The organism is Neoroseomonas marina, from assembly GCF_012927745.1.
Classification (GTDB): Bacteria; Pseudomonadota; Alphaproteobacteria; order Acetobacterales; family Acetobacteraceae; genus Neoroseomonas; species Neoroseomonas marina.
Map to the genome: position 1 here is coordinate 109,006 of NZ_JABBKX010000007.1, position 55,381 is coordinate 164,386.

53 protein-coding genes (1 of these 53 cut by a window edge) are annotated in these 55,381 nt (G+C 71.9%); 24 read left to right on the plus strand and 29 right to left on the minus strand.

The window, feature by feature from the left end:
- Positions 1–22: 22 nt before the first annotated feature.
- The 4 genes from GWK16_RS18565 to GWK16_RS18580 form a co-directional block, all read right to left on the minus strand.
- Positions 23–229 carry a cold-shock protein gene (locus GWK16_RS18565; RefSeq protein WP_168043352.1) on the minus strand — a complete coding sequence of 69 codons (207 nt, stop codon included), beginning with the start codon at positions 227–229 and terminating at the stop codon, positions 23–25.
- Positions 230–451: 222 nt separating this feature from the next.
- Positions 452–1,420 (minus strand): Bug family tripartite tricarboxylate transporter substrate binding protein, encoded by a 969-nt coding sequence (locus GWK16_RS18570; RefSeq protein ID WP_170055468.1) that lies wholly within the window; start codon positions 1,418–1,420, stop codon positions 452–454.
- Positions 1,421–1,507: 87 nt separating this feature from the next.
- Positions 1,508–2,485 carry a Bug family tripartite tricarboxylate transporter substrate binding protein gene (locus tag GWK16_RS18575; protein ID WP_170055469.1) on the minus strand — a complete coding sequence of 326 codons (978 nt, stop codon included), beginning with the start codon at positions 2,483–2,485 and terminating at the stop codon, positions 1,508–1,510.
- A gap of 56 nt (positions 2,486–2,541) precedes the next feature.
- Positions 2,542–3,324: an enoyl-CoA hydratase/isomerase family protein gene (locus tag GWK16_RS18580; RefSeq protein WP_170055470.1), complete on the minus strand. Its 783-nt coding sequence runs from the start codon at positions 3,322–3,324 to the stop codon at positions 2,542–2,544.
- A 121-nt stretch (positions 3,325–3,445) separates the two neighbouring features.
- Here GWK16_RS18580 and GWK16_RS18585 point away from each other — a divergent pair, with 121 nt between their 5' ends.
- Positions 3,446–4,618, plus strand: a complete 1,173-nt coding sequence (locus tag GWK16_RS18585) for a CaiB/BaiF CoA transferase family protein (RefSeq protein ID WP_170055471.1) — start codon at positions 3,446–3,448, stop codon at positions 4,616–4,618.
- Positions 4,619–4,623: 5 nt separating this feature from the next.
- Here GWK16_RS18585 and GWK16_RS18590 read toward each other — a convergent pair whose 3' ends face one another.
- Positions 4,624–5,202, minus strand: coding sequence for a chlorite dismutase family protein (locus GWK16_RS18590; protein WP_248291477.1), 579 nt, complete (start codon positions 5,200–5,202; stop codon positions 4,624–4,626).
- Between the two features lie 85 nt (positions 5,203–5,287).
- Here GWK16_RS18590 and GWK16_RS18595 point away from each other — a divergent pair, with 85 nt between their 5' ends.
- The 3 genes from GWK16_RS18595 to GWK16_RS18605 are packed head-to-tail and all read left to right on the plus strand — an operon-like array spanning position 5,288 to position 7,968.
- Positions 5,288–6,466 carry an enolase C-terminal domain-like protein gene (locus GWK16_RS18595; RefSeq protein WP_170055472.1) on the plus strand — a complete coding sequence of 393 codons (1,179 nt, stop codon included), beginning with the start codon at positions 5,288–5,290 and terminating at the stop codon, positions 6,464–6,466.
- Positions 6,467–6,472: 6 nt separating this feature from the next.
- On the plus strand, positions 6,473–7,120 hold the full coding sequence (locus GWK16_RS18600; protein ID WP_170055473.1) for a methyltransferase domain-containing protein: 648 nt from the start codon (positions 6,473–6,475) through the stop codon (positions 7,118–7,120).
- Positions 7,117–7,968: a MipA/OmpV family protein gene (locus GWK16_RS18605; protein ID WP_170055474.1), complete on the plus strand. Its 852-nt coding sequence runs from the start codon at positions 7,117–7,119 to the stop codon at positions 7,966–7,968. Before GWK16_RS18600 ends, GWK16_RS18605 begins: the two co-directional genes overlap by 4 nt.
- Positions 7,969–7,983: 15 nt before the next feature.
- Here GWK16_RS18605 and GWK16_RS18610 read toward each other — a convergent pair whose 3' ends face one another.
- The 4 genes from GWK16_RS18610 to GWK16_RS18625 all read right to left on the minus strand — a co-directional run bounded on the left by GWK16_RS18610 (position 7,984) and on the right by GWK16_RS18625 (position 10,151).
- On the minus strand, positions 7,984–8,448 hold the full coding sequence (locus GWK16_RS18610; protein WP_211187538.1) for a copper chaperone PCu(A)C: 465 nt from the start codon (positions 8,446–8,448) through the stop codon (positions 7,984–7,986).
- Positions 8,449–8,503: 55 nt separating this feature from the next.
- The gene (locus tag GWK16_RS18615; protein ID WP_170055476.1) at positions 8,504–8,878 is read right to left on the minus strand and encodes a DUF2946 family protein; all 375 of its coding nucleotides are present in this window, start codon (positions 8,876–8,878) and stop codon (positions 8,504–8,506) included.
- A 74-nt stretch (positions 8,879–8,952) separates the two neighbouring features.
- The gene (thpR, locus tag GWK16_RS18620; RefSeq protein ID WP_211187540.1) at positions 8,953–9,504 is read right to left on the minus strand and encodes an RNA 2',3'-cyclic phosphodiesterase; all 552 of its coding nucleotides are present in this window, start codon (positions 9,502–9,504) and stop codon (positions 8,953–8,955) included.
- A 44-nt stretch (positions 9,505–9,548) separates the two neighbouring features.
- Positions 9,549–10,151, minus strand: a complete 603-nt coding sequence (locus tag GWK16_RS18625; RefSeq protein WP_408903925.1) for an arylesterase — start codon at positions 10,149–10,151, stop codon at positions 9,549–9,551.
- A gap of 76 nt (positions 10,152–10,227) precedes the next feature.
- Here GWK16_RS18625 and GWK16_RS18630 point away from each other — a divergent pair, with 76 nt between their 5' ends.
- The 4 genes from GWK16_RS18630 (at position 10,228) to GWK16_RS18645 (ending at position 15,093) form a co-directional block, all read left to right on the plus strand.
- Complete coding sequence (locus tag GWK16_RS18630) at positions 10,228–10,956, plus strand: ABC transporter ATP-binding protein (protein ID WP_170055478.1); 729 nt, start codon at positions 10,228–10,230, stop codon at positions 10,954–10,956.
- A 1-nt stretch (position 10,957) separates the two neighbouring features.
- Complete coding sequence (locus GWK16_RS18635) at positions 10,958–13,456, plus strand: ABC transporter permease (protein ID WP_170055479.1); 2,499 nt, start codon at positions 10,958–10,960, stop codon at positions 13,454–13,456.
- A 91-nt stretch (positions 13,457–13,547) separates the two neighbouring features.
- Positions 13,548–14,153: a hypothetical protein gene (locus tag GWK16_RS18640; RefSeq protein ID WP_170055480.1), complete on the plus strand. Its 606-nt coding sequence runs from the start codon at positions 13,548–13,550 to the stop codon at positions 14,151–14,153.
- Positions 14,154–14,301: 148 nt separating this feature from the next.
- Entirely contained in the window at positions 14,302–15,093 is a 792-nt protein-coding gene (locus GWK16_RS18645) for a Bax inhibitor-1/YccA family protein (RefSeq protein ID WP_170055481.1), read from the plus strand.
- Positions 15,094–15,236: 143 nt separating this feature from the next.
- Here GWK16_RS18645 and GWK16_RS18650 read toward each other — a convergent pair whose 3' ends face one another.
- Positions 15,237–16,397, minus strand: coding sequence for a CarD family transcriptional regulator (locus GWK16_RS18650; RefSeq protein ID WP_170055482.1), 1,161 nt, complete (start codon positions 16,395–16,397; stop codon positions 15,237–15,239).
- A 175-nt stretch (positions 16,398–16,572) separates the two neighbouring features.
- On the minus strand, positions 16,573–16,899 hold the full coding sequence (fdxA, locus tag GWK16_RS18655) for a ferredoxin FdxA (RefSeq protein ID WP_168043372.1): 327 nt from the start codon (positions 16,897–16,899) through the stop codon (positions 16,573–16,575).
- 177 nt (positions 16,900–17,076) lie between these two features.
- On the opposite strand from fdxA, the gene GWK16_RS18660 reads away from it, so the two are divergent.
- Positions 17,077–17,538, plus strand: coding sequence for a hypothetical protein (locus tag GWK16_RS18660; protein ID WP_170055483.1), 462 nt, complete (start codon positions 17,077–17,079; stop codon positions 17,536–17,538).
- A 4-nt stretch (positions 17,539–17,542) separates the two neighbouring features.
- On the opposite strand, the gene GWK16_RS18665 is transcribed toward GWK16_RS18660, so the two are convergent.
- Both GWK16_RS18665 and GWK16_RS18670 read right to left on the minus strand, forming a co-directional pair.
- The gene (locus tag GWK16_RS18665; RefSeq protein ID WP_170055484.1) at positions 17,543–17,836 is read right to left on the minus strand and encodes an RNA-binding S4 domain-containing protein; all 294 of its coding nucleotides are present in this window, start codon (positions 17,834–17,836) and stop codon (positions 17,543–17,545) included.
- Between the two features lie 184 nt (positions 17,837–18,020).
- Positions 18,021–20,831 (minus strand): helicase-related protein, encoded by a 2,811-nt coding sequence (locus tag GWK16_RS18670; protein ID WP_170055485.1) that lies wholly within the window; start codon positions 20,829–20,831, stop codon positions 18,021–18,023.
- Between the two features lie 99 nt (positions 20,832–20,930).
- Between GWK16_RS18670 and GWK16_RS18675 the strand changes: the two genes are divergently transcribed.
- The 3 genes from GWK16_RS18675 to rnk all read left to right on the plus strand — a co-directional run bounded on the left by GWK16_RS18675 (position 20,931) and on the right by rnk (position 24,170).
- Positions 20,931–22,055 carry an MFS transporter gene (locus GWK16_RS18675; RefSeq protein ID WP_211187542.1) on the plus strand — a complete coding sequence of 375 codons (1,125 nt, stop codon included), beginning with the start codon at positions 20,931–20,933 and terminating at the stop codon, positions 22,053–22,055.
- A 254-nt stretch (positions 22,056–22,309) separates the two neighbouring features.
- Positions 22,310–23,554, plus strand: coding sequence for an Ig-like domain-containing protein (locus tag GWK16_RS18680; RefSeq protein WP_248291490.1), 1,245 nt, complete (start codon positions 22,310–22,312; stop codon positions 23,552–23,554).
- 202 nt (positions 23,555–23,756) lie between these two features.
- A complete protein-coding gene (rnk, locus tag GWK16_RS18685; protein ID WP_248291478.1) occupies positions 23,757–24,170 on the plus strand; it encodes a nucleoside diphosphate kinase regulator in 414 nt (137 codons plus the stop codon).
- Positions 24,171–24,389: 219 nt separating this feature from the next.
- On the opposite strand, the gene acnA is transcribed toward rnk, so the two are convergent.
- On the minus strand, positions 24,390–27,086 hold the full coding sequence (acnA, locus tag GWK16_RS18690) for an aconitate hydratase AcnA (protein WP_170055488.1): 2,697 nt from the start codon (positions 27,084–27,086) through the stop codon (positions 24,390–24,392).
- Between the two features lie 82 nt (positions 27,087–27,168).
- On the opposite strand from acnA, the gene ccmA reads away from it, so the two are divergent.
- The 3 genes from ccmA to GWK16_RS18705 all read left to right on the plus strand — a co-directional run bounded on the left by ccmA (position 27,169) and on the right by GWK16_RS18705 (position 29,075).
- Complete coding sequence (gene ccmA, locus GWK16_RS18695; RefSeq protein ID WP_170055489.1) at positions 27,169–27,798, plus strand: heme ABC exporter ATP-binding protein CcmA; 630 nt, start codon at positions 27,169–27,171, stop codon at positions 27,796–27,798.
- Positions 27,795–28,454 carry a heme exporter protein CcmB gene (gene ccmB, locus GWK16_RS18700; RefSeq protein WP_170055490.1) on the plus strand — a complete coding sequence of 220 codons (660 nt, stop codon included), beginning with the start codon at positions 27,795–27,797 and terminating at the stop codon, positions 28,452–28,454. Before ccmA ends, ccmB begins: the two co-directional genes overlap by 4 nt.
- 348 nt (positions 28,455–28,802) lie before the next feature.
- Positions 28,803–29,075: a hypothetical protein gene (locus tag GWK16_RS18705; protein ID WP_170055491.1), complete on the plus strand. Its 273-nt coding sequence runs from the start codon at positions 28,803–28,805 to the stop codon at positions 29,073–29,075.
- Positions 29,076–29,082: 7 nt separating this feature from the next.
- On the opposite strand, the gene GWK16_RS18710 is transcribed toward GWK16_RS18705, so the two are convergent.
- Both GWK16_RS18710 and GWK16_RS18715 read right to left on the minus strand, forming a co-directional pair.
- Positions 29,083–30,060, minus strand: coding sequence for an NAD(P)H-dependent glycerol-3-phosphate dehydrogenase (locus tag GWK16_RS18710; RefSeq protein ID WP_170055492.1), 978 nt, complete (start codon positions 30,058–30,060; stop codon positions 29,083–29,085).
- Between the two features lie 83 nt (positions 30,061–30,143).
- On the minus strand, positions 30,144–30,968 hold the full coding sequence (locus GWK16_RS18715) for a 23S rRNA (adenine(2030)-N(6))-methyltransferase RlmJ (protein WP_170055493.1): 825 nt from the start codon (positions 30,966–30,968) through the stop codon (positions 30,144–30,146).
- An 82-nt stretch (positions 30,969–31,050) separates the two neighbouring features.
- Here GWK16_RS18715 and GWK16_RS18720 point away from each other — a divergent pair, with 82 nt between their 5' ends.
- From GWK16_RS18720 to GWK16_RS18730, 3 genes are all read left to right on the plus strand, one after another.
- Positions 31,051–32,166, plus strand: coding sequence for an alginate lyase family protein (locus tag GWK16_RS18720; protein WP_170055494.1), 1,116 nt, complete (start codon positions 31,051–31,053; stop codon positions 32,164–32,166).
- Positions 32,167–32,322: 156 nt separating this feature from the next.
- Positions 32,323–34,509, plus strand: a complete 2,187-nt coding sequence (gene uvrB / locus GWK16_RS18725; protein WP_170055495.1) for an excinuclease ABC subunit UvrB — start codon at positions 32,323–32,325, stop codon at positions 34,507–34,509.
- A gap of 104 nt (positions 34,510–34,613) precedes the next feature.
- Positions 34,614–34,853 carry a hypothetical protein gene (locus GWK16_RS18730; protein ID WP_168043387.1) on the plus strand — a complete coding sequence of 80 codons (240 nt, stop codon included), beginning with the start codon at positions 34,614–34,616 and terminating at the stop codon, positions 34,851–34,853.
- Between the two features lie 53 nt (positions 34,854–34,906).
- Here the strand turns inward: GWK16_RS18730 and GWK16_RS18735 are convergent, their stop codons facing one another.
- The 5 genes from GWK16_RS18735 to GWK16_RS18755 form a co-directional block, all read right to left on the minus strand.
- Positions 34,907–35,125: a DUF4170 domain-containing protein gene (locus tag GWK16_RS18735; protein ID WP_170055496.1), complete on the minus strand. Its 219-nt coding sequence runs from the start codon at positions 35,123–35,125 to the stop codon at positions 34,907–34,909.
- Between the two features lie 73 nt (positions 35,126–35,198).
- Positions 35,199–35,951 (minus strand): Hint domain-containing protein, encoded by a 753-nt coding sequence (locus GWK16_RS18740; RefSeq protein ID WP_170055497.1) that lies wholly within the window; start codon positions 35,949–35,951, stop codon positions 35,199–35,201.
- A gap of 247 nt (positions 35,952–36,198) precedes the next feature.
- Positions 36,199–37,998, minus strand: coding sequence for a Hint domain-containing protein (locus GWK16_RS18745; RefSeq protein WP_170055498.1), 1,800 nt, complete (start codon positions 37,996–37,998; stop codon positions 36,199–36,201).
- 592 nt (positions 37,999–38,590) lie between these two features.
- Positions 38,591–40,150 carry a murein biosynthesis integral membrane protein MurJ gene (murJ, locus tag GWK16_RS18750; RefSeq protein WP_338144511.1) on the minus strand — a complete coding sequence of 520 codons (1,560 nt, stop codon included), beginning with the start codon at positions 40,148–40,150 and terminating at the stop codon, positions 38,591–38,593.
- 313 nt (positions 40,151–40,463) lie between these two features.
- Positions 40,464–41,576 (minus strand): glycosyltransferase family 4 protein, encoded by a 1,113-nt coding sequence (locus tag GWK16_RS18755; RefSeq protein WP_170055606.1) that lies wholly within the window; start codon positions 41,574–41,576, stop codon positions 40,464–40,466.
- A gap of 118 nt (positions 41,577–41,694) precedes the next feature.
- Between GWK16_RS18755 and GWK16_RS18760 the strand changes: the two genes are divergently transcribed.
- Positions 41,695–42,291 carry a hypothetical protein gene (locus GWK16_RS18760; RefSeq protein WP_170055499.1) on the plus strand — a complete coding sequence of 199 codons (597 nt, stop codon included), beginning with the start codon at positions 41,695–41,697 and terminating at the stop codon, positions 42,289–42,291.
- Positions 42,292–42,348: 57 nt separating this feature from the next.
- Here GWK16_RS18760 and GWK16_RS18765 read toward each other — a convergent pair whose 3' ends face one another.
- Both GWK16_RS18765 and GWK16_RS18770 read right to left on the minus strand, forming a co-directional pair.
- Positions 42,349–42,846 carry a L,D-transpeptidase family protein gene (locus GWK16_RS18765; RefSeq protein ID WP_170055500.1) on the minus strand — a complete coding sequence of 166 codons (498 nt, stop codon included), beginning with the start codon at positions 42,844–42,846 and terminating at the stop codon, positions 42,349–42,351.
- Positions 42,843–44,015, minus strand: a complete 1,173-nt coding sequence (locus GWK16_RS18770; protein WP_170055501.1) for a GTP cyclohydrolase II — start codon at positions 44,013–44,015, stop codon at positions 42,843–42,845. The genes GWK16_RS18765 and GWK16_RS18770 overlap by 4 nt, the downstream gene beginning before the upstream one ends.
- A 289-nt stretch (positions 44,016–44,304) precedes the next feature.
- On the opposite strand from GWK16_RS18770, the gene GWK16_RS18775 reads away from it, so the two are divergent.
- Both GWK16_RS18775 and GWK16_RS18780 read left to right on the plus strand, forming a co-directional pair.
- The gene (locus GWK16_RS18775; RefSeq protein WP_170055502.1) at positions 44,305–45,021 is read left to right on the plus strand and encodes a response regulator transcription factor; all 717 of its coding nucleotides are present in this window, start codon (positions 44,305–44,307) and stop codon (positions 45,019–45,021) included.
- Positions 45,022–45,093: 72 nt separating this feature from the next.
- Positions 45,094–45,480: a carboxymuconolactone decarboxylase family protein gene (locus GWK16_RS18780; RefSeq protein ID WP_168043398.1), complete on the plus strand. Its 387-nt coding sequence runs from the start codon at positions 45,094–45,096 to the stop codon at positions 45,478–45,480.
- A gap of 5 nt (positions 45,481–45,485) precedes the next feature.
- On the opposite strand, the gene GWK16_RS18785 is transcribed toward GWK16_RS18780, so the two are convergent.
- From GWK16_RS18785 to GWK16_RS18795, 3 genes are all read right to left on the minus strand, one after another.
- Positions 45,486–46,643, minus strand: coding sequence for an MFS transporter (locus tag GWK16_RS18785; RefSeq protein ID WP_170055503.1), 1,158 nt, complete (start codon positions 46,641–46,643; stop codon positions 45,486–45,488).
- A 115-nt stretch (positions 46,644–46,758) separates the two neighbouring features.
- Positions 46,759–48,126, minus strand: a complete 1,368-nt coding sequence (locus tag GWK16_RS18790) for an ammonium transporter (protein WP_170055504.1) — start codon at positions 48,124–48,126, stop codon at positions 46,759–46,761.
- Between the two features lie 11 nt (positions 48,127–48,137).
- Positions 48,138–48,476 carry a P-II family nitrogen regulator gene (locus GWK16_RS18795; RefSeq protein ID WP_137125843.1) on the minus strand — a complete coding sequence of 113 codons (339 nt, stop codon included), beginning with the start codon at positions 48,474–48,476 and terminating at the stop codon, positions 48,138–48,140.
- A gap of 183 nt (positions 48,477–48,659) precedes the next feature.
- On the opposite strand from GWK16_RS18795, the gene GWK16_RS18800 reads away from it, so the two are divergent.
- Both GWK16_RS18800 and GWK16_RS18805 read left to right on the plus strand, forming a co-directional pair.
- Entirely contained in the window at positions 48,660–49,886 is a 1,227-nt protein-coding gene (locus GWK16_RS18800; protein WP_170055505.1) for a UbiH/UbiF/VisC/COQ6 family ubiquinone biosynthesis hydroxylase, read from the plus strand.
- 185 nt (positions 49,887–50,071) lie between these two features.
- Complete coding sequence (locus tag GWK16_RS18805) at positions 50,072–51,649, plus strand: glycosyltransferase family protein (protein ID WP_170055506.1); 1,578 nt, start codon at positions 50,072–50,074, stop codon at positions 51,647–51,649.
- Between the two features lie 14 nt (positions 51,650–51,663).
- On the opposite strand, the gene GWK16_RS18810 is transcribed toward GWK16_RS18805, so the two are convergent.
- From GWK16_RS18810 to GWK16_RS18820, 3 genes are all read right to left on the minus strand, one after another.
- On the minus strand, positions 51,664–52,635 hold the full coding sequence (locus GWK16_RS18810; protein ID WP_170055507.1) for a Bug family tripartite tricarboxylate transporter substrate binding protein: 972 nt from the start codon (positions 52,633–52,635) through the stop codon (positions 51,664–51,666).
- 101 nt (positions 52,636–52,736) lie between these two features.
- Positions 52,737–53,210, minus strand: coding sequence for a peptidase S1 (locus GWK16_RS18815; protein ID WP_170055508.1), 474 nt, complete (start codon positions 53,208–53,210; stop codon positions 52,737–52,739).
- An 88-nt stretch (positions 53,211–53,298) separates the two neighbouring features.
- A complete protein-coding gene (locus tag GWK16_RS18820; protein WP_170055509.1) occupies positions 53,299–54,834 on the minus strand; it encodes a class I adenylate-forming enzyme family protein in 1,536 nt (511 codons plus the stop codon).
- A gap of 102 nt (positions 54,835–54,936) precedes the next feature.
- Here GWK16_RS18820 and GWK16_RS18825 point away from each other — a divergent pair, with 102 nt between their 5' ends.
- Positions 54,937–55,381: the start of an alpha/beta fold hydrolase gene (locus GWK16_RS18825; protein WP_170055510.1), read on the plus strand. 665 nt of this gene lie beyond the right edge of the window; 445 of the gene's 1,110 nt are visible here — the first part of the coding sequence; the start codon lies at positions 54,937–54,939; its stop codon lies beyond the right edge, outside the window.

Sequence of the window (55,381 nt, forward strand, 5' to 3'; positions counted from 1 at the left end):
CGGAGGCCGCCCTCGCAGTGGCTCAGGCGAGGCGGAGGTTGCCCGCCGAGATCTTGCCCTGCTGGCCGCGCTGCAGCTCGAACTCGACCTTGTCGCCTTCGTTCAGGCCGTTGAGGCCCGAGCGCTGCACGTCGCTGATGTGGACGAACACGTCCTTGCTGCCGTCCTCAGGCTGGATGAAGCCATAGCCCTTGGTCGCGTTGAACCACTTCACGGTACCGATGCTCATGCCGATGTCTCCGGGTTGAGCGTTGCCGTCGCGCGACATGCGCGACTGCTGCCGACTGCACTGGCGCAGGGCGGCGTTGCCGCCGCGCCAAGCGCGACGGGCCAGCCATCGCTGAGGCTCAACCATAGGAAAGGCACGGAGAGCGGGTCCGCGGAACGGACCGGACGAGGTGACGCGGAAGGCTATGCGCCTTCCGGTACCCGAAAGCAAATCCAATTCGCGTCAGCCCGCCCGCGCACCGGTTGCGCGCAGGATCGGAAGCCAGCGCTGCATCTCCGCTTTCAGGAAGTTGCGCAGCGCCGCGGCGTCGCCCGCGCGCGGTTCCACGCCGCGATCCGCGTAACGTTGCTGGATGGCAGGATCGGCCAGCACCGCGAGCGTCGCTGCCGACACCTGCTGCAGGATGGCCGGCGGCGTGCCCATCGGCGCATAGATCGCCTGCCAGGACGATGCCTCGTAGCCCTCGACGCCCGCTTCCTGCAGCGTCGGCAGGTCGGGCAGCATCCGCGACCGGCGTGCCGTCGTCACCGCGAGGCCGCGCGCGCGACCGTCCTGCATCATCGGCGCGAGCAACGTCTGACTGTCGATCATGAAGTCGACACGCCCGGCGACGAAATCCGTCACCGCCGCGGGCGTGCCGCGATACTGCACGATGGTGAAATCGACGCCCGCGAGCTTCTTCAGCAATTCGCCCGCGAGATGCGACGCCGCGCCGATGCCGGTCGTCGCGAAATTCGCATCTCCGCGCTTCGATCGCAGCCAGGCCAGCAGCGAGGGCACGTCGTTCGCCGGCACCGCCGGGTGCACCGCGACGAGAAAGGGCTGCTCGCCCACCAGCGCGACCGGCGCGAAGTCAGTCACCGGATCGATCCCGGAATCCGCGAAAAGGGCGGGGATCACCGCGTGCGCCGCGCCGTTCAGAAGCAACGTGTGACCATCCGCGGGCGCCCGGGCCACGGCACGCGCGCCGATGGTGCTGCCGGCGCCGGGCGTGTTCTCGATGACGATGGGCTGGCCGAGGCGCTGCGACAGCGGCTCGGCCACGATCCGCGCCACCACGTCGATGATCCCGCCGGCGGCGAAGGGCACGACCATGCGGATCGGCCGGTTCGGATAGCCGCCCTGGGCGCGGGCGATGGCCGGTGCCGCCAGCAGCGCGGCGGCGGCAAGAAGGCTGCGACGATCGGCCATGGCTGCGGGCTCCCGGGATGCTCTCCCGATGCTAGGCGCCCCCCGCCACGCTGGACAGGCCCCGCGCGGGGCCCGTCCGACACGCGCTCAATCGAGTCGGATGTTCGCGTTGCGCACCAGCGCCGAGTAGCGTTCGGCATCGTTGCGGAGCATCGCCGCCGCCTGCTGCTGCGTGCCGCCGCCGACCAGGAAGCCGGCGTCGACGATGCGCCGGCGCAGTTCCTGGTTCCGGTAGGCCTTGTTCACCGCGGCCACCCAGCGGTCGGCGATCGGCTGCGGGATGCCGGGCGGGGCCATCATCATGTACCAGACCACGGCGTCGAAGCCGGGGAAGCCGAGTTCCGCGACGGTCGGCGTCTCCGGCAGCCATTCCACGCGCTCGGGCATCGTCACCGCCAGCGCGCGGACCGCGCCCGAGCGGATATGCGGCAGGTAGGTCGGGAAGGTGTCGATCGCGAGGTCGATGCGCCCGGCGAGGATCTCGTTCACCGCCTGGCCCGTGCCGCGGAAGGGCACATGCGTCATGCGCACGCCCGCCTGGGAGGCCAGCAGTTCCGCCGCCAGGTGCTGCTGCGTCGCGACGCCCGAGGAGGAGTAGTTCAGGTCCCCCGGCTTCTGCCGCGCGCGTTCCAGCAGGTCCGGCAGGGTGCGGGACGGCGAGTTCGCCGGCACGACGCAGACCAGCGGCACCGTCGCGGCATGGACCACGGCGGTCTGGTCGCGATGGATGTCGAAGGGCGGCGGCGACATCAGCGGCGGCACCACGGCCGAGGCGCTGATCGTCGTCATCAGCATGGTGTAGCCGTCCGGCCGCGCGCGGGACAGCGCCAGCACCGCGAGCGTGCCCGAGGCGCCGGGCCGGTTCTCCACCGCGATCGCCTGGCCGAACTCCTCCTGCAGCGCGGGGGCGAGGAAGCGGGCGATGATGTCCGTCCCCCCGCCGGGCGCGAAGCCGACCAGCAGGGTGATGGGGCGGCTCGGATAGGCCTGGGCGAGCGCCGGCGCGGGCAGCAGCGGCATGAGCGCGGCCGCGCCCAGCGCGCGACGGCCGATGGTCATGGTCATGGGGTTTCCTTCCTCGGCAGGTGCGGCGGCCCTCTGCGGGGCCGTCCGCCTCGGGCTCACTTGCCCTGGAACCTGGGTGCGCGCTTGTTGAGGAAGGCGTCGACACCTTCCTGGAAGTCGGCCGAGGTGAAGCACATGGTCACGAGGTCGTCGCCCTCGACGTCGCTGGTGGCCTTGCGCAGGCGGCGCAGGGCTTCCTTGGTCGCCTTCAGCGTCAGCGGCGCCAGGTCCTTCATGCTGGTGGCGAGTTCCATCGCCCGCGCGGCGACGGCGTCCGGCGTCTCCAGCACCTCGGACACCAGGCCGATATGCTTCGCCTCCGCCGCGCTGAACAGGCGCGAGGTCATGATCATCTCCGCGATCGCCGCCGGCCCGACCAGGGCGTAGAAGCGCGCGAAGTTGTGCATGTTGAGGATGTTGCCGAGCGTCTTCGCGATCGGCAGGCCGAAGCGCGCGGACTGGTCGCAGATGCGGATGTCGCAGCAGCCCGCGATGCCGAGCCCGCCGCCCGTGCAGGCGCCGGCGATGGCCGCGATGACCGGCTTGGTGCAGTTCTCGAGCGCGCCGAGCACCTTGTCGATCCGCGCCTCGTAGTTGAGCGCGTCCTCGGCGGTCTTGAACTCGCGGAACTGGCTGATGTCGGTGCCCGAGGCGAAGGCCTTGCCGCCGGCGCCGGTCAGCACCCAGACGCGGATCGACCGGTCGGCGCTGATCTCGCCGGCCAGGTTCTGCAGCCGCTCATACATGCCGAACAGCATGGCGTTGCGCGCCTGCGGGCGGTTGAAGGTGGTCCAGGCGATGCCGCCCTCGCGGACCTCGTGAAGGATCTCGTCGCTCATGGCGCTCCGTCCCGGTGTTGCGTGTCGCAAGGCGTAGCGGGATGGGGCGGGCCGTCAAGCCGGTGTCTTGCCCATCCCGCCGTGCGATGCGAACAAAAGCGCGACCGGAGGACCACCGACCATGATGCCCTTGTCCCGCTTCACCGTGCTCGACCTGACCCGCGTGCGGTCCGGCCCCACCTGCGTGCGCCAGCTCGCCGATTGGGGCGCCAACGTGATCAAGATCGAGGCGACGGACGAGGTCGACACCGGCAAGGGCCTGGGCGGCGAGCGCGACGGGCCGGACTTCCAGCACGTGCACCGCAACAAGCGCGGCATGACGCTGAACCTGAAGTCGCCCGAGGGCCTGGCGGCCTTCCGCCGCATGGTCGCCAAGGCCGACGTGGTGGTGGAGAACTACCGCCCCGACGTAAAGACCCGCCTGGGCGTCGACTACGACAGCCTCGCCGCGATCAATCCGCGCATCGTGCTCGGCTCGATCTCGGGCTTCGGGCAGGACGGCCCCTATGCCAAGCGGCCGGGCTTCGACCAGATCGCGCAGGGCATGGGCGGACTGATGTCGGTGACCGGCCTGCCGGGCCAGGGGCCGGTGCGCGCGGGCATCCCCGTCGCCGACCTGACGGCCGGCCTCTACTGCGCGCTCGGCATCATGGTCGCGCTGCTGGAACGCGAGGTCACCGGCAAGGGCCGCTGGGTGCATGTCTCCCTGCTCGAGGCCATGGTCGCGATGATGGACTTCCAGGCCACGCGCTGGACCATGAAGCACGAGGTGCCGAAGCAGGCCGGCAACGACCATCCGACCACCATCCCGACCGGGCTGTTCAGGACCTCGGACGGCGTGATGAACATCGCCGGCGGCGGCCAGGTGATGTGGGACCGCATCGTGAAGGTCCTCGGCATCCAGGAGGAGGCGAAGGACCCCGACATCGCCACCGACAAGCTGCGCAGCCAGAACCGCGTGAAGGTCAACGCGATCATCGAGCGCGTGACGCAGACCGATACCTCGGCGAACTGGGTCGCGAAGTTCAACAAGGAAGGCGTGCCCTGCGGCCCGGTCTATTCCATGGACCAGGTCTTCGCCGATGAGCAGGTGAAGCATCTCGGCCTCGAGATGACGGTGCAGCACCCGCGCCTCGGCGCGCTCAACGTGGTGCGCGCGCCGATGCAGATCGCCGGCGTGGACTGCGCGAAGAACCCGACGCCGGAACGCGGGCAGCACACCGAGGAAGTGCTGGCGGAATTCGGCTTCAGCGCGGAGGAGATCGCTGCGCTGAAAGCGGCCAAGGCCGTCTGAGCGCGTCAGTCGCGCGCGAGGCGGATCTCCACCTCGCGCTCGACGTAACGCCATTCCTCGGTCGCGCGCAGCCGGGCGAGCAGCGCATCGAATGCGCTGTTATGCTCGGGGGCGAATTCGAACCAGGTGAGGAAGTCGAAGGGCTCGCCAAGGTCGCGGCTGTGGATCAGCCGCCGCGCCACCGCCGGCAGGTAGTCGAGCCCGATCGCGATGTGGCGCGACTTCTCCTCGAGGATGGCGCGCCGCGCATCCTGCGCGAGCGCCCACCATGCCTCTGATTTGCGGATCGGGATCAGCGCCGCGCGGAGCGCCGCCGGGCGGCCGAGGCCTTCCTGCACGGAGGCGAGGCGATCCCGCTCCGCTTCGGCGGTGTAGCGGAGATGGCTCGTCACGCCGCGCAACCGCCAGGCGCCCGGCGGCGCGGCCGCCTGGCCTTCCTCGACGACGAGCCGCCGAGCCGGGGCGAGGCTCTCGCCGGCCACGGCGCGGATCGCCGTGATCTGCCAGGGGCCGGTCTCCCCGGCGGTCACGGCGATGGGCAACGGCGGCGGCATGACGGGACGGTAGATGCTGCGCCGCAGCAACCGCAAGCCTTTCCGCCGCTTGGGTTTGCGCCGATCCGCCCGCGCCTGTAGGAAGCCGCGCCGCCATCATCCGGGGAAGCCGCCCATGCGCATCGCCTCCATCCGCCAGGGCGTGGTGCCCATCAGCAGCGCCATCGCCAACGCCTATATCGATTTCTCGAAGATGACGGCCTCCGTCGTCGCCATCACGATCGAGGACGGCGCGGGCCGGAGTGCGACCGGCTACGGATTCAACTCGAACGGCCGCTACGCCCAGCCTGGCCTGCTCGCCGAACGCTTCGTCCCGCGCCTCGAGGCCTGCACCGAGGCCGAACTCACCGCCGCCGACGGCAGCCTCAACGTCGCCGGCGCCTGGGCCGCGATGATGAAGAACGAGAAGCCGGGCGGGCATGGCGACCGGTCGGTCGCGGTTGGCGTGCTCGATATGGCGCTGTGGGATGCCGCGGCGAAGATCGAGGGCAAGCCGCTGTGGCGCCTGCTGGCCGATCGCTTCCGCGGCGGCGAGGCCGATGACAGCGCCTGGGTCTACGCCGCCGGCGGCTACTACTACCCCGGCAAAGGCGTCGATGCGCTGGTCGAGGAGATGAAGCGCTATCTCGGCCTCGGCTACACCACGGTGAAGATGAAGATCGGCGGCGCGCCCGGCACGCCGATCAAGGACGCGCTGCGCGAGGACGTCGCGCGCATCGAGGCGGTGGTGAAGCTGCTCGGCGGCGACGGCTCGCGCCTGGCCGTCGACGTGAACGGGCGTTTCGGCCTGCACGCGGCGCTGGCCTACGGCGCAGCGCTCGAACCCTTCAAGCTGCGCTGGTACGAGGAACCGCTCGACCCGCTCGACTACGCGACGCATGCGACGCTCGCCGAGCACTACGGCCCGCCGCTCGCGACCGGCGAGAACCTGTTCTCCATGCTCGATGCGCGCAACCTGATCCGCCACGGCGGCCTGCGGCCGGACCGCGACATCCTGCAGTTCGACCCGGCGCTGTCCTACGGCCTGGTGGAATACCTCCGCACGCTCGAGATGCTGCAACTCCACGGCTGGTCGCCGCGCCGCTGCGTGCCGCATGGCGGGCACCAGTTCGCGCTGAACATCGCGGTGGGCCTCGGGCTCGGCGGCAACGAATCCTACCCCGAGGTCTTCGCCCCCTTCGGCGGCTTCGCGAGCGACACGCCGGTCGTCGACGGCCGCATCCGCATGCCGGACGCGCCTGGCATCGGCTTCGAGAAGAAGAACGACCTCTGGGCGGTGCTGAAGGATCTCTGAGGCGGGATGACGGACCTCGCGGCGGTCGTCGCCGACCGCTATCGCGACGCCTCGCGCACCGCGCGCGGCTTCATCCGTGGCAAGCTGCGCGGGGACCCTGTGGTGCCCGCGCTGCTCGCGCTGGGCGGGGCACATAGCCTCGGCCACGTCCTCGACCTCGGCTGCGGCCGCGGGCAGCTGGCGCTCGCGCTGCTGCTGTCAGGCAGGGCGGACCGCGTCACCGGCCTCGACCTCGACACCGGCAAGATCGCGGCCGCACAGGCCGCGGCCGGCGATCTGCCCGCGCGCTTCGACGTCGCCGACGTCGCCGCCGCGCCGATCGCGCCCTGCGACACGCTGATGCTGATCGACGTCCTGCTGCAACTAGCCCCGCCTTCGCAGGACGCGCTGCTCGCGCGCATCGCCGCCGCCGCCCCGGCCCGCATCCTGATCCGCGCCTTCGACCCGGAGCGGGGCTGGCGCAGCAGCCTCGGCTTCGCGATGGAACGCGCCCGCCGCGTCCTTGGCGGCGACCTCGGCCTCCGCGGCGCCGTCGCGCCTCGGCCTCTGCGGGAGATCGCCGCGCCGCTCGAAGCCGCGGGCTATGCGGTCGCTGTCACGCCCTGCTGGACTGGCACGCCCCTGCCGAATGTGCTTCTAGTTGCGCAACGATGATTCTCCGCCGCCTCCTTGCCGTCCTCGCGCCGCTCCTCGCCACCCTCCCCGCCACTGCGCAGCAATTGCCGGTCTTCGAGGTCGGCATCGCCGGCGGCGGCGGCTGGACGCCGGCCTATCCGGCCTCCAACCAGAACCACTGGCGCGGCCTCGCGATCCCCTACCTGATCTATCGCGGCGACCTGTTCCGCGCCGATGAGGGCGGGCTGCGCGCGCGCACCCGCCTCGCCGACGACATCGAGATCTCGGTCAGCGCCTCGGGCGGCTTCAATGCGAGCTCGAACGACATCACGGCGCGCCAGGGCATGCCCGACCTCGACTGGCTGGGGGAGATCGGGCCGAACCTGCGCTACACGCTGTGGCGCGGCGACGATCCCGCGGTGCCGCGGCGCATCCTGATCGACACGCCGGTCCGGGCGGTCTTCTCGACCGACTGGTCCTCTGTCTCCTTCCGCGGCTTCACCTTCGCGCCCGACATCGCCTACGAGCACGTCCACTTCCTCTCGCCCTTCGCGCGGCTGAGGCTCTCGGCCGGCGTGCTGTTCGGCACCGACCGCTACACCGAGTATTTCTACCAGGTGGACCCGCAATACGCGCAGCCCGGGCGCGAGGCCTACAATGCGCGGGCCGGCTATGTCGGGTCGCGCGTCTCGGTCTCCTATCGCCTGCCGCTCAGCGAACGTGTCTCCATCGTCGCCGGCGGGCGGATCGAGAACTTCTCCGGCGCGGCGAACGCCGACAGCCCGCTGTTCAAGAGCGAGTGGAACTTCTCCGTCGCCGCGGGTTTCGCGATCTCGCTCTGGCGATCCGAGGCGCGCGTGGACGTCTCCGCCCAGCCCTTCGACTGAGCGGAGACGCGCTGGTCAGTGATGCTGCGGGCCGTTGCCGCGGGCGCCCGCGGCCTCGACGGCGAGTTCCACCTGCACCTCGCCGGCACGCTCGAAGCGCAGCGTCAGCGGCACGCGCGTGCCCTGCACCAGCGGTTCCTTCAGGCCGATGAGCATGATGTGGAAGGCCCCGGGGCGCAGTTCGACCGTCTGGCCCGGCGCGATCGCGATGCCGTCGACCTGGCGCATGCGCATGACGTCGCCGTCGCGGATGTGCGTATGCAGTTCGACCGCGCGCGCGATGGACGCGGAGGCGGCGACGAGGCGATCCGGCTGGGCGCCGGTGTTGCGCAGGGTCAGGAAGCCGGCGCCGGTGGCATTGGCGCCCGCGGCGCGGGACCAGGGATGGCCGATGGCGATGTCGCCGGCGGTGTAGTCGTGGGCGGCGGCGGGCAGGGCAGCGAGGGCGGCCGCGGCCGCCAGCAGGGAACGACGAAGCATGGAATGCGTATCCTTCGGATTGACGTGCATGGGCGCGCCGTGCGGCGCGGGGGCGTCAACCGAAGGGGGGCGGTGCTCGTGGCGCGAAGGGCGGCGCGCGGGCGGCCGGCGGCAGGGCCTCGGCCGCCAGGGCGTGCCAGGCGACAGGCGCCGCGCCCCAGGCCGGCGTCGGCACGGCGGGCGGGACCAGGACCGCGGCCTGCGGCAGCGCCGGACAGGCGAGGCAGGCGCCGCTGCCGCTGTCGGGCGCCGGCATCTCCTGCCCGTCGGGGCCGACATGGACGGTCCGCGTGCCGTCGGCCGAGCAGATCACCGCCGCGAGGCCCGAGGGCGCCGCCGCCATCGCCAGGCAATGCGCCGGCGCCAGCACGGCCTGCACGAGCAGGGCCAGGGCCACCAGGCGCGACAGGAAGCGGGGCAGGCGGATCACCAGGGTCACCTATCCCCCGGCCGGGATGGTGGCAAGCACGCAGGCGTCACGATCGGGGGCCGCTGCCCCGGCGGTCAGGCCGCGGCCCGCGCCTGCAGGTCGTATTCGACCTCCGGCGTATAGACGGAGGCCTCCTTGCCCAGCCGCGAGGAGAACAGCGTGAAGCATTCCACCCGCACGGGCGCGACGCGGAACAGGTTGTGCGCCTGGACATAGGCGATCACCTTTTCCGGCGGCGCCCGGTCGGTGCGCGCGATGGTGACGTGCGGGGAAAAGCGCTTGCGCTCGGGTGGCAGGCCGACGCGCTGCAGCGCCGTCTCCACCTTGCCCTGCAGATGCGTCAGCGCGGGGCTGCGTTCCGCCCCCACCCAGAGCGAATGGATCCGCCCCGCCTTCTCGAATGTGCCGAGGCCGTGGAGCGACAGGTCGAAGGCGTTTCCCCGGATGCCGGCCAGCGCGTCGTCGACCTCCTGCGCGCGCCAGTTCTCGATCTCGCCGATGAAGCGCAGCGTGAGGTGGTAGTTCTCGGACGGGATCCATTTCGCGCCCGGGATGCCGCCGGCCAGTGTCGCCAGGCTGGAGCGGACCTCGTCGGGCAGGGCCAGGGCGACGAACAGGCGCAGCATGGGGGCCCCTTTCCGTGACACGGCGCGCGGGCGCGCCGGGCGCGTCACCCCGCCGGAATCCGGGCGAGGAGCGACTCGACCGCCGGCAGCATGCGACGGACGAGTTCCGCAACGCCAGCCTCATTCGGGTGAATCCTGTCAGGCTGGTTGAGCGTCGGTTCCCCCGCCACCCCATCGAGCAGGAAGGGATAGAAGACCACCTCCGGCCGCGCGGCGGCGAGCCGCGCGAAGGTCCCGGCGAAGTCCCGCCCGTAATCGGCACCGAGGTTCGGCGGCGCCAGCATCCCCGCGAGCATCGCCGGCAGCCCCCGCGCCTTCAGCGCGTCGAGGATGGCGGCGAGGTTCGCCTCGCTCGCGCGCGGCTCGATCCCGCGCAGCCCGTCATTGCCGCCGAGGGCCACGATCACCGCCTGCGGCCGGTCGGCCAATGCCCAGTCGAGCCGCGCCCGCCCGCCCGCCGTGGTATCGCCCGACACGCCGGCATCGATGATGCGGACATCGAGCCCCTTCGCGCGCAGCGCGGCCTCGAGCCGCACCGGCAGCGCCTGGCCGCGCGGCAGCCCGTAGCCCGCGGTGATCGAATCGCCGAGCATCATGATGCGGATCTCGCGCGCCTGGGCGGGCAATGCGGCGAGCGCCGGCAACACAACGATACAGGCGGCAAGTTGGCGGATCGCGCGCCGGCGCCCATATCGGGCCAATCGCCGGAGTAACCGAAACGACATGGACACCCTTCCGAACCTCGCCCGGAAGCCCGCCGGGGATCGTGCCGCCGTGCCGCTCATCGCGGCCCGCGGCCTCGGCTTCCAGGTGAGGTCCCAGGCCGGCGAGATCAATATCCTGCGCGGCGTGGACCTGACCGTGGGCGCCGGCGAGGCGGTCGGCATCATCGGTCCCTCGGGATCGGGCAAGACCTCGCTGCTCATGCTGCTCGCCGGGCTCGACCGGCCGACCGCGGGCACGCTGACCGTCGCCGGCCAGGACCTCGCGCGGATGGACGAGGATGCGCTGGCGCGCTTCCGGCGCGAGCATGTCGGCATCGTCTTCCAGGCCTTCCACCTGGTCCCGACCATGACGGCGATCGAGAACGTCGCCGTGCCGCTCGAATTCTCCGGCCGCGCCGACGCCTTCGACCGCGCGGCGGAAGCGCTGACGAGCGTCGGCCTCGGCCATCGCCTCACGCACTATCCCGGCCAGCTCTCGGGCGGCGAGCAGCAGCGCGTGGCCCTCGCCCGCGCCTTCGTCGCCGAACCGCAGCTGCTGCTGGCGGACGAGCCGACTGGCAATCTCGACCGCGGCACCGGTGGGCACGTGATGGACCTGCTGTTCGGCCTGCGCGAGCGCTTCGGCACCACGCTCCTGCTGATCACCCACGACCCGCTGCTGGCCGAGCGCTGCGAACGCCAGGTACGGATCGAGGACGGCCGCATCGTCGCCGACGGCCCGCGCTGAGATGACGACGCTTTCGCTCGCGCTGCGCTTCGCGCGGCGGGACCTGCGCGGCGGCGTGAAGGGGCTGCGCATCGTCCTCGCCTGCCTCGCCCTCGGCGTCGCGGCCATCACCGCGGTGGGCACGCTGCGCGCCGGTATCGCGGAAGGATTGCGCGCCGACGGCGCGCGCATCCTGGGCGGGGAGGTCGAGGTCGCCTCGCAGCAGGGCCCGCTGCCCGAAGCGGCGGTGGCGTGGCTGACCGCCCGCAGCGCGCGGCTGTCCCTGCTCACCCAGATGCGCGCCATGGCGGTCGCGCCCGACGGCGAGCGCACCCTGGTCGAGATGAAGGCCGTGGACAGCGCCTATCCGCTGTTCGGCAAGTTGGTCCTCGACCCGCCCGGCCCGCTCGCACCCGGCGAGGTCGCGGTCGAGCGCGTGGTGATGGACCGGCTCGGCGTCTCGCCGGGCGCGACGATCCGGCTGGGCGATGCGCGCTTCACGCTGCGCGGGGCGATCCGCACCGAACCGGACAAGGTCGCGAGCCCGGCCATCCTCGGCCCGCGCGCGATGATCCCGATGGCGAACCTCGAGGCCACGGCGCTGGTGCAGCCGGGCAGCCTGGTGACGTGGGAATACCGCGTCGCGCTGCCCCCCGGCACCACCGCCCAGTCCTTCGTCGCCGCCTTCCGCGAGGCCTTCCCGCAGAATGGCTGGCGCATCCGCACCGCCGACGCGGCCGCCCCCGGCGTCAACCGCTTCGTCGATCGCGCCGCCTTCTTCCTCACCCTCGCGAGCCTCACGGCCCTGCTGGTGGGCGGGATCGGCGTCGCGACCGGCGTGCGCGCCTGGCTCGACCAGCGGGCGCGGACCATCGCGACGCTGCGCTGCCTCGGCGCCTCGCCGGGCGTGATCTTCACCACCTACCTGGTGCAGGTGCTGGCCCTCGCCGCCGCGGGCATCGTCATCGGCCTCGCGGCGGGCTTCGGGCTGACGGCGATCGGCGCGGCGGCGCTGGCCGATGCGCTGCCGGTACCGCCGCGGATCGGGCTCTATCCCGAACCGCTGGCGCTCGCGGCGCTGTACGGGCTGCTGACGGCGCTCGCCTTCGCCCTGTGGCCGCTCGGCCGGGCGATGGAAATCCCCGGCGCGGCGCTGTTCCGCGACGCGATCCAGCCGTCCGGCGCACGGCCGCGGCTGGCACTGGTGGCGGCGACGGTGGCGGCCGCGGGTGCGCTCGCCGCGCTGATCGTCGGCACGGCGGAAAACCGGTCCTTCGCGATCTTCTTCGTCGCCGGCGCCATCGCGACGCTAATCGTCTTCCGGATCGGCGCGCAGGCGCTGATCGCGCTGGCCGGGCGCTTCCGCGGCGTGCGGCGGCCGGCGCTGCGGCTCGGGCTCGCCAACCTGAACCGGCCCGGGGCGCCGACCTCGCTGATCCTCGTCTCGCTCGGCATCGGGCTGACGACGCTCGCCGCCGTGGCGCTGATCGAGGGCAATCTGCGCCGCCAGATCGCCGAGCAACTGCCCGAGGCCGCACCGAACTTCTACTTCATCGACATCCAGTCGACCCAGGCGGCCGAGTTCGACCGCCTCGCCGCCGCCCAGCCGAGCGTGACCGAGGTCCGCCGCGTCCCCTCGCTGCGCGCCCGCGTCGTCGCGGTGAACGGCGTGCCGGCCGAACAGGTCACGCCGACGCCCGAGACCGCCTGGGCGCTGCGGGGCGACCGCGGCCTGACCTATGCCGCCACGCCGCCCGAGGGCACGCGCATCGTCGCCGGCCAGTGGTGGCCGGCCGACTACAGCGGGGAGACGCTGATCTCCTTCGACGCGGCGCTCGCCCGCGGCTGGGGCATCGGCATCGGGGACACGGTGACGCTGAACGTGCTGGGCCGCGACCTGCCCATGCGCATCGCCAACCTGCGCGACATCGAATGGCGCGGGCTCGGCATCAACTTCGTCTTCGTGGCCTCGCCGGGGCTGCTCGAGGCCGCGCCGCACACGCACATCGCCACCGTGCGCGCCGATCCGGCGCGCGAGGGCGCGGTGCTGCGCACGATCAGCGAGGCCTTCCCGAACGTCTCGGGCATCCGCGTGCGCGATGCGCTGGAAGCGGTGGCCGGGCTGCTGGAACGCATCGGGACGGCGCTGTCGGCGACCGCGGGCCTCACGCTCGCGGCCGGCGCGCTGGTGCTGGCGGGCGCGGTGGCGGCGGGGCAGCGGCGGCGGGTGCGCGATGCCGTCGTGCTCAAGACCGTCGGCGCGACGCGGGCGCAGATCCGCCGCGCCTTCCTGGTCGAGTTCGGCCTGCTCGGCGCCACGGCGGGGGTGATCGCGGCGGCGATCGGCACCCTCGCCTCCTGGGGCGTCGTGACCTACGTCATGCGGGCGGATTGGGCGTTCCTGCCGGGCACGCTGGCCCTGGTGGTGCTGGCCTGCACGGCGCTGACGCTGGCCTTCGGCTATGCCGGCACGGCGCTGGCGCTGCGCGCCCGCCCCGCCCCCTTCCTGCGCAACGAATAGGCAGAAGCAGGGCCTTACGGCGCGCCCGCCGCATCCTGTAAGGTCCTGACGTCCTGGCCTTGGAGCCAAGGACTTCCATCGAGGATCTGCCATGTCGCACACCCCCCGTTCGCGCCGTTCGCTGGCCGCGATCGTCGCCGTCCCGCTGCTGGGCCTGGTCGCCTGCGCCGAGACGCCGCCCCCGCAGCCCGTGACGCCGCCGGCGCCGACCGTCGTCTCCACCGCGAAGGAGGCTGTCGGCGTGGTTCGCGCCGTGAACGCCCGCACGCGGCAGGTCACGATCCTGACGCCGGAGAACCGCACGATCACGGTCGTGGCCGGTCCCGAGGTCCAGAACTTCGCCCAGATCCGCCGCGGCAACCGCGTGCGCATCCGGTTCGAGGAAGCCGTGGCCGTCCAGCTGACGCCGCGCGGCACCGAACTGCCGGCAGAGGTCGACGTGGCCGCGGCCCGTGCGCCCGAGGGCCAGCGCCCCGCCGGCGCCGTGGTGACCACCGTCCGCGACACCGTCACGGTCAACGCGGTCGACACCACCGCCAACACGGTGACCTTCACCTCCTCGCGCGGCGTGCGCCGGACCGTTGCGGTCCGTTCCCCGCAGATGCAGGAGTTCATCCGCACCATCCGCCCCGGCCAGCGCGTGAATGTCGCGCTCGTCGAGGCGACCGCCATCTCGGTCGAGCCGGCCGAGCGCTGAGGCGCCCGGCGCGTCGGCCCCGGGAGGGGCCGGCGCGCCACCCTCATCCCGATTCGCGAGCGATGCGATCGCCCGTTGATCGGCATGAAAAAATCTCCATATTCGGTGCCTGCGGGGAATCATCCCCTTCGGAGGAGCTTTCCACACCATGGCCTTTGGTCCCGACACTCGATACACGACGGGTGCGCCTGGCTGGGGTCGCGCGGCGACCGCCGACGCGGCCGCCGTCGATGCCGGGCTGCGGTCCTACATGCTCCGGGTCTACAACTGGATGGCCTCGGGGCTGCTGCTGACGGGCATCGTCGCCTACGTCATCGCCAATTCGCCCGAGTTGATGAGCCTGTTCTGGTCGGTCGGCCGCGCGCCGAACGGCATGCGCGTCGTCTCGCCGACGCTCCTCGGCTGGGCCGCCATGCTCTCGCCGCTGGCCTTCGTGCTGGTCTTCTCGTTCGGCATCAACCGGATGAGCAAGGGTACCGCCCAGGCGCTGTTCTGGCTGTTCGCCGCCGCGATGGGCGCGAGCATGTCGAACATCTTCCTGCGCTACACCGGCCAGTCGATCGCGACGACCTTCTTCGTGACCTCCGCGATGTTCGCGGGCATCAGCCTCTACGGCTACACGACGAAGGCCGACCTGACGCGCATGGGCTCGTTCATGATGATGGGCCTGATCGGCATCATCATCGCCTCGCTGGTCAACATCTTCCTGGCCTCGAGCGCGCTGGCCTTCGCCATCAGCATCATCGGCGTCATCGTCTTCGTCGGCCTGACCGCCTGGGACACCCAGCGGATCAAGAACGACTACCTGTCCTACGCCTATGCCGAGGGGACGGACGAAGCGGGCAAGCGCAGCGTGATGGACGCGCTGGCGCTCTACCTGAACTTCGTGAACCTCTTCCAGCTGCTGCTGTCCTTCATGGGCCAGCGCCAGTCGGACTGACGGCACGGGCACAGGCCCACACGAAAAGGGCCCCGGGGAGCGATCCCCGGGGCCTTCTTCTTTGCGTGGCGTGGACATGAAAACGCCCGCGCAACCCTTCGGGCGGCGCGGGCGCTGTGGGGGTCCGGACGCCGCGCGGCGGATCAGTCCGCCGGCTCGTCCTCGAGCTTCTCGACCTTGTCCGCCTTGTCGCCCTTCTCCCCCTTCTCGGCCTTGCCGAGGTAGGTGAGCAGCTTCTCGATCGCCTTGGGCTTGTCGGTCTTGTCGATCGCCGCGACCTCGGCCGCGAGGCGGTCGAGCGCCTGTTCGTAGATCTGCCGCTCGGAGAAGGACTGGTCGGGCTGGCCGGCATTGCGGTGCAGGTCGCGCACCACCTCGGCGATCTGGACGGGGTCGCCGGAATTGATCTTCGCTTCGTATTCCTGGGCGCGACGGGACCACATGGTCCGCTTGATGCGCGCGCGGCCCTTCAGCGTGTCCAGCGCCGTCTGCATGTTGGCCCCGGCGGCGAGCTTCCGCAGGCCGGAGGAGGCCGCCTTGTTCACCGGGACGCGCAGCGTCATCCGGTTTTCCTCGAAGGTCACGACGATGACCTGCAGGGCGTAGCCCGCGGCCTCGATCGTCTCGATCCCCTGGACCTGGCCGACGCCATGGGTGGGGTAGACGACGTGGTCGCCGGCCTTGAAGTCTTCCTTCGGGCGCGGGGCTGACCGGCTGGCGGCCGCCGCGGTCAGGGGTGAGGCCGCCGGCCGATGGGTCGGCGGCGGCAGGGAGACGGGGGCGCCACGCGGGGCGGGAGGAGGTCCAACAGGCTTGGGCATGGGTGGGCGCACGGCCGCGGCGAGGGGCGCCGGGGCGGGCGCGGGCACCGGAGCCGGCGCCGGGGCGGCGGGCTTCGACGGTGCCGCAGGCTTGGCGGCGACGACTGCCTCGGCGGCAGGCGGGGCAACAATGGGGGCGGGCTTCGCCGCGACGGGCTTGGCCGGGGCGGTGGGCTTCGGCGCGGCGGCGGCCTTGGGGGCCGGCTTCGCCGCAGCCTTCGGCGCGGGCGCGGCCTTCGGCGCGGACTTCGCAACAGCCGCCTTCGGCGCGGCCTTGGCCGCGACCTTCGCGGCCGGCGCCGCGGTCTTGGTCGGCACCTTGGCGGCCTTGGCCGCGGCCTTGGGCTTCGCGGCGGTCTTCGTGGGCGCCTTCACCGCCTTCGCGGCGGCCTTCGGCTTGGCCACGGCCTTCGGCTTCGCGGCCGACTTCGGCTTGGCGGCGCTCTTCTTCGTCTGCGCCTTGCTGCGGGCCGGTGCCTTCATGCCTGGTGCGCTCCTGTCCTCGCGGCGGGAAAGCGCCCGCGGCGAGCATGGGTCCGGAACGGACCCGTATGACGGATCGGTGCCCTGCGGGACATTCGGAATGTCCACAGGCCATCGCATTGAAAGACCTAGCAGAAAAATCGTCCCCCGTCATCCCCGGGGGCGAGGCCCGGGTTCAGCCGGGGTTCGGGCTGAACAGGTCCTTCTTGCCCGGCTTGTCCTTCCATTCGTCCGCATCGGCCGGCGCCTCGCCCTTGCGGGTGATGTTCGGCCACTGCGTCGCATAGGTCCGGTTCAGCTCGAGCCAGGCCGTCGCCTTGTCGTCACTGTCGGGGAAGATCGCCTCGGCGGGGCATTCGGGCTCGCACACGCCGCAGTCGATGCACTCGTCCGGGTGGATCACCAGCATGTTCTCGCCGACGTAGAAGCAGTCCACCGGACAGACTTCCACGCAGTCCATGTACTTGCACTTGATGCAGTTCTCGGTGACGACGTAGGTCAAGTCGCTCTCCGCCGGCTCAGGGGGTTGGAAGCACGCGTCCCACGGCGCGGACGACATGCAACTCCGGCGCGCTAGATGGACTGACGCCCGGAACCTGACAAGGCGGGATTCGACATGGCTCCCGCGCCTTCCCGCGCGGGAAGGCGCCGCCGGCGCCACACCGCAGGGGGGACGAGGATGGACGAGCTCGACCTGGCCGACCTGTTCCGCAAGCTCGGCGCCCGCGACCCGGACGCATGGGCGCAATCCCAGTTGCAGGAAGGCATCCCGCAGCTCGCCCGCTTCGTCTTCCTGCGCCAGGCGTGGCGCCTGCTGACCAGCCAGCCCGGCCGGTCCTGGGTCGCGGCCCTGAAGGCGCAGCCGGCGGCGATCGGCCCGGAAGCCGCCGCCGCCCTGGACCGCATCGCGGCCGCCGGCGTGACCGAGGAAGACCTCACCGCCGTCGTCCGGATCATCGAGCGGGAGCTTCTCTTCTCCTTCTGCTACCTGCTGTCCGATCCCGGTGATCTGGAACCGGAGATCTCGGACATGGCCTGGGGCCTTTTCCAGGTCGATGAGCACGGCCGCCCGATCGCGGCCATCCCCGGCCTGCACGAATCGGTCCTCGAGACCGATCCGGAGGGCGGCGGGGCCGACTGACCGATCAGGCCCCGTCGGACGGGGCCAGGTCCTCGTAAAGCGCGCGCGCCGCGGCAGGGGGGCCGCGACGCTCGGCCAGCGCCAGAACCCGCCAGACGGCGATGCGGCCCCGTTCCCCGCTGCCCTGGGCGATGGTCAGGACATCCCCGGTCCGGACCTTGGCGTGGGGCTTGTCGGTGGGCTGGCGGTTGATGCGCACGGCGCCGGCTTCGACCAGGGCGGCGCAGTCGCTGCGGGTCTTGCGCAGGCGGGCACACCACAGCCAGGCGTCGAGGCGTTGGAAGGCGTCAGCGGTCATGCAAGGAGAGTGGAGTGGCGCTGCCCCTCCAAGCCACCCCGCCAGGGGCCTGCGGGCCCCTGGACCGCGATTCCCGGGCACCGGGCGCCGCTGGCCGGCCCCATGTGATGGTTTCCAAAGGCCTTTCGGCCTTTGGCGGGGAGGTCCGGAGGGGCGGCGCCCCTCCGGCGCCCCCGCGCCCCCATCAATCCTTCTTCAGCAGGTTGGCCAGCACCGCGAAGGGGCTGTCCGCCCGCGGCATCGGCGGCAGCGCGGCGCGCTCCTCGCGCGGCCGGCGCGGTCCGCGATCCCTGTCGCGGTCCCCACCACCCTGCGGCCCCTTGCCCTGGCCGTGGCGCGGCGGCCCCTGGCGCTGGTCGCGCGGCGGGCGCTGATCCTGCCGCGGCGGGCGCGGCGCTTCGGCCTGCGCGCCTTCGGCCGGCGCGGCGCCCTCGGCCGGCTGGTCCTGCCGCGGCGGGCGGCGATCCTCGCGCCGCGGGCCGCGCTGCTGCTGGTCCTGGCGCGGCCCGTCGCGGCGCGGGCCGCGATGGTGTTCGTGCCGCGGCGGGCGGGCATGGGCGATGCGCGCCGGCGCGGGCGGGCCGAAGGCGCCGTCCTCCAGCGTCTCGGCCGGCATCAGCCGGAAGCCCATCGCGTCCAGCACCGGACCGAGATTCTCGCCCTTGATGCCGAGCCGGCTCGCGAGGTCGCCCGGCAGCAGCGCCGGCGCCCGGCGCGTCAGATGACCGATCTCGCCCGCGATGCGTTCCGCGACGTCGAGGCGCAGCAGCACAGGTCCCGCCGGCAGCCAGCCCATGGTCTCGGCGAAGCCGCGCGGCCAGTCGGCGGGCGGCGGGACGGCGATCAGGCCGCCGCCGGGCAGCTTCGGCGTCTCGATGCCGCGCAGCAGGGACCAGAGCTGCGCGCGCAGCGCCATCGCCTTGGGCTTCATCGCCTCCGGCACGTAGAGCGCGTAGCGCCCCGCGCGGATGCCGATGCCCTTCAGCTTCTGGCGCAGGTCGGGGCGGATGTCCGGATCCGTCCGGCCCATGGCGAGGCCGAGCTCCTCGCGCAGCCGGAAGGCCGGGCCGCGCAGGGTGTTGTCCTCGGACGCCTTGGCCTCGGCGGCGAAGACGGCGCCGAGCTCGCGCTTGATGTGCGCGTCGAGCCAGGTCGCCAGGCGCTCGCGGATGCGCTCGCGCTGCGCGCCGTCGAGGAACTCGCTCGCCAGCACCTCGACCTGCGGCTTGGACGGCTCCGGCCCAGGCTTGAGCTTCGCGACCTCGGCGATGTCGCCCAGGCCCACCGGCATGTTCGGCGCGTGGGAATAGGCCCAGGTGATCTTGTGGGTCGGCGTGATGGCGAAGGCGTCGTCCTTCGCCGCCTCCAGCATCGCGACGCGGCGCGGGATCTCGGCGCCGAGCGCGCGACGGGCGGCGCGGAGGACGACGCGGCGCTCCTCCTCCTCCACCGCGCCCGGATCGGGCTCGAAGCTGAAGCCCTTCACGTTGCCGACCGGGTGGCCTTCGACCACCACCTCGCCGCGGCGGGTGACGGCGGAAAGCAGTTCCTCCTCGCCCTCGTCCATCTTGCGGATGAGGTGCGCGGCGCGGCGATCCACGAAGCGCGCGGTCAGCGTCTCGTGCAGCGCGTCGGAGATTAGGTCCTCGACGCGGCGCGTCTCCGCCTGCAGCGCGGCGGCATCGTCGAGCCAGTCGGCCCGCGCGGCGATGTAGGCCCAGACCCGGATGGCGGTGATGCGCGCCATCAGCGTGTCGAGGTCGCCGTCGGTGCGTTCCAGCACGGTGATGGCGTTCGCCACCCAATCGCGCGGCAGTCGCCCGTCCTTCGCGAGATGCGTGAACAGCTTGGCGCAGAGCTTGGTGTGGCTGTCGTCCGCGAGCTTGCGGAAGTCCGGCACCTGGCAGGCTTCCCACAGCAGCCGCACGCGCGACATGGTGTCCGCGAGGCCGCGCACCTCGACGTCGCGCGACAGCGCCTCGAGCGTGATGTGGTCGACCGCGTCATGCCCCTTGGCGAGACCCGCCTGCGGCGGCGAGGCCGCGAGGCTGCCGAGCAGCGCGTCGATCGAGGTGAAGTCGAGGTCGGAGTTCCGCCAGGCGAGCGTGCCCAGCGGCTCGAAGGCGTGAGTCTCGACCGCCTCGACGATCTCCTCGGCCATGGGCGGGCATTCGGCGGTGGTGCCGAAGGACCCGTCCTTCATGCCGCGACCGGCACGGCCGGCGATCTGCGCGACCTCCTGCGCCGTCAGCGGCCGCGCGTTCTGCCCGTCGAACTTGGACAGCGCGGCGAAGGCGACATGGTCGACGTCCATGTTCAGGCCCATGCCGATCGCGTCCGTCGCGACCAGGAAATCGACCTCGCGGTTCTGGTACAGCGCCACCTGCGCGTTGCGCGTGCGCGGCGACAGCCGGCCCATCACGACCGCGCAGCCGCCGCGGCGGCGCCGGACGGCCTCGGCGATCGCGTAGACCTCCTGCGCGCTGAAGGCGACGATGGCGGACCGCGGCGGCAGGCGCGTCAGCTTGGCCGGCCCGGCATAGGTCAGCTGCGACAGGCGCGGGCGGGTCTCGATCTCGGCGCGCGGCACCAGGCGGCGCATCAGGGGCGCGATGGTCTCGGCGCCGAGGAACATCGTCTCGACCATGCCGCGCGCATGCAGCAGCCGGTCGGTGAAGACATGCCCGCGGTCCGGATCGGCGCAGAGCTGGATCTCGTCCACCGCGAGGAACTCGACCGGGCGGTCGAGCGGCATCGCCTCCACCGTGCAGGCGAACCACTTCGCCTCGGGCGGAATGATCTTCTCCTCGCCGGTGATCAGCGCGACGTGCCGCTCACCCTTCTGCGCGACCATGCGGTCGTAGTTCTCGCGCGCCAGCAGGCGCAGCGGGAAGCCGATGATGCCGGAGGCATGGGCAAGAAGCCGCTCGATCGCGAGATGCGTCTTGCCGGTATTGGTGGGGCCGAGGACGGCACGGACCCGAGGTTCGAACATAGCGCGCCGACATTCCGAATTGGGGGCCGGCCTCCGTGGCACGCGGCGCGGCACTTGTCCATGGCAGGGGCGTCCGGCAGGGTGCTGCCGCCTGCCGCCGTGACATCCTCAGCCCCTCGTTTCGCCCTTGTCTTCGCCGCGCAATTCGCCGCGGTGGGCGTGACGCTGCCCTTCATCCCGCCGCTGCTCGCCTCGCGCGGGCTGACGGCGGCAGAGGTCGGCACGATCCTCGCCGCGGGCGCCTCGGTGCGCCTCCTGTCGGGGCCGCTCGGCGGGCGGCTCGCGGATGCGCTGGGACGGCCGCGCATGGTCATGGCGGCGGGGGCGCTTCTCGCGGCGGTCGCGGCCGGCCTCTACGGGATCGCCACCGACTTCGTCGGGCTGCTGGCCGCGAACCTGCTCTTCGCACTCGGCTTCGCGAGCGTGGTGCCGCTCGGCGATGCGATGGCGCTGCGCGCGGCGCGCGAGGAACGATGGGACTACGGCCGCGTGCGGGCGGCCGGCTCAGCCGCCTTCATCGCCGCGGCGGGACTGTCCGGCTGGCTGGCGGAACGCGCGGGCGCGGGCAGCATCGCCTGGCTGCTTGCCGCCACGCTGGCGGCCGCCGCGGTCGCGACGCTGGCGCTGCCGCCCGCCCCGGCCATCGCGCGGCGCGGCGGCGGCGCCTTTCGCGCGGTGCTCGCCCTGCCGGCCTTCCGCCGCCTGCTGCTGTGTTCCGCGCTGATCCAGGGCAGTCACGCAGCCTACTACGCCTTCGGATCGATCCATTGGGAAGCCGCGGGCCTGTCCGGCACGGTGATCGGGCTGCTGTGGGCCTGGTCGGTGGTGGCGGAGGTGGCGCTCTTTGCCTGGGGACGGCCGCTGGCCGAGCGGTTCGGCGCGCCGGGCCTGGCGGCCATCGCCGCCGCCGCGGCGTGCCTTCGCTGGGGCCTGACGGCCGGGACGGTCTGGCTGCCGGCGCTCATGGTGGCACAGGCGCTGCACGCCTTGACCTTCGGGGCGATGCACCTGGCCGCGATGCGGGTGCTCCAGGCCTCGGTGCCGCCGGCAGTCGCGGGCACCGCGCAGACGCTGCACGGGGCGGCGGTGGGCGCGGTGATGATGCTGGCGACGCTCGCCGCGGGACCCGCCTATGCCGCGATGGGCGGGGCGGTCTTCTGGGGCATGGCGGCGATGGCCGCGCTGGCCCTGGTCCTGCGTCCGCTCGCGCGCCTCGAGACCTGAAGCATCCGCGGCGCCGGTGCCGGGAGGCGAATGCCCGGCCGCGGGGTTGCCGTCCGGATCGCGCCATGCGCGAAATTTCGGCGTCATCAGCACGCCACTTGCGTGATTTCCGCCCATTGCGCGAATATTAATACGCGATTCTCGCCAAACTCGGGCGCTGCCGGGCGTCCGGACAACCGCGGGGAATCGAGCAAAGGGCCTGGCGCGGGAACGCCGCGCCGGATCCCAGCGGACAGGAGATCATCGTGGCGGAAATGACCTTCACCATCCCCGGCGGGCCCGGGGTCGAGGTGCACGTCGTGGAGGACAATGGATCCCTCCGCTTCACCGTCTCCCTGCTGGGCGACGGCGGGCTGACCGGCGACCTGCGCGGCTTCTTCTTCCAGTTGTCCGACGAAAGCCTGCTGAAGGGCCTGACGCTCACCGACGACAGCGGCGCGGTCACCGAGTTCCGCGCCCGCGCGAACAGCGTCATCGACCTCGGCCAGGGCGCCAACATGCAGGGCGCGGCCGGGGCCTTCGACGTGGGCGTCGAGATCGGGACGGCCGGCGCCGGGCGCGACGACTACCACAGCGCGAGCTTCGTCCTGTCGAACGCGAACCATGCGCTGTCGCTCGACCTGATCGCCCAGCAGCAGTTCGGCGTCCGGATGACGAGCGTGGGCGTCGAGGGCGGGGCGCGCACCGATGGGCTGAAGCTGGTCGGCACCGCGGGCGAGGTCCCGACGGACACCAACCACCCCCCCGTCGCCGTGCCCGACAGCGCCGCGACCAACGAGGACACGGCGATCACCATCGACGTCCTGGGCAATGACAGCGACCCGGACCATGACGCGCTCGCGGTCACGATCGGCAGCGCGACGAGCGCGCTCGGGGCGAAGATCAGCGTGAACGCCGACGGGACCATCCATTACGACCCGACCGGGTCCGCGGCGCTCGGGGCCCTGAATACAGGGGACCACCTGACCGACAGCTTTTCCTACGTCATCACCGACGCGCATGGGGCGCAGAGCACGGCGGTGGTGGCGGTGAACGTCGCCGGCGTGACCGATGTCGTGCCGCCGGTGGACGGATTCCTCGGCAAGACGGTGGACTACACCTTCGAGGACCTGGGCGGTGGCTTCCGCTTCAATACCGACATCACGGTCACGACCGGCGTCGAGCTTCCGGACTTCCAGACATCCGGCCCTGCCAACGAATTCACCACGGCCAGCCTCAACATCACCAATACGCAGCTGATCTTCGACTTCGCCGCGGGCAAGAGCAACTTCCCCTCCGACAGCTTCGACGGCGTCCGCATCCAGGATCAGTTCGGCGTGCTCGGAAACATCGTCGGGGTGCATATCAATACCGCCGAATCGTCCGGCACCCTGACCGGCCTGGACGCCAGCGACATCACCTGGACGGCCGACGGCATCGCCGTGGACTTCCGGGGCGTCAGCTATGACAGCGGCACCGGCCCAGGTCCGCACCTGGTCCTCGACGTCCTCTTCGCCTGACGCGCGGCGCGGCGGCCTTGATTGCGTCGCCCGCCGCGCCGATCTTCCAGTCATGGTCCTGACAGCCACGCTTCGTCGCCGGCTTTTCCACGCGGGGTGCCTGATCGCAGGCCACTGACCCCCGGGGATGCGCGCGCCTGGCGCGCCGCCGCCCGGGGGCACGCCGACGTCCCGCGATCTTCCCTCAAGGACCTTTCCTCCCATGGCCAACGCCACGACGGTGCGCATGACGACGCGCCGCCCGCCCATCCTGCTGTCCGACAGCGACCACGGCATCCTGCTCGGCCTTGCGGCCAGCGCCGCCCGCCGCAACCCCGACGCCGCCCGGCTGCTGCTCGAGGAAGCCGACCGCGCCGACCTCGTTCCCGCAGGCCGCCTGCCGCCGGACGTCGTGGCCCTCGGCTCGCACGTCACCTTCACCGACGTCGCGGCCGGCACGACCCGCCGCGTGCAGCTCGTGATGCCGGCCGAGGCCGATATCGGCCAGGGGCGGATCTCGATCCTTTCCCTGGTCGGCGCGGGGCTGATCGGGCTGCGCGCAGGGCAGTCGATCGACTGGCCGGTGCAGGATGGGCGGCTGCGGCGCTTGCGCGTGGACGCCGTCATGGCCGGCTGAACCGGGGCGGGGCCGTTGCGCCGGCAGGCGAAGACCGCCCATCCACGATGAACATGGCGATGGTGGTCGTGGCGGCCAGCCGCGGCCATGCGCGCGCCACCGACGCGTTGAAGGCGCTGCAGGAAGCGCTGTACCGCGCCCACGCCCCGGCGGCTGAACGCAAAAGGGGCGCGACCCTCGCGGATCGCGCCCCGTCCTTGCTCCGACGGAAGACGGCGCTTACGCCGCCTTCGCCATCCCGCGCAGCACGTAGTGCAGGATGCCGCCGTTCTTGTAGTACTCGACCTCGTCGGCGGTATCGACGCGGCACAGCACCTGCGTCTTCACCTGCGTCCCGTCGGCCCGGGTGATCACGACGTCCATCATCATGCGCGGGGAGAGGGTCTCCACGCCGAGGATGTCGATCGTCTCGTCGCCCTTCAGGCCGAGGGTCTGGCGCGTCTCGCCGTCCTTGAACACCAGCGGCAGCACGCCCATGCCGACCAGGTTCGAACGGTGGATGCGCTCGAAGCTCTCGGCGATCACGGCCTTCACGCCAAGCAGGAAGGTGCCCTTCGCCGCCCAGTCGCGGGAGGAGCCGGTGCCGTATTCCTTGCCGCCGATGACGACCAGCGGCACGCCCTCCTTCTTGTACATCATCGCGACGTCGTAGATCGGCGCCACCTTGCCCGAGGGGTAGTGCTTCGACACGCCGCCTTCGACGCCGGGCACCATCTCGTTCTTGATGCGGATGTTGGCGAAGGTGCCGCGCATCATGACTTCATGGTTGCCGCGGCGCGCGCCGTAGGAGTTGAAGTCCGCCTGGCGCACCTGGTGCTCGAGGAGGTACTCGCCCGCGGGCGAGGACTTCTTGATCGAGCCGGCCGGCGAGATGTGGTCGGTCGTGATCGAGTCCGCGAGCTCGGCGAGGATGCGCGCGCCCTTGATCGAGGAGACCGCACCCGGCTCCATCGTCATGCCCTCGAAGTAGGGCGGGTTCTGCACGTAGGTGGACCCCGAGTTCCAGCGATAGGTGTCGCTGTCGGCGTCGACGCGGATGGCCTGCCACTGCGCCGGGCCCTTGAACACGTCGCCGTAGCGCTCCTGGAACATCGCGCGGGTCACGACGGAATGCACCGTGTCCGACACTTCCTTCTGCGTCGGCCAGATGTCCTTCAGGAACACCGGCTGGCCGTCCTTGCCCGTGCCGATCGGCTCCTTCGTGAGGTCCTTCTTCACCGTGCCGGCGAGCGCGTAGGCGACCACCAGCGGCGGGGAGGCGAGGTAGTTCGCGCGGACGTTGGCGTGCACGCGGCCTTCGAAGTTGCGGTTGCCCGACAGCACCGAGGTCACGACCAGCTTGTTGTTCTCGACCGCGTCCACGATCGGGTCCGCCAGCGGCCCGGAATTGCCGATGCAGGTGGTGCAGCCGTAGCCGACGGTCTGGAAGCCCAGCGCGTCGAGGAAGGGCTGCAGCCCGGCCTTGTCGAGGTACTCGGTCACCACCTGGGACCCCGGCGCGAGCGAGGTCTTCACCCACGGCTTCGCGGTCAGCCCCTTCTCCACCGCCTTCTTCGCCACCAGCCCGGCAGCCACGAGGACATAGGGGTTGGAGGTGTTGGTGCACGACGTGATCGCCGCGATCACCACGTCGCCATGACCGAGGTCGTAGTTGGCGCCGGCCACCGGCACGCGCAGGTCGGCCTTGTCGCCCGGCACGCCCATGGTGCCGGCCGCGAGGTCCTTGCCGAAGGCGGTCGCGACATTGGTCAGCGCCACGCGGTCCTGCGGGCGCTTCGGGCCGGCCATGGACGGCTCGACCGTCGACAGGTCGAGTTCCAGCGTGTCGGTGAAGACCGGCTCGGGCGAGGTCGCGTCGCGGAACATGCCCTGCGCCTTGAGGTAGTCGCGCGCGAGGTTGATGCGGTGCTCGTCGCGGCCGGACAGGCGGAGGTAGCCCAGCGTCGTCTCGTCGACCGGGAAGAAGCCGCAGGTCGCGCCGTATTCGGGGGCCATGTTGCCGATGGTCGCGCGGTCGGCGAGCGGCAGCTCATCGAGGCCGGGGCCGAAGAATTCGACGAACTTGCCGACCACGCCCTTCTTGCGGAGCATCTGCGTGACGGTCAGCACGAGGTCGGTCGCGGTCACGCCTTCCTTCAGCTTGCCGTGCAGGCGGAAGCCGATCACGTCGGGGATCAGCATGGCGATCGGCTGGCCGAGCATCGCGGCCTCGGCCTCGATGCCGCCGACGCCCCAGCCCAGCACGCCGAGGCCGTTGACCATCGTCGTGTGGCTGTCCGTGCCGTAGCACGAATCCGGGAAGGCGAAGGTCTCGCCCGTGTCGGTCGAGGTCCAGACCACCTGCGCCAGGTATTCCAGGTTCACCTGGTGGCAGATGCCCGTGCCCGGCGGGACGACGCGGAAGTTGTTGAAGGCTTCCTGGCCCCAGCGGAGGAACTCGTAGCGCTCGCCGTTGCGCTCGAACTCGATGTCGACGTTCTTCTTCAGCGCGTCGGCCGTGCCGGAGACGTCCACCATGACCGAGTGGTCGATGACGAGGTCGACGGGGACGAGCGGGTTCACCTTGCGCGGGTCGCCGCCGAGCTTGAGCAGCGCGTCGCGCATCGCGGCGAGGTCGACCACCGCGGGCACGCCCGTGAAGTCCTGCAGCAGGATGCGCGCCGGACGGAACGGCACTTCCTTGGTCGAACGGCCTTCCTTCACCCACTCGGCGATCTTCTTCGCGTCGTCGACGGTGTAGGAGCGCCCGTCCTCGAAGCGCAGCACGTTCTCGAGCAGCACCTTGAGGCTGTAGGGCAGCCGGCTGACGTCGCCGATGCTCTTGGCCGCCTCGGGCAGGCTGAAGTAGTGATAGGTCTTGCCGTCCACGGTGAGGGTACGGCGGGTCTTCAGGCTGTCCTGCCCGATCATCCGCATGGTCCGGGTGCCTTCCTCGCTGGGAGCGGCCTTTCGCGGCCGCGAAACGGCCGCCTTAAAGCATGGCAGCCCGCGGCGGTCCATGGAGTGGGGGACGGTTTTGCCTGATCCGGCCGACGCGGTGCTCACGGCGCGCAACCTGGCCTGCCTGCGCGGGGAACGGGCCGTCTTCGCCGGCCTCGACGTTTCCCTGCCGCAAGGGTCGGCGCTGCTGCTGACCGGCGCCAACGGCGCGGGCAAATCCACGCTGCTGCGGATTCTCGCCGGCCTGCTCCGTCCGGCCGAAGGCGCGGTGCTCTGGCAGGGGGAGGACATCGCCGCCGACCCCGCCGCCCATGCCCACCGCCTGCGCTACCTTTCCCACCAGGACGCGCTGAAGCCGGCGCTGACGGTCGCCGAGAACCTGGCCTTCTTCGCCGCACTGTGGGGCGGCGCCGTCCCCGGCGCGTTGGAGGCCGTGGGCCTCGCGGCACTGGCGGACCTGCCGGCCCGCGTCCTGTCCTCCGGCCAGCGGCGGCGGCTGGCGCTGGCGCGCCTCGCCCTCGCGCCCGCGCCGCTGTGGCTGCTGGACGAGCCGACCACGGGGCTCGACGCCGCCTCGGTCGAGCGCCTGCGGCCCCTGCTTGCCGCGCACCGCGCCGCGGGGGGCATCGTCGTCGCCGCGACCCATATCCCGCTGCCGCTCGCGGATGCGCGGGAGTTCCGCCTGTGAGCGCTTTCCTCGCGCTGCTCGGCCGTGAGATCCGCCTCGCGCTCCGCCACCCCGCCGACACCCTCGCCGCGGTGCTGTTCTTCGTCCTCGTCTGCGCGCTGTTCCCCTTCGGCGTCGGCCCGGCGCCCGAAACCCTGGCGCGGCTGGCCCCCGGCGCGCTGTTCGCCGCGGCGCTGCTCGCCGCGCTGCTGCCGCTCGACCGGCTCTTCGGCGCGGATGCCGAGGACGGGACGCTGGACCAGCTGCTGCTCTCAGGCCTGCCGCGCAGCGGCATCGCCGCGGCCAAGGCGCTCGGCCACTGGATCACCACGGGCCTGCCGCTGCTGGCCGCAACGCCCGTCACCGCAGCCCTGCTCAACCTGCCGACCGATGCCTGGGGCGCCGCGCTGGCCGCGCTGGCGCTGGCCACCGCGCTGCTGTCGCTGCTCGGCACCGTCGGCGCGGCGCTGACGCTCGGCGCGCGGCGGGGGTCGGTGCTGCTGCCGCTGCTGGTGCTGCCGCTCGCCATACCCGCGGTCATCTTCGGCGCGGCGGCGATCGAGGCCGCCGCCGCCGGGCTGTCGCCCTCCCCCTTCCTGCTGCTGCTCGGCGCGGGGGTGTCGCTGGCCCTCCCGCTCGCCCCCTTCGCCGCCGGCGCCGCGCTGACGGCCGAATAGCGCGCTCGACTCGCGCCGCCGCGAGGCGCCGGTCACCGGAACGTGACGCGTCTCAGACGATGCGATGCGCCCCATCCGGTGGTGCTGCGCTTCCCGCGCGCAACGCCGCCACTGCCTTGCAGACGGCCGGTCTCCGCGCGGGGGACGTCCGGGCGCAGGCATGGCGGCGCAACCAGCAGGCACCTACGGCGCCATCGGCACTACCGAGGATCGGTGGCGACGGCGCGAGCAAAGGGTCTACGCCATGATCGATTCGAGGGCGTCATGCCCCGGTCACGCGGGTTCCGATCCCTCCCCGATCCGGAACCTGGCGGCACCTGGACCCATGCGCCCGGAAGGACAGTGACCATGCCTCCTGACACCGACCCCCCCGCCGAGGACGTCATCATCACGCTGCGTCCGGCCGCCGGCGGCGCCAGCACGATCGAGATCGACCGCCTGCGCGACGGTTCCTACCGCGCGACCCACCGGGCCGGGCTGGGTTCGCTCGAGCTCTGCCGCACCGCCGACCTCGAGCGCCTGCTGCGCCAGCTCAACGAAGCCATGCTGACCGGCACGCCGACCAGCTACGTCGCCGCCGTGCGCAACCTGCACGCCTCGGAACTCGCCAAGACCGCCTGAGCCGGCGCTATTCCGCCCGCTGCGGCCGGGCCATCAGCCGCGCCATCGCCTCGGCGACCGTGATGCGGTCCGCGACGAGGTCCGCGACGGCCGCGCAGATCGGCAGTTCGACCTCGACATCCGCCGCCCGCGCGACGATCGCCGGCGCGGTCGCGACGCCCTCCGTCACGCCGGTGCGCTTCGCGAGCACATCCGCCATCCGTTCCCCCCGCCCCAGCGCGACGCCGAGCGAGGTGTTGCGGCTGCCCATGCCGGACGACGTCAGCACCAGGTCGCCCATGCCGGTCAGCCCCGCCGCGGTCTCCGCCCGGCCGCCGAGTCCCACCGCGAGGCGCGACAATTCCGCCAGGCCGCGCGTCACCAGCGCCGCCCGCGCATTCTCCCCCAGGCCCGCCCCGATCACGGCCCCCGCCGCGATGGCGATGACGTTCTTCGCCGCCCCGCCGACCTGCGCGCCGACCGGGTCCTCGCCCGCGTAAAGCCGGAAGGCGGGGGATCCGAGCAGCGCCAGCCCCGCCTCGCGCAGCGCGGGATCCGACGCGGCCACCACCGCGGCCGCCGGCAGGCCGCGCGCAACCTCATGCGCGAAGTTCGGCCCCGACAGCACGCCCGCCGTCGCTCCGGGCCGCACCGCCGCCACCACCTCGAGCGGCAGGCGCAGAGTGGACGCCTCCACCCCCTTGGCACAGACGAGCATCGGCGCGTCGAAGGCCGGCAGGCCCGCCAGCACCCGGCCCAGCGCCTGCGCCGGCACTACCATCAGCACCAGGGCGGCGCCGGACAGCGCCTCCCCAGCGTCGGCGGTGACGCGCAGCGCATCGGGCAACGACGCACCGGGCAGGTAGCGGGTGTTCTCGCGCGCCGCGGCGATCTCGGCCGCGCGCGCAGGGTCGCGGGCCCAGAGGACCACGTCGCGGCCCGCGCGCACGGCCTGCACGGCCAGGGCCGTTCCCCAGGCGCCCGCACCAAGGACGGCAATCTTCATGCGTCGATGCCCGGGGGAGGATGAACCTCCCCCGGACCCCCCTCCCTTCTCTGCGACTCCGCCCTCGCACATGGACACGGCCCTCATTCCGGAACGATCCGGGTCACGGAAACGCCAGCGCCCGGTTCGGTCTCCAGGGTCGCCAGCAGGGCGGACAGGATCTCGGCGGCCGCCGCCTCGAAACCATAGGGCGGGTTCACGACCAGGAGTCCGCTGCCGTTCAGCCGGCGCGGATCGGTCGGCTCGCGCAGCCACATCTCGGCCGCCACGACGTCGCGAACCGGGGAGGCACGCAGCGCGTCATGGAAGTCGCGCACCGGTGCGCGATGCTTCACCGGATACCAGGCGGCGAGGATGCCGGCGCGGAACCGATGGTTCAGTCCGACGATCGCCTCGGCGAGGCGCGCGAACTCCTCCTCCTGCTCGAAGGGCGGGTCCATCAGCACCAGGCCGCGCCGTTCGGGGAATGGCGTCAGGGCGCGGATCGCTTCCCACGCGTCGCGGCGGTGTACCGCCACCTGCCGGTCGCGCGCGAAATGCACCCGCAGCGCGGCATGGTCCTCGGGGTGCAGCTCGCAGCAGGCGAGCCGGTCCTGCGGCCGCAGCGCGGCGCGGATCAGCGCCGGAGAACCCGGATACCGCGACGGAAACCCTTGTTCCCGCAGCGCCGCGACGAAGGGCGCGAGCGGCCCCTCGGTGACGCCCGCAAGCCGCAGCGCCCCGCGCGCCGCCTCCCCGGTCCGCGCCGCCTCCTCTGCCGAGAGGTCGTAGATCCCCCGCCCGGCATGGGTGTCGAGCACGGCGAAGGGCGCCGCCTTGCGCTTCAGCGCGTCGAGGATCGGCAGCAGCAGCGCATGCTTCAGGCAATCCGCGTGGTTGCCGGCGTGGAAGGCGTGTCGGTAGTTCATCGCGCCGCGGTCATCGCGCGATGCGCCGGACAGCGCAACACGGCGGCTCGACCCTGGCTGGCCGCCATGCAAGCCTCGCCCCATGAATCGCCGGGCTCTCCTCGCCGCGACTCTCCTGCCGATCCCGGGAAGCGCCGGGGCGACGACGACACGCCTCGCCGCGCCCTTCGACGTCGCCGCCATCCGGGCCGCCGCCGCTGCGCGCCCGGCCCGCACGCGCGCCTGCGTCGCGCCGCCGCCCCCGGTCACGACCCTACGGAGCGAGCCCTTCTACACCGATGACCGCTTCTCGGTGCCCGACCCGGCGCGGCTTGCGGCCGACACCGCCGCGACGCGCCCGCTGCGCCTCTTCCTCGATGCCGCGCAGCGCGGCGCGGAGGATTGGCTGCGCGGCGCGCCGCCCGATGCCGCCGCCTGCGGCCTCGCTGGCTTGGACGCCTGGGCGCAGTCGGGCGCGCTGCTCGGCGCGTTCAACCGCCAGGCCGGCTATCACCGCAAATGGACGCTCGCCGGCGCCGCCACGGCCTTCCTCGCCATCCGCGATGCGCCGGGCCTCGACCCCGCCTCCATCGCGCGGACCGCCGCGTGGCTCGCCGCCGTCGCGCGGTGCGTGCAGCCGGATTACGAGCGGATCCCGCCGGCCGGCGCCCGGGCCCATTCCTCCCTGAACAATCATGCCACCTGGGCCGGATTCGCCGTTGCCGCGGCCGGCGTCGCCGCGGGCGACCGTGCGCTGCTCGACTGGGGCGTCGCGCGCCTCGCGCTCACCCTCGACCAGGTCGACGCCGCCGGCGCACTGCCACAGGAACGCGCGCGGGGCCGCATGGCGCTGCACTACCACCTCTTCACGCTGCAGGCGCTCGTGCCGCTGCTGCGCCTGGCCGAGGCGAACGGCCAGGGCCTGTCCCGTCGGCAGGACGCGGCGCTCGTCCGTCTCGTCGCGCTGGTCACGGCCTCCATCGTCGATCCCGCCCGCATGGGCGCGTTGGCCGGCGTGGCGCAGGGGCACCTCACCGAGGATCCGCGCTTCGACGAGACGACGCGCTACGCGCGCGACGCCCATGGGCTCGAGGCGCTGCAGGGATGGCGCGCCGATCCGGCACTGGAGCCGCTGCTCGCCCCGCGCCGCCCCTTCCGCCAGTCCTGGATGGGCGGCGACGTCACACTGCTGTGGGGCCCCCGCCGGGGCGCGCCCTGACGCTCGGTCCGACGAGGGCGAGGCCGGTCTACCGGAACTCCGGCAGCGCCGCGCGCAACCGCGCGGCCCGACATGGACGCGGCGGGGATCGGCGGCTGTCGACCGGGATGATCCGAAGCGGTGGCAACCAGGCCCGTTCGGGACCATCTTCCGCCCATGAACCTGATCGCCCCCGGCCCCGTCCTGTTCATGCCCCAGAAGCGCCCGGCCCCCGCGCCGGAGCGCCCGCTCAAGGTCGTCTCCCCTTTCGAGCCGAACGGCGACCAGCCGCAGGCCATCCGCGACCTGGTCGGCGGGCTGGAACAGGGCGAGCGCGACCAGGTCCTGCTGGGCGTGACCGGCTCGGGCAAGACCTTCACCATGGCCAAGGTGATCGAGCACCTGCAGCGCCCGGCACTGGTCCTCGCGCCCAACAAGACGCTGGCCGCGCAGCTCTATGGGGAGATGAAGTCCTTCTTCCCCGACAACGCGGTGGAATACTTCGTCAGCTACTACGACTACTTCCAGCCGGAGGCCTACGTCCCGCGCACGGACACCTATATCGAGAAGGATTCCCAGATCAACGAGCAGATCGACCGCATGCGGCATTCCGCGACGCAGGCGCTGCTCGAACGCAACGACGTGGTGATCGTGGCGTCGGTGTCCTGCATCTACGGTATCGGCTCGGTCGAGACCTATTCCCGCATGGTCGTGAAGCTCGAACGCGGCGGGCGGATCGACCGCGATGCGCTGGTGAAGGGCCTGGTGGAGCAGCAATACCGCCGCAACGACGCCTTCTTCGCCCGCGGCACCTTCCGCGTGCGCGGGGAGAGCGTGGACATCTGGCCATCCCACCTCGACGACCGCGCCTGGCGCGTCTCGCTCTTCGGGGACGAGATTGACGGCATCCGCGAATTCGACCCGCTGACCGGCGAGGTCACCGGCGAGATGGAACGCATCGCCGTCTACGCCAACAGCCACTACGTCACGCCGCGCCCGACGCTCACCCAGGCGATCGCGCAGATCAAGGTGGAGCTGAAGGAACGCCTCGCGCAGCTCGAAGCCGAGGGTAAGCTGCTGGAACGCCAGCGGCTCGAGCAGCGGACCATCTTCGACATCGAGATGATGGAGACGACCGGGTCCTGCAAAGGGATCGAGAACTATTCGCGCTACCTGACCGGCCGCAACCCGGGCGAGCCGCCGCCGACCCTGTTCGAATACCTGCCCGAGAACGCCGTGCTGATCGTGGACGAGAGCCACGTCACCGTGCCGCAGATCGGCGGCATGTATCGCGGCGACTACGCACGCAAGTCGATCCTGTCCGAGTTCGGCTTCCGCCTGCCCTCCTGCACCGACAACCGCCCCCTCAAATTCGAGGAATGGGACGCCTATCGCCCGCAGACCGTCTTCGTCAGCGCGACGCCGGGCGCGTGGGAGATGGAACGCACCGGCGGCGCCTTCGCCGAGCAGGTGATCCGCCCGACCGGTCTGGTCGATCCCGTCTGCGAGATCCGCCCCGTCGAGGGCCAGGTGGACGACCTGCTCGCCGAATGCCGCGAGGTCGCGAAGAAGGGCGGGCGCGTGCTGGTCACGACGCTGACCAAGCGCATGGCCGAGGACCTCACGGAATACATGACCGAGGCCGGCATCCGCGTGCGCTACCTGCACAGCGACGTGGACACGCTCGAGCGCATCGAGATCATCCGCGACCTGCGCAAGGGCGTCTTCGACGTGCTGGTGGGCATCAACCTGCTGCGCGAGGGCCTCGACATCCCCGAATGCGCGCTGGTCGCGATCCTCGATGCCGACAAGGAAGGCTTCCTGCGCAGCACGACCTCGCTGATCCAGACCATCGGCCGCGCGGCGCGCAACGCGGAAGGGCGCGTGGTGCTCTACGCCGACACCATGACCAACTCGCTGCGCAACGCGCTGGGCGAGACCGAGCGCCGCCGCGCCAAGCAGCAGGCCTGGAACGCCGAGCACGGCATCACCCCCCAGACCATCCGGCGCGAGATCGCCGACGTGCTGAAGGATGTCAGCCAGGGCGACTACATCACCGTCGATGCGGTGGAGGGCGAGGAGGAGACGAACTTCGTCGGCAAGGACCTCCGCGCCGCGATCGCCGACCTCGAGCGCAAGATGCGCGCCGCCGCGGCCGAGCTGGAATTCGAGACCGCCGCGCGGCTGCGCGACGAGATCAAGCGGCTCGAGGCGCTGGACCTCGGCCTCGAGCCGAACCTCGCGGGCCGGTCGTTGCAGGAAGCGACGCCGCGCGCCGACTGGCGCCCCAAGCCGATGGGCCCGGGCGGCGGCGGCTACGACCCGAAGAAGGTCAAGGGCGGACGCAAGCGCAAAGGTCCCTGACGGAGTTGTGAATCCTGTGGCGGCCTCCGCCCAGGTCCTGCCTGATCGCCGCCACACGCGGGGGCTGCACTGACCGCATCGATTGCAATGCCAGGAGGCATCAGATGCGCCCCTCCCGTCTGCGGCTCGCTGCCGCACTTCTTCTCGGTCTCGGCCTCGCGGCCTGCGCGGATCCGGTCGGCCAGCGCGCCCTGGTCGGCGGCGGCATCGGCGCGGCCGGCGGCGCCGGCATCGCGGCGCTGACCGGCGGCTCGCCGCTCGCCGGCGCGGCCATCGGCGGCGCGGGCGGCGCGGCGATCGGCGCGCTGACCGCCCCCCGCCAGCCGCGCGGCTACTACTACTGATCCGGTGCGGCCTCCGGCGGGATGCTCATCCCGCCGGAGCGACCGGCGGCCTGTCAGGCTGCCGCGGCGCCCGCGGGACGCGGGACCTCCAGCACGAACAGGCGATGCTGCGCCGAATCGACCATCCGGCGCGTCTCGTCGCGCCACACGCGCTCGGCGGTCGCGGCGTCGTGGTAGGGGCCGAAGCACTGCTCCGTCCCGGCTTCCAGGTCCTGCCAGGTCGAATCCGTGAAGATCCCACCCCAGACGAAATAGAGCCTACGTGCTGCCATGCCGGCCTCCTCGAAATCGGGCGGACCATAGCGCGCTTGTGCTGCGCCGCAACATGACCTCCCGCAAGGGTGGTCAGGCGGACCGGAGCCGCGCCGGCGCATCGCGCAGGCCCGCCGCCCGCGACAGGAGGCGGGCCCGGATGCGGCCAAGAGCCTCGCCTCCGGTGACCACCGGCAGGCACGCCCCCGGACCCCGCCGCGCCTTGGGGCCGTCGGCGCTGAAATCCTTGAAGAGCACCGTGATGCCGTGGTTGTCGAACTGCGCCCGATTGCCGTCGTCGAGGTAGGATTCCGCCACCACGCCGTCCGACACCAGCAAGGCGTGCGCGGGCAGTTCGACATGCCAGTAGGTGACCGCGGGGCACCACAGTTCCTGCACGATGGATGTGCCGGTCACCAGCAGCCCCGCCGGCACCAGGCAGCCCTCGAGATGAATGCCGTGATCGGGCGAGACGCGAAGAGGGCGGTGCGGCATGCCCTCGCCGAGCGCGTCCGTGCCGATCAGCACGGGCGCGACCGCGCGCGGATCCCGGTGCCGCGCCACGTCGATGCGGCTGTGGCCCATCCAGATCACCGGCTGCAGCGATGCCCCCCCGAGTGCCGTCACGACGAGGTCCCCGGCCCGCAACCGCTCGACCGGCACTTCCCCCTGCGCCGTGGCGATGAGCGTGCCGGCGGCGAAGCAGGGAACGCAGCCCGGCTTCGGCGAGTCCTCCGCCGCGCCTGCCGCCATGGAGGATGCGGCGCGTGCGATGCCGGACGGCGCGTCGATCGGCGCGAGGCGCCGCGGACCGAAACCGTCGGGCATGATCGACCGTTCCGGCATGTCCCGCTCCTCCGCCAATGCCTGCCGAACCATCGCCTGGCGCGCCGCGGTTCAGGGGCTTGGGTGGGGACCGGAAGGCCCGCCGACAGCGGCACGTGGCACGGCCAGGACGGCGGCGAACCTACCGTTTCGGCCGCGGCGGCCGACCATCACATTGGCGTAGCGGTCGACCGCAGCACCGTGATGAGGAAGGGGCGGGCCCCTTCCGGAACCCGCCCCCGCCCGCTGTGGATGGTGAAGGCCCGGCTCAGGCGCTGCGGCGGGCCTCGGTCGCCGTCTTGGCCGGCGCCTCGGCGCGCTGCGCGAGCCGCGCGCGGATGCGGTCGAGCGCCTCGTCGCCTTCCTCCAGGACCGGCCGGCAGGCCTGCGCCGCGTAGCGGCCATTGGCGCGTTCGGATGCGAAGTCCTTGAACAGCGTCGTGATGCCGTAGTTGTCGAACTGCTTGCGGTTGCCGTCGTCGAGGTAGGATTCCGACACCGCGCCTTCCGACACGACGAGCCCATGCGCGGGCAGCTCGACATGCCAGTAGGTCACCTCCGGGCACCACAGCTCCTGGATGATCGTCGTCCCGTTCACCAGGCGGCCCGCCGGCACCAGGTAACCGTCGACGAACATGCCGTGGTCGGGGGAGACGCGCAGGTCGCGGTGCGGCACGCCCTCGCCGAGCGCGCCGGCCTTGATCAGCACCGGCGCGATGCGGCGCGGATCGGGGTGGCGCGCGATGTTGGCGCGGCTGTGGCCGATCCAGACCACGGGCTGCAGCGCCGGCCCGCCCTGGGCGGTGACGAGCAGGTCGCCCACGCGCAGATCCTCGACCGCGACCTCGCCGCGCGCGGTCGCGATCAGGGTGCCGGTGGTGAAGCAGGGTTCCCCATCCGGCGGCTGCACATAGTAGCTGCCGCTGATGATCCGGTTCGGGCTGTTGTCGAAGGAGACGGAGTCGACCCCGTTCACGACGAAGCCGCCATTGGCGCCGGTCTTGTAGACGGTCCAGCCGCCGCCCAGGGTGTCGCCGGTCTTCAGGGAGCCCCAGACAAGGCCGTTCGACCCGCCGAGCGTGCTGTCCATGCCCTGGATGTAGACGGAGTCGTTGCCGCCGCCGGTGTTGATCGTGTCAACGCCGGTGTTGGTGGTGATGTAGTAGATGTCGGTGCCGTTGCCGCCGAAGATCAGGTCGTTGCCCGTGCCGCCTTCGATGGTGTTGACGCCGGTGCCCGCGCGGATCGTGTCGTTGCCGGCACCGCCCTGCAGCAGGTCGTCGCCCGGCCCGCCGACCAGGCTGTCGTCGCCGGCATTGCCGGTCAGACGATTGGTGCCGAGGCCGCCGATCAGCGTGTCGTTGCCGGCATTGCCGAACAGCGTGTCGTTGCCGGCGCCGCCGTCGATGTAGTCGTTGCCGCCGAGGGTGTCGTTCGTCCCGTCGTCGCCGATGATGCGGTCGTCACCGAACCCGCCGAGGATCGAGTCGGCACCATAGCCCCCGACCAGCGTGTCGTTGCCGACTTCGCCGAGGAGGGTGTCATTCCCGGCCTCGCCGTCGGCATAGTCGTTGCCGTCGCTGAGCGACACGCTGTCGTTCCCGCCTCCCGCCAGGATGGTGTCGGCGTTGGTGCTGCCGGTCAGCGTATCGTTCTGGTTGGACCCGATGATCCCCTCGATGCCGCTCAGGGTGTCGCCCTGCGCGTCGCCGCCGGTGCCCGCGCCCGTCGCCAGGTTGACGTTCACGCCCGCGGAGGAGGTGCTGTAGTCGACGAAGTCGGTGTTGTTGCCGCCGACGAGGCTGTCGGCGCCCGGTCCGCCGGCCAGCGTGTCGTTGCCGTCGCCGCCGACCAGCGTGTCGTTGCCGGCCCCACCCAGGAGGCTGTCGTTGCCGGTCAGGCCGCCGATGTAGTCGTTCCCGTCATTGCCGAGGAGCGTGTCGTTGCCGATGTTGCCGGCCAGCGTGTCGTTGCCGGCGAGACCATCGGCATAGGCCCCGTTCACCGTTGCCGTGAACTGATCGTTGCCGGTCGTCGCACCAGGCCCGGGAGTCCAGGTTCCGGACATGCGTCTCTCCTATCGCGAAGGCTGGCCCGGGCGTGGGGCCCGCGGCGCGTTGAAAACGGCGAAAGCCGCCGAGGGGACGAAGCCCCGCGGACGGCACGACGGCGGCGCCATCGCGGGCATCGGCCCGCGACGCGGCGTCAGGTCATGGCCTGGGTGTGGTCGGCCGCCTCGGCCTCGGCCGCCCTTGGCGGCCGGGCGACGTCCGCCGGCGGTGCGTCGGGCCGGCGGCCTCGCCGCCCTGCCCCGCGCTTCCGTCCCGGCCGGGCCGGGGCCGGCGGCGGCATCCGGCGGATCCGCGTCATCGATCAGGGCGACCGGCGCTTCGACGGGACGGGCGAGCCCGGCCGCCGGCGCCAGGGCGAAGACCCCGCCGCGCAGCCCGCCGCGCGTCGCGGCCCGCAGGCTGCGCCGCATGCCGCCCGCCATCGGCGCGCAGGCGGCCTGGCGGAGCAGGCCGAGCCCGCCCTCCATGCTTCCCTGCAGATGCCGTGCGACGACGATCACGCGAACGAAACCCCTGGACGATTCACCAATCAGTCAATGACTAGCCCGCGAGCTCACGATTCCGCAAGCGGATTCACAAATCTGTCAGTCAGGCGGATTTTTGAGACGGCGCGCGCCGGCGGCGCAGCATCCCGACCATCTCGCGGAGGTCGAAGGCGTCGATCGCCGTCCCGATCGCGAGGAAAACCGCGCCTCCGGCAGCGATGAGGGCTGCGGCCACCGCCGCCCGTCCGAACGGCCCCGCCCCTGCCGGCAGGACCCAGGCGAGCGCCAGGACCGCCGCCCCCATGATCACGGCGGTCGTGAGGATGCGCGGCGCCCGCCGTCGCGTCCGACGGTCCGCGACATACTGCCCGCGCCGGATCAGCAGCCAGGCGAGCAGCCCCGCATTCGCCCAGGCCGCCAGCGCGGTCGAGAGCGCGACGCCCACATGCTGCAGCGGCCCCATCAGCACCAGGTTCAGCCCCAGATTCAGCGCCACGGCCAACAGGCCGACCTTGACCGGCGTCGCCGTGTCCCCCCGCGCGAAGAAGCCGGGGGCGAAGACCTTCACCAGCACGAAGGCCGGCAGGCCGAAGGCGTAGGCCACCAGGGCGGCCGCGCTCGCCGCCGCTTCCGCCGACCCGAAGGCGCCGCGCAGGAACAGCGCCCCGATGATCGGCCCCGCCGCCACGGCGAGCCCGACGGCCGCCGGCACGGTCAGCAGCAGGGACATCTCGAAGGCCCGGTTCATCGACCGATGCGCCGACAGCGGCTGCCCGGCGCGCAATTGCCGCGACAGCAGCGGCAGCAGCGCCGTCCCCACCGCCACGCCGATCACGCCCAGCGGCAGCTGCGCGACCCGGTCCGCGTAATAGAGGAAGGAGATGGCGCCCGAAGGCAGCAGCGAGGCGATGATGATGTCGACCGCCAGGTTCAGCTGCACCACGCCGGCGCCGATCACGCCGGGCACCATGCGCTTCAGCACCAGGCGCACTTCCTCGGTGATCGCGGGCAGGCGCAGGATGTGCAGCGCCATCCCCGCCCGCGCCGTCGCCCACAGGACCAGCGCCAGTTGCGCGATGCCGGACGCCGTGACGCCCCAGGCCAGCGCATGCCCGGGCGTGGCGACATAGGGCGTGAGGAAGAGCAGCGCCGCCATCGAGATCAGGTTGAAGAAGATCGGCGCCGCCGCCGCCGCCGCGAAGCGGTCGAGCCCGTTCAGCACTCCGCTCACCAGCGCCGTGAGACAGATGAAGAGCAGGTAGGGGAAGGTGATGCGCGTGAGCTCGACGGCCAGCGCGAACTTCGCCGGGGTGTCCGCGAAGCCGGGCGCCAGCACGCTCATCAGCTGCGGCATGAAGATCATGCCGACCAGCACCAGCATGCCCAGCCAGATCGACATCAGCGCGCCCATCCGTTCGGCGAGCGCCTGCGCGCTGGCCTTGCCCTCGGCCGCGAGCGTTCCCGCGAAGGCGGGGACGAAGGCGGCGTTGAAGGCGCCCTCGCCGAACAGCCGCCGGAACAGGTTGGGCAGCTTCAACGCGACGAAGAAGGCATCCGCCACGGGCCCGGCGCCGAGGCGCGAGGCGATCAGCATGTCGCGGGCGAAGCCGAGGATGCGGCTCGCCATGGTCCAGGACCCGACGGTGAGGACCGAGCGGATCACGGGCAGGGCGCAGGGCGGGGCATGGGCGCGGCATGCCCCCGCTTCGGGGCGGAAGCAAGGCGCCCGTCAACGGCGCGGAAAGGGCGGGGGCGCATCATGGCGGGGATGGGACACCTTCTCCTGCAGATCGCGGTCAGCGCGGGGCTGTTGCTGGTCGCGGGCCTCTGGCCGCCACCGGCCGTGGCGCCGCACCAGACGCGGCTGCTGGCCGCGATACCGCCCCCCGCGCGGCCGCCGGCCGTGGCGCCGGATTCCGCCCGGCTTTCGGCCGCGACGTCGGACCCCACGCGGCTCTTGGCCGCGACGCCCGGCATCACAGGCCCAGCAGGTCCAGGGTCCGGCCGATGACCTTGGCCTCGTCGAAGCGGTCCAGCGCCCGCGCCCGGCCCGCCGCGCCCATCCGCGCCCGCAGCGCCGGGTCGGCGGCCAGGCGGGACAGGGCCGCGCCCAGCGGCGCGTCCTGCATCGGCGGCACCAGGTAGCCGGTCTCGCCGTCCACCACCTGCTCGCGCGGGCCGCGCGTGTCCGTCGCGACCACCGGCAGGCCGGTCATCATCGCCTCGATCACGCTCATCGGCAGGCCCTCGAAATGGGAGGGCAGGCAGAAGACGTCGGCGGCCGCGAGGATCCGTCCCACATCGTGGCGGTAGCCCAGCCGTCGGATCCGCCGCCCCATCGCCGCCTCGGCGCGGGCGAAATGCGGCTCGAGGTCCTCCCCATGGTCCGAGGCGAGCCGTTCGCCCACCACCCAGAGCACGGCATTGGGCGGCGTCGCCTCCATGGCGCGGAGCAGTTCCGGATGCCCCTTGTGGCGCACCAGGCGGGAGACGATGACGACGACGCAGTCACCCTCCGCCGCGCCGAGTTCCGCGCGGATCGCCGCGCGCGCCTCGGCATCCGGATGGTAGATCGCGGGGTCCCGCCCGTTCAGCACCGCCACCGCATCGCGATGGATGCCGAGGCGCCGCGCATCGGCCGCCTCCTCCTCGCTGACCGTGAGGAAGACGTCGGTCATCCGCCCCCCGATCTGCTCGAGCCGCAGCGAGAGCTGCCGCCGCCACCACGGTCCGGGCTGGTTGAACAGGAAGCCGTGGCAGGTATAGGCGATGCGCGGCACGCCCGCGGCCTTCGCCGCCGCTCGCCCCAGCAGCCCGCTGATCGGCATGTGCGCGTGGACCAGGTCGAACTTCTCCCGCCGGAACAGGTCGACCAGCGCGCGGAAGGCACGGCCCTGTGGCACCGGGTTGAGGCTGCGCGCCATCGGCACCGTCTCGATCCGGAACCCCTCGGTGCGGGGGATGTCGAGCAGCGGCCCCTCGGCGCAGACGCCGACCACCTCATGCCCGCGCGCCCGGGCGCCGCGCATCACCGGCAGCAGGAAATGCCGCAGGGAGAAGTCGACATTGGTGATCTCGCAGATCTTCATGCCGGCGGGATTAGGCGGTTTCGCGTCGCGGGGGAACGCGTCGGGCGCGCTGAAATGGATCATCGGCAGACCCCCGCCCGCCGTCGCACACTCTGCCCGCGATCCACGGAGGCATGCCATGGCTGGTCCGGGTACGGGGCAACGCAAGGCCCCCACGCTGCAGGGCGGCGCGATCGAGGACCTCGTCCGATCCCGCCTGAAGGTGCTGCTGCCGCAGTCGAAGGGCGACCAGCGGGAACGCGGCGGCACGGTCCACCGCCACAACCAGTCGGGCCTCCTCGGCTATGTCGAGTTCGAACCCGGGACGCATGAGAATATCGACCTGGGCTTCAACAAGGACAGGCTCGGCCGCTACCTGAAGCCCAACCGCGGCTGCCCGGCCAATACGACGCCGGTCGCCTTCTACCACACCCATGGGCGGGACGATTCGAAGCTGCCGCCCGGCGCCCGCCGCGCCGGCCCCGCCGACATCAGCGACGAGGACATGCGCGTCGCGACCGAGGAGCAGCTCGTGGCCTACGTCGCCCTGGATGACGGCCGCTGGAAGCGCTTCACGCCGGTGGTGCTCGAGGCGCAGACCGGGACCATCGAACGCGAGATCGACGGCCAGACAGTCAGCGTCCCCTACCGCGCGCTGCCGGCCTTCGACGATCAGGGCCGGGAATACTGGCGCCTCGGCAAGAACGACTTCATGAACGGCAACCTGCTGCGCTGAAGCTCCGCGCGGCGGCGGCGGCTGAGAGCCAGGCCGGCCCCATCGACCAAGGCCTGCTCAGCCGGCGACCTCGATCGCGGTGAGCCCGGCCCCGAGCAGGCGGCGCAGCTCCGTCTCGGGCAGCGCCACGCAGCCTTCGGTCGGCGCCAGGTCCGGCCGCGCGACATGCAGGAAGATCGCGCTGCCGCGCCCGCGCCGGACCGGCGTATCGTTCCAGCCCAACACGCCGATCACGTCGTAGACCGCATCATCCCGCCACAGCCGCTCGTGGCGGCCCGGATGCGGCAGGCGCACGGCCCTGTTGTAGTCGGCATGGGCCGGGTCGTCGCACCAGCCATCCTCGGGCGCGATCGGTTCGGCCGGCACCGCGCAGCGCGGCCGCGGCCCGCGATCCGCCCGCCACAGCACGCGGCGCAGCGGCAGCAGGCCGACGGGCGTCGCCCCGTCCCCTTCCTGCTTGTCGGTCCGGATGCCGCCCTTGCCCAGGGCGCAGCGCAGCGTCTCGCCGCGGAAGCGCAGCAGCCCGTCCGGGGTGACCCGGGCGGTGCCGCTCATTCGGGCAGCAGGTGGCCGAAGCGCAGCGCCTTGGTCTTGAGGTAGCCGTCATTGACCCCGTTGGGGTCGAAGACATGCGCCTCGCGACCCAGGACCTCGATGCCGCAGGCCGCGAGCCCCTCGATCTTGTCGGGGTTGTTGGTCAGCAGGCGCACCCGCTCGACGCCCACGGCGCGCAGCATGGTCGCGGCAACGAGGAAGTTCCGCTCGTCCGCCCCGTAGCCCAACGCCCGGTTGGCATCGAGCGTGTCGAGACCCTGGTCCTGCAGCGTGTACGCCCGCAGCTTGTTCACCAGGCCGATGCCGCGCCCTTCCTGCGCCAGGTAGAGCAGGACGCCGCCCGCCGGATCCTGCGCCATGCGGGCGATCGCCCCGCGCAGCTGCGGCCCGCAGTCGCAGCGCAGGCTGCCCAGCAGGTCGCCGGTGAAGCATTCCGAATGGGCGCGCACCAGCGGCGCGCCGCCCTCGGCCGCCGTCTTCTCGGGCGTGCCGATCAGGATGGCGAGATGCTCGATGCCGCCATCCGCCGCGCGGAACGCGACGATCCGCGCCTCCGCCGCATCCTCGAGCGGGACGCGCGCCTCCGCGACACGGGCGAGGCTCGAGGCCGCCGAAACCGGGTACCCCAGCACCTCCGACGCCTGCACGCTCAGTAGGCCGAGGCGGGCGGCCGCGGCTTCCGTCGCCGGCGCGGCGACGAGCGCCGGCAGCAGCCGTCCGAGCTTCGCAAGCGCGATCGCCGCCTGCGCCAGCGCCGGAGCGGCCACCCGCTCGGGCTGTTCGGGCAGCAGCCGCTCCGCCACCGGGTCGGCCAGGCTGCGAAGCGCCTCGGGCGCGAGCAGCGCGGGCGGGAGGCGCAGGGCGACGGCCCCTTCCTCCTCCGCGGCATGCGGCACCGGGCGCTGCAGCACGGCGGCGGCGCGCACGGGCGCGAGCAGCAGGATGGGCGCGGCCAGCGCCGCGTCGGCGAGTTCGGCCAGGCCCCGGCCGCCCACGGTTTCCGCCACCACCACCACCAGGCACCCATCCGGACCCGCCAGGACGACCGGCGTGCCCCGACGCAGGTCCGACACGGCGCGATGCACGTTGCGCAGAGCGAGAACAGACGGATCCATGGTGGCGGCAAACTTCACGATCTGCTGGGCGGCGCTGGGACCGGGAGGCGTCATCGTCTGGCGTTCCATTCCTTGCTTCCATGGCGCGCGCCGATTGTGGCGTGCCCATGGCACCACGCGGCGGGGCGGAACAACGCCTGCCCACATGCCACCGCGATGTGGTACGCACTTGCCCATCGTCCAGATGCACGAAAAATCAATCACAGGTCCGCGATTCGCGGCGGAATGTTACATGATGTCTGGCAGATTGCGGCGCGAGCAGCCATACATCTGCCAAGGGGAATGCAAGCCTGCCAGTATCGGGTTCGCATCGCTGGATTTCTGATGTGGGGGATAGCTGAGCATGACCGGCCCGCGCCCGGTACTCATCGTGGACGACGATCCGGCACTGCTGGCGACACTGGCCGAACAGCTGGCGCTCGAGGGCGAATTCGCCATCACCGAGGCCGGCACCTTGGCCGAAGCCGATGCCAAGCTCGGCACCGAGGGCGCCCGCTTCGACCTCGTCCTGCTCGACATCCGGCTCCCGGACGGCGACGGACGGGATTTCTGCGCCCGCATGCGCCGCCTCGGCCTGCGCATGCCGGTCATCATGCTGACCGGGTCGGACAGCGAATCGGACATCGTCAGCGGCCTCGACGCCGGGGCCAACGACTACATCGCCAAGCCGTTCCGGCTGAACGAGCTGCTGGCGCGCATGCGCGCCCAGCTCCGCGGCTACGACAGCAGCGAGGACGCGGTCTTCAAGGTAGGACCCTATCTGTTCCGCCCCGCGGCCAAGCAGCTGCACGACGCGGCGCGCAACAAGCGGATCCGCCTGACCGAGAAGGAAGCGGCGATCCTCAAGTTCCTCTATCGCGCGGGCGGCCGGCCGGTGCCGCGCAACGTCCTGCTGAACGACGTGTGGGGCTACAACAGCAACGTCACGACCCATACGCTCGAGACGCACATCTACCGCCTGCGCCAGAAGATCGAGCCCAACCCGGCCGAGACCCGCATCCTGCTGACGGAAGCGGGCGGCTATCGGCTCGACCAGGCGACCGAGGCCGAGGGCGGCTGAACCCCGGCGGGCGCCGGGACAGGCCGGCGCCCCGCTGCCATCATGACCCCTCCAGCCATTGCGGAGGGGACCATGACCCGCCTGATCGACCACGCCGACGCGCCGCCCGAGGTCCGGGCGGTCTATGACGACATCAAGGCCCGGCGCGGCGTCCCGGACGTGAACAACTTCTGGAAGGCGCTCGCCATCCACCCGCCGACGCTCGCCCGCACCTGGGAGAGCCTGAAGGAGGTGATGGCCCCCGGCGCGCTCGACCCGCTCACCAAGGAGATGCTCTACCTCGCCGCCTCCGCGGCGTCGGGCTGCACCTACTGCATCGCGTCCCACACCGCGGCGGCGAAGGCGAAGGGCATGACGGAGGCGATGCATGGCGAGTTGCTCGCGGTGATCGCCATGGCCGCCGAGACCAACCGCCTGGCCGAGGCGCTGCGCGTGCCGGTCGACCCGGCCTTCGAATAACCCTGCTACGCGGCCGCGGCCCGCCCGCGCATCGCCGCCGCATAGACGCCGAGCGCGGTGACGCAGACGGCGAGGAACCCCGCGGCGGTCAGCAGCGGGGCCGCCGGCGCCCCGGTCAGGTCGCGCACGAAGCCCGCGAAGGGCGGCAGCAGCGCGAGGCCGAGGTAGAACAGCGTGTAGTGCACGCCCATGCCGAAGGCCCGGCTGCCGGCCGACAGCGCGCGGCCGGCGAAGGCCATGATCAGGCTCGAGGGTGGGGCCGCCAGCAGGCCGAAGGCCGGCAGGGTCAGCCAGGCCGGCGCACCGGCCGCGGTCGCCGCGAGCGCGCCGACCATGCCCAACAGGCACAGCACGCAGACCAGCATCGGCCGGCCGAGCCGCTCCGCGATCGCCCCGCCCATCGGCTGCAGCGGCAGGATGGAAAAGCCGATCAGCGAGGCGAGCGCCCCGGCCTCGGCACGGCTGAGCCCCTGCGCCACCAGGAAGGCGGGCGTGAAGCCCACCGCCACGGCGAAGGAGGCGTTGTAGCCCGCCCAGACCACGCCGAGCGCGAGCAGCGGCCGCCATTCCTCGCGCAGCAGCCACATGCGCCGCTGCGTCGCCGCCTGCGGCCCGCCGCCCTGCACGGTCAGCATCACCAGCACGAACGCGAGCGAGCAGAATCCCGCCGACAGCCACAGACCCGTCCGCCAGTCCTGCCCCAGCATCGGCAGCACCAGCAGCGCAAGGCCGATGCCGAAGGGCCAGGCCATCAGCATCATGCCCATCGCCAGCGCGACCGCAGCACCGCTGAATCGGTCGAGCACCATCTTCGCCCCGGCGATGGTCAGCAGCGCGCCGCCCACGCCCGAGACGAGCCGCCCGGCGACGGCCGCGGTGAAGTCCGGCGCCAGCGCGAGCACCGCGCCCCCCAGCGCCATCAGCCCCACGCCGCCCAGCAAGACGACGCGGTCACCGAAGCGCGCCAGCAGCCAGCCGGCCGGCAGGGCGACGAAGACGCCGGCCAGCGAATAGGTGCCGATCAGGGTGCCGAGCGCCGCCCAATCCGCGACCAGGCTGCCGATCAGCAGCGGCCCGAGCGCGCCGACCACCTGCAGCTGCGCGCCCATCGAAACCCGCGCCAGGGCCAGCACCCCGACGTCGCCCCAACGTCCAAGACTCATGCGGCGCTGCTTATGCGTCGCGGTGCCGGGCGACAATGGGGCAGCGGACGGAAATGGGGCGCGACGGATGTCCCGCCGCGCCCCGTCTTCCGTCACCCGCCGAAGCAGGCCGCGTTCAGTTGATGCGCTCGCCGTGCATCGTCACGTCGAGGCCCTCGCGCTCCTCTTCCTCGCTCACGCGCAGGCCGATCACCACGTCGGTGATCTTGAGGATGATGAAGGTCGCCACCGCGGTGAAGACGATCGTCGCGCCGACCGCGATGCACTGCTTGATGAACTGCTCCATCCCGCCCGGGCTGCCGTCCGGCGCGGCCGTCGTCGCCGACAGCGGCCCGTAGGAGAGGAAGCCGACCAGCAGCGCGCCGACGATGCCGCAGATGCCGTGCACGCCGAAGGCGTCGAGGCTGTCGTCGTAGCCGAGCGCATGCTTGAGCGCGGTCGCGCCCCACAGGCCCGCGAGACCCGCGACCAGGCCGATTATCAACGCCGCGCCCGGCAGCACGAAGCCCGCCGCCGGGGTGATGGCGACCAGGCCCGCCACCGCGCCCGAGATCGCGCCGAGCACCGAGGGCTTCCCCTTGATCATCCACTCCGCGAAGGTCCAGGACAGCACCGCGCCGCCGGCCGCGATCTGCGTGACAAGCATCGCCATGCCCGCGCGCCCGCCGCCCGAGGACCCGGCCGAACCGGCATTGAAGCCGAACCAGCCGACCCACAGCAGCGACGCGCCGATCACCGCGAGGCCGAGGTTGAACGGCGCCATGTTCTCGGTGCCGTAGCCCACGCGCTTGCCCAGCACGATCGCCGCGACCAGGCCCGCCACGCCGGCATTGATGTGCACCACGGTGCCGCCCGCGAAGTCGAGCGCGCCGAGGCCGAACAGCCAGCCATTCGGATGCCAGACCCAATGCGCGATCGGGCTGTAGACCAGCAGCGACCACAGCGTCACGAACATCACCAGCGCCGAGAACTTCATGCGGTCCGCCACCGCGCCGGTGATCAGCGCCGCGGTGATGATCGCGAAGGTCATCTGGAACATCAGGAAGACGGATTCGGGGATGGTGAAGGCCACCGCCCCGTCGCCCGTGCCGAGCGTGAAGGGCTTGTCCCAGTTCTCCGACAGGCCCGAGAGCAGGACCTTCGAGAAGTCGCCGACATAGGCCGAGTAGGTGCCGCCCTCGCCGAAGGCGATCGAGTAGCCCGCCACCATCCAGATCACCGTCACCAGGGCGGTGATGAAGAAGGACTGCATCATGGTGGCGAGCACGTTCTTCTTGCGGACCATGCCCGCGTAGAAGAGCGCGACGCCCGGCACCGTCATCATCAGCACGAGCGCGGTGGAGGTGAGCATCCAGGCGGCGTCGCCGGTGTCCACCTTGGCGTCTTCCGCCATCGCGGGCATCGCCGCGAGCATGAGGGTGGCCGCGGCCAGGCCGCAGCGCGCGAAGATGCGCTTCACTGTCGTCAGGTCCTTTCCGGTCATGGGGCGGCGCCTCACAGGGCCGAGCCGTCGGTCTCGCCCGTGCGGATGCGCAGCGCGCGCTCCACATCGAGGACGAAGATCTTGCCGTCGCCGATCTTGCCGGTGCGCGCGGTCGTCGCGATCGCCTCGACCACCGCGTCGGCCAGTTCGTCCGGCACGGTGACCTCGATCTTCACCTTGGGCAGGAAGCTCACATGGTATTCGGCGCCGCGGTAGATCTCGGTCTGGCCCTTCTGCCGGCCGAACCCCTTCACCTCGGTCACCGTCAGACCCTGCACGCCCAGCGGGGTGAGCGCCTCGCGCACCTCGTCAAGCTTGAAGGGCTTGATGACTGCCATCACCAGTTTCATGGCCCGTCTCGATCCTCTCCTGGGCGAACTGGATGACGTGGCTTCCAAGACCCGTGCCACAGCCGCGCGGCCCCTCCCCCGCAGGCTGAAAGGCCCCACGGCCATGGCGATGCCCGCGAATTGGGCATCTGCTCTATTTGCGCGCAGGCTGGTGCGCAGGCGGGAGCGGCCTAGATTGACGCCATGACCCAGCCCATCGACGTCGAGACCTGCATCATCGGCGCCGGCCCGGTCGGCGCCACCCTCGCCGCCGCGCTCGCCGCGGGCGGCGTGCGGACCGCCGTGGTCGACGCCGCTCCCCTGCCGCCCATGGAACTGCCCGCCTTCGACGGGCGTGCCTATGCCATCGCGCTGACCTCGAAGCGGCTGCTGGCCGTCGCCGGCGTGTGGGACCGGCTGCCCGAGGACCCCTGCCCGATCCTCGCCATCCGCGTCGCGGACGGCCGGCCGGGCGAGCGCGCCTCCCGGCTGTCGCTGCATTTCGACCATGCCGAGGTGGGCGAGGACCCCTTCGGCTGGATGGTCGAGGCCCGCGCGCTGCGCGTCGCGCTCAACGCCCGCCTGCCCGCCCTTCCCGGCCTGTCGGTCTTCGCGCCCGCCCAGGCGCAGGTCGAAAGGTCTGCCTCCGGCGCGATCATCCGCCTGTCATCCGGGCAGGAGATCCATGCGCGGCTGGTGGTCGGCGCCGAGGGCCGCAATTCGCCGCTGCGGCGCGAGGCCGGCATCCCCGCGACGCGGCTCGACTACCACTGCATGGGCATCGTCGGCGCCGTCGCGCATGAGAAGCCGCACCACAACGTGGCACTGGAGCAGTTCCTGCCCCACGGCCCCTTCGCGCAGCTGCCGATGCAGGGCATCCCCGGCCATCCCAACGTCAGCGCCATCGTCTGGACCGAGCGCACCGCCGTCGCGAAGGCGGCGCTCGCCATGGACGATCCGGCCTATGGGCGGCAGATCGCCGCGAGGATGGGCGACCACCTCGGCGCCGTCACGCCGATCGGGCGCCGCTGGTCCTATCCGCTCTCGGCCATGCATGCGGAACGCTATGTGGCCGAGCGCCTGGCCCTTGTCGGCGATGCCGCGCACGGCATCCACCCGATCGCGGGCCAGGGCCTCAACCTCGGCTTCCGCGACGTCGCGGCGCTGGCGGAACTGGTGATCGAGGCGGTGAACGCCGGCGAGGATCCCGGCAGCCCGGCCGTCCTCGCGCGCTACCAGGCCGCGCGGCGGCCGGACGGCCTGCTCATGCTGGCGGCGACCCATACGCTGGAACGGCTGTTCACCTCCTCGCTGCCGCCCGTGCGCATCGCGCGGCGGCTGGGGATCGCGGCCGTGGACCGCCTGCCCCGGCTGAAGCGCTTCTTCGCCCGCCAGGCGATGGGCCTTGGCGGGGCCGCGACCGCCCCGTAGCCGCGGGGGACGGCCGCGGACTTGCCCGGCGCCGCGGAAGACCGCAGACACGCTCCCACCGGCCAACCCGATGGCGCAGCGCCCTGGCGAGTCGCCCGCATCGCCCGGCGGCCGGGCACACAGGGAGATTCGCGTTGAAGAGGCTTCTCTACATAACGGTCTTCTCCCAGGAAATTTATCAGTACTTGGCCGCCCTGCTTCTTCTGTCGGTGAAGAACCAGACGCGGCTGGATCAATTGGACATCCTGATCTACTGCGATCCGCGGTTCGCCGGATTCTTCGAGGACCTGTCGGCCAAATCCGGCATTCCGATCACGGTCCTATCGAGCGAAAGCTCGGAAGCCGACGTCGTCTGGGCCTGCTGGCGGCGCTACGACATCTTCGAGATCTTCGACATCTCCGGGTACTCCAGCGTCCTGTACCTGGACACGGACATCCTGGTGGATGGCGACCTCGCGGAGATCCTGCGGGCGGCCGAGACGAAAAGCGTCACGCCCCTCGCCGCCATCGCCGAGAATCCGCTGCCCATCGGCGCGCATCCGAACGCCGAATGGTGGGGCTACGACCTCTTCGTCGATGCCGGGGAACAGGCCCGGCTCAAGGATCGCCAGGGCTTCTCGTCCGGCGTGCTGTGGTTCCGGCCGGTGCCGGAGATCCGCACGATGTTCCAGGACATGTTCAGGACCTACGAAGCCTTCCGCGATGCCGGAAAGATCGCCGGAAGCTTCTATCACACCGACCAGCCCTACACGAACTTCCTGGCGATCTCGCGCGACCTCGCGGATACGGCGGCGCTGCGCGGCCTGGCGAAGAACAACCCGCTGCCCTCCGCTTCGAATCCGCCGCTGCTCTGCCACTTCTCCGGCGGCATGGGCAATTCGAACAAGCTCGCCAAGATGGTCGCCTTCATCCTGGCCTCGGACAGCATGGGCCCCGAGATCCGCGGCTATGCCATGGCCCTCGACCAGCTCCGCAAGGACCCGCAGGACAAGCCGGCCAGCCGGGACCACATCTTCCATTCGAACATCGAGATCGCCCGTCGGGACATCGACAAGCATCTCTATGGCATCGTCACCCAGAACGCCGGCTTCGCCGTCCGCTACGGTCCGTTCGGCGAGGCGGGCGTCGTCTACCGGACCGAACGCAACAGCTGGGCCTCGGACCGCGTGATGAAGGTCCTCGGGCTGCACGAGTCCTCGCTTCATCCGACGTTCCGGTCGATGGCGCAGCGCCGGCGCGGGACCGCGGTGATCGACCTGGCCTCGGGCGACGGATACTTCGCGGCGGGGCTGGGCCGGCTCCTGGCCGCGCCGCGCATCGTCGCCGTGGAACGCAACACGCGCCTGCACGCCATCTGCGCCGAGTTCGTCGCGGCGAACTGCCCCGCCGCGATGCTCACGCAGCTCGAGCGGATCGACGCCGCCGGCCTCGAAGCGCTGCTGCAGGACGGCCCGGCCATCCTCCTGCTGCGCGCGGACGGGCAGGAGGATCTCCCGCTGCAGCCCGACCGGATCCCGCACCTGCATCGGGCCGAGATCCTGATCGAATGTCACGAATTCGTCCCGAAGCTACGGAACGTCATTCCCGACATCTCCCAGCGCCTGGCCGAAACCCACGCGGCGACGATCATCGAGGAACGCGACATCGTTCCTTCCGACGTCCCGGAACTCCGCCAGATGCGCGGCATCCAGCGCGGGCTGATCGCGTGCAGCGCGCGGCCGGCCCCGGTGCGCTGGCTGCACCTGGTGCCCCGCGCCGGCTGACGGCGCCGGCGGTCCTAGTCGATCCGGATGTTCTGCCGCTCGATGATGCCCTTGAACAGGTCGCGCTGTTCCTGGAGGTAGGTCGCGAAGGCCGCGGGGCCGCGCGCGAAGGGCTCGACGAAGATGCTCTCGAAGCGGCCGCGCACGGTCGGGTCCGCCATGCCGGTCTCGACCTCCTGCGCCAGGCGGTCCGCGATCGGGGCGGGCGTGCCGGCGCGGGCCACCAGGCCGACCCAGGCGCCCGCGTCGAAGCCCTCGAAGCCCGGCGTGCGCGCGAAGGGCGCGATGTCCCGCGCGAGGCTCGTACCGTCCTTCAGCGAGACGCCGAGCGCCTTCAGCGCGCCCTGCCGCACCAGCGGGTAGGTCGCCGCCATGGTCTCGATCGAGTAGCTGATCTGCCCGCCGATCAGCGCGGTCATGGACGGCGCGCTGCCGGCGAAGGGCACGTGCAGCGCATCGATCCCGGCCCGGGCGTTGAAGGCCTCGATGATCAGATGCGCCGTCGCGGCGGTGCCCGAGGATCCGAAGGAATAATGCCCGGGGCGCGCCTTCATCAGCGCGACGAACTCCGCGACGGTGTTCGCCGGGAAGTCGGGCTTCACGACGAGGAGGTAGGGCGAGACGCCCCACATCGCGATCGGCGCCAGGTCGCGTGCCGTGTCGTAGGGCAGGCGCTGCAGCAGCGGCGAAATGGTGAAGGGCCCCGAGGACCCGGCGAGCAGCGTGTACCCGTCGGGCGCCGACTTCGCGACCACGTCGGTCCCGATGGTCCCGCCCGCGCCGGCGCGGTTCTCGGGCACCACGGGCTGGCCGAGCTTCTCCTGCAGGCGCTGCGCGATGACGCGCCCGGCGAGGTCGGTCGCCTGGCCCGGCGGCCAGGGAATGACCATGCGCAGCGGCCGGTTCGGCCAGGGCGCCTGCGCCGCGGCGATGCCGGGCAGACCGAGGGCGGTGAGCGCGAATGTCGCGCGGCGTGTGATGCGCATACCTGACGTCTCCCGTGGAATATGGGCGGGTTGGCCCGCTCCTGTTCCCGCTACAGCACGCCGCGCCCCGCGCCACAAGGGCCGGGGCGCGGCGCCTGGCGTCAGCGCGGCGGCATCTCGGAGATGATGAGCTGCGTCGGCACGCCGCGGCCGCGGTCGTAGTGGCCGACCCAGATGTCGTACTGCCCCGACATCGGCTGGTTGAAGATCATGCCCGGATTGGTGCCAATGAAGTCGTCGTTGCAGACCCACTGCCCGTTCGGGAGATTGACCACCAGCGTCACGTCGAAGCGCGACTGCGCGGCGATGTAGAGCGGAAGCCCCCCGCCGGCCTGGTAGTTCAGCCGCACGTCGGGCGCCTGCGCGATGGAACCCACGCAGCCCGCCCCGCCGATGCGCTCGGCGGGGATGTTCCCGCCCGCCGTCACGTTCACCACGAAGGGGTCGGGCTGGAAATTGAAGCGCAGGTTCGCCGTGCCGAAGGACGGAGGCATGTTGTAGTTCTGCGCCGCGACGCCGCCCGCGCCGAGGGCAGCGACCACCGCCGCGGCGGCCAGCAGGCGTTTCCGTGTCATGACAACTCTCCCGGTCTGTGAGGTGGCCGGATCATTTCGTCGCTGCGCGGCGGGGGCAAGGCTTGCCGTGCGCGTGGTGTGAACGGCGTCACGCCTGCGGCACGCGTGCAACAAGGCGCGGGTGCGGCCCGTCCTCGAGGACGCGCGTCGCGAGCACCGCCTCGCGCACCCGCGCGCGCACCACCTTCCCCTGCGCATTGCGCGGCAGTTCCGGCAGCGCGACCCAGGCGCGCGGCCTCTTGTACCGCGCGAGCGCCGCGACGCGCGCCTCGACGTCCGCCTCCCAGCCCGGCGCGGGGGATTCGGCGACGCCGACGATGACCTCGCCCCAGTAATCCGAGGGCATGCCGAGCACGCAGATCGCCCGGCCGCCCGCGGCGCCGTCGAGTGCGGATTCGATCTCGCCCGGATGCACGCGGTAGCCGCCGGTCTTCATCACATCCGCCGCGCGCCCCGACAGGTGCAGCCGGCCCCGCGCGTCGATCGCGCCGAGATCCCCCGTGCGATGCCAGGCGCCGGCCGGCCGCGCCGCGAAGCCGGCGGCGGTGATGGTGCCGCCGTTCATGTGCCGCCCGCGGAGCCAGATCTCGCCGGCCTCGCCCGGCGGCAGCACCGCGCCGTCCTCGCCGCGGATGTCGATCTCGACACCCGGTGCCGGCCAGCCGAGGCAGGCGCCAAGCCCGGGATCGGGCGCGGCCATCACCTCCGCGACCTCGGGCGGTTCAAGCACGGTGATGGGGTTGAAGCACTCGCTCATGCCGTAGGTGATGCGCACCACCGGGCCGAAGGCCTCGGCCGCGCGGCGCCACAGCTCGCGCGACAGCGTCGAGGTGCCGGTGAAGATGCAGCGCACGCCCTCGAAGCGCCGTCCCGGGAACAGCGAGAGGATCTTCGCGAGCACCGTCGGCGGCGCGAAGATCGCGGACGGCCCGGCTTCGAGCACCGGCAAAACGGCCTCGGCCTTCACGCCGTCCTGCAGCACCACCTCCGCGCCTTGCTCCAGCCAGGCGGCGCTGATCAGGGAGGCGCCGTGCACGAAGGGCGTCATCAGCAGCACGCGGTCGCCGCGGCCGGGCGCGAAGGGCAGCACCGCGCGCTGCAGCAGATGCGCCGTCCAGCGCCCGCCATGGGTGTGCACGATGCCCTTGGGCCGCCCCGTGGTGCCCGAGGTGAACAGGATGCGCCCCCAAGCCTCGGCCGGCACCGCCGGCAGCCGCGCCGCCGGGGGTTCCGGCGCGATCTCCTCGATCGCCCAGGGCTCGAGGCCAAGCGCGGCAAGGCGCGCGCCCTGCGCCGCCGGGGCCATGACGCGGCGGAAGCCCGCGAGTTCGGCGAACCAGCCGATCTCGGCATCCGTCGAATGGGCGTTCACCACCACCTCGCAGGCGCCGGAGACGGTGACGCCCGCGCTGACCCAGGGCGCGTCGACGCCGTTCGGCACAAGTGTGGCGACCGGCGCGCCGGGGGCGACGCCCGCCGCCTGCAGCCGCCGCGCCAGCGCATGCGCGCGCGCCGACAGCGTCGCGAAATCCATCGTGGCCGCGCCGTCGGTGACCGCGACACGGTCCGCGAAGCGCGAGGACAAGGTGAGAAGGTCGTTCGACCAGGCAATTCCATCCCGCATGGCGCGGAGGTTCGTCGCCACGGCGCGGCGCGTCAAACCGCGGGGGGCTTGATCGCCGCGCGCAAGGCGGGCGGGATGCGCCCAACACCCGGAGGAACGCCCATGGACCCGCTGCGCTACCCGACCCTGCCCGCGGGCATCCGCAGCCGCTTCGTCGAGGACATCAACGGCCTGACGATGCACCTGCTCGAGGCCGGCGAGGCCGGGCGCCCCGCCCTGCTGCTGCTGCACGGCTTCCCCGAGCTCGCCTATTCCTGGCGCAAGGTGATGCTGCCGCTCGCCGGGATGGGCTTCCACGTCATCGCCCCGGACCAGCGCGGCTATGGCCGCACCACCGGCTGGGACGATTCCTACGACGCGGACCTCCGCCCCTTCGCGATGCTGAACCTGATCCGCGACCAGCTGGCGCTGCTCGGCAGGCTCGGCATCGAGCATGTCCATGCGGTGATCGGGCATGACTTCGGCTCGCCGGTCGCGGCGCATTGCGCGCTGGTGCGCCCCGACGTCTTCCGCCGCGTCGCGCTGATGAGCGCGCCGCACGCCGGCG

Bases quoted from the DNA above. Each gene is read 5' to 3' on its own strand.
- GWK16_RS18640 (WP_170055480.1), top strand. From the start codon at position 13,548: ATGTCGCACACCCCCCGTTCGCGCCGTTCGCTGGCCGCGATCGTCGCC.
- GWK16_RS18635 (WP_170055479.1), top strand. From the start codon at position 10,958: ATGACGACGCTTTCGCTCGCGCTGCGCTTCGCGCGGCGGGACCTGCGC.
- GWK16_RS18780 (WP_168043398.1), top strand. From the start codon at position 45,094: ATGACCCGCCTGATCGACCACGCCGACGCGCCGCCCGAGGTCCGGGCG.
- GWK16_RS18745 (WP_170055498.1), bottom strand. From the start codon at position 37,998: ATGTCCGGAACCTGGACTCCCGGGCCTGGTGCGACGACCGGCAACGAT.
- uvrB (WP_170055495.1), top strand. From the start codon at position 32,323: ATGAACCTGATCGCCCCCGGCCCCGTCCTGTTCATGCCCCAGAAGCGC.
- GWK16_RS18740 (WP_170055497.1), bottom strand. From the start codon at position 35,951: ATGCCGGAACGGTCGATCATGCCCGACGGTTTCGGTCCGCGGCGCCTC.
- GWK16_RS18710 (WP_170055492.1), bottom strand. From the start codon at position 30,060: ATGAAGATTGCCGTCCTTGGTGCGGGCGCCTGGGGAACGGCCCTGGCC.
- acnA (WP_170055488.1), bottom strand. From the start codon at position 27,086: ATGCGGATGATCGGGCAGGACAGCCTGAAGACCCGCCGTACCCTCACC.
- GWK16_RS18665 (WP_170055484.1), bottom strand. From the start codon at position 17,836: ATGACCGCTGACGCCTTCCAACGCCTCGACGCCTGGCTGTGGTGTGCC.
- GWK16_RS18775 (WP_170055502.1), top strand. From the start codon at position 44,305: ATGACCGGCCCGCGCCCGGTACTCATCGTGGACGACGATCCGGCACTG.
- GWK16_RS18755 (WP_170055606.1), bottom strand. From the start codon at position 41,576: ATGAAGATCTGCGAGATCACCAATGTCGACTTCTCCCTGCGGCATTTC.
- GWK16_RS18600 (WP_170055473.1), top strand. From the start codon at position 6,473: ATGACGGACCTCGCGGCGGTCGTCGCCGACCGCTATCGCGACGCCTCG.
- GWK16_RS18580 (WP_170055470.1), bottom strand. From the start codon at position 3,324: ATGAGCGACGAGATCCTTCACGAGGTCCGCGAGGGCGGCATCGCCTGG.
- GWK16_RS18815 (WP_170055508.1), bottom strand. From the start codon at position 53,210: ATGACACGGAAACGCCTGCTGGCCGCCGCGGCGGTGGTCGCTGCCCTC.
- GWK16_RS18765 (WP_170055500.1), bottom strand. From the start codon at position 42,846: ATGAGCGGCACCGCCCGGGTCACCCCGGACGGGCTGCTGCGCTTCCGC.
- GWK16_RS18670 (WP_170055485.1), bottom strand. From the start codon at position 20,831: ATGTTCGAACCTCGGGTCCGTGCCGTCCTCGGCCCCACCAATACCGGC.
- GWK16_RS18610 (WP_211187538.1), bottom strand. From the start codon at position 8,448: ATGCTTCGTCGTTCCCTGCTGGCGGCCGCGGCCGCCCTCGCTGCCCTG.
- GWK16_RS18660 (WP_170055483.1), top strand. From the start codon at position 17,077: ATGGACGAGCTCGACCTGGCCGACCTGTTCCGCAAGCTCGGCGCCCGC.
- GWK16_RS18730 (WP_168043387.1), top strand. From the start codon at position 34,614: ATGCGCCCCTCCCGTCTGCGGCTCGCTGCCGCACTTCTTCTCGGTCTC.
- GWK16_RS18770 (WP_170055501.1), bottom strand. From the start codon at position 44,015: ATGACGCCTCCCGGTCCCAGCGCCGCCCAGCAGATCGTGAAGTTTGCC.
- GWK16_RS18570 (WP_170055468.1), bottom strand. From the start codon at position 1,420: ATGGCCGATCGTCGCAGCCTTCTTGCCGCCGCCGCGCTGCTGGCGGCA.
- rnk (WP_248291478.1), top strand. From the start codon at position 23,757: ATGGCCAACGCCACGACGGTGCGCATGACGACGCGCCGCCCGCCCATC.
- GWK16_RS18760 (WP_170055499.1), top strand. From the start codon at position 41,695: ATGGCTGGTCCGGGTACGGGGCAACGCAAGGCCCCCACGCTGCAGGGC.
- GWK16_RS18705 (WP_170055491.1), top strand. From the start codon at position 28,803: ATGCCTCCTGACACCGACCCCCCCGCCGAGGACGTCATCATCACGCTG.
- GWK16_RS18810 (WP_170055507.1), bottom strand. From the start codon at position 52,635: ATGCGCATCACACGCCGCGCGACATTCGCGCTCACCGCCCTCGGTCTG.
- GWK16_RS18630 (WP_170055478.1), top strand. From the start codon at position 10,228: ATGGACACCCTTCCGAACCTCGCCCGGAAGCCCGCCGGGGATCGTGCC.
- GWK16_RS18585 (WP_170055471.1), top strand. From the start codon at position 3,446: ATGATGCCCTTGTCCCGCTTCACCGTGCTCGACCTGACCCGCGTGCGG.
- GWK16_RS18645 (WP_170055481.1), top strand. From the start codon at position 14,302: ATGGCCTTTGGTCCCGACACTCGATACACGACGGGTGCGCCTGGCTGG.
- GWK16_RS18575 (WP_170055469.1), bottom strand. From the start codon at position 2,485: ATGACCATGACCATCGGCCGTCGCGCGCTGGGCGCGGCCGCGCTCATG.
- GWK16_RS18735 (WP_170055496.1), bottom strand. From the start codon at position 35,125: ATGGCAGCACGTAGGCTCTATTTCGTCTGGGGTGGGATCTTCACGGAT.
- GWK16_RS18795 (WP_137125843.1), bottom strand. From the start codon at position 48,476: ATGAAACTGGTGATGGCAGTCATCAAGCCCTTCAAGCTTGACGAGGTG.
- GWK16_RS18565 (WP_168043352.1), bottom strand. From the start codon at position 229: ATGAGCATCGGTACCGTGAAGTGGTTCAACGCGACCAAGGGCTATGGC.
- GWK16_RS18785 (WP_170055503.1), bottom strand. From the start codon at position 46,643: ATGAGTCTTGGACGTTGGGGCGACGTCGGGGTGCTGGCCCTGGCGCGG.
- GWK16_RS18720 (WP_170055494.1), top strand. From the start codon at position 31,051: ATGAATCGCCGGGCTCTCCTCGCCGCGACTCTCCTGCCGATCCCGGGA.
- GWK16_RS18605 (WP_170055474.1), top strand. From the start codon at position 7,117: ATGATTCTCCGCCGCCTCCTTGCCGTCCTCGCGCCGCTCCTCGCCACC.
- GWK16_RS18650 (WP_170055482.1), bottom strand. From the start codon at position 16,397: ATGAAGGCACCGGCCCGCAGCAAGGCGCAGACGAAGAAGAGCGCCGCC.
- GWK16_RS18820 (WP_170055509.1), bottom strand. From the start codon at position 54,834: ATGCGGGATGGAATTGCCTGGTCGAACGACCTTCTCACCTTGTCCTCG.
- thpR (WP_211187540.1), bottom strand. From the start codon at position 9,504: ATGCTGCGCCTGTTCGTCGCCCTGGCCCTGCCCGACGAGGTCCGCTCC.
- GWK16_RS18595 (WP_170055472.1), top strand. From the start codon at position 5,288: ATGCGCATCGCCTCCATCCGCCAGGGCGTGGTGCCCATCAGCAGCGCC.
- GWK16_RS18715 (WP_170055493.1), bottom strand. From the start codon at position 30,968: ATGAACTACCGACACGCCTTCCACGCCGGCAACCACGCGGATTGCCTG.
- ccmA (WP_170055489.1), top strand. From the start codon at position 27,169: ATGGAGTGGGGGACGGTTTTGCCTGATCCGGCCGACGCGGTGCTCACG.
- GWK16_RS18790 (WP_170055504.1), bottom strand. From the start codon at position 48,126: ATGACCGGAAAGGACCTGACGACAGTGAAGCGCATCTTCGCGCGCTGC.
- GWK16_RS18680 (WP_248291490.1), top strand. From the start codon at position 22,310: ATGACCTTCACCATCCCCGGCGGGCCCGGGGTCGAGGTGCACGTCGTG.
- GWK16_RS18800 (WP_170055505.1), top strand. From the start codon at position 48,660: ATGACCCAGCCCATCGACGTCGAGACCTGCATCATCGGCGCCGGCCCG.